Source organism: Sphingomonas faeni (assembly GCF_024273235.1).
GTDB lineage: Bacteria > Pseudomonadota > Alphaproteobacteria > Sphingomonadales > Sphingomonadaceae > Sphingomonas > Sphingomonas faeni_A.
The window spans coordinates 173,015-221,374 of the sequence record NZ_JANBVH010000002.1; the positions used below are offsets into that span (position 1 = coordinate 173,015).

39 protein-coding genes, 1 tRNA gene and 1 riboswitch (1 of these 41 running past the window's edge) are annotated in these 48,360 nt (G+C 67.3%); of the genes, 21 read left to right on the top strand and 19 right to left on the bottom strand.

Annotated elements, in window-relative coordinates; all coding sequences use genetic code 11:
- The 8 genes from NLI89_RS01700 to NLI89_RS01735 all read right to left on the bottom strand — a co-directional run.
- Positions 1–88, bottom strand: partial view of a hypothetical protein gene (locus NLI89_RS01700; RefSeq protein WP_254685416.1) — the beginning only. Its footprint begins 134 nt before the window's first position; the window shows 88 of its 222 coding nt (coding positions 1–88); the start codon lies at positions 86–88; the stop codon falls past the left edge of the window.
- Between the two features lie 85 nt (positions 89–173).
- The gene (locus NLI89_RS01705) at positions 174–1,547 is read right to left on the bottom strand and encodes an MATE family efflux transporter (protein WP_254685417.1); all 1,374 of its coding nucleotides are present in this window, start codon (positions 1,545–1,547) and stop codon (positions 174–176) included.
- A gap of 455 nt (positions 1,548–2,002) precedes the next feature.
- Complete coding sequence (locus NLI89_RS01710; protein ID WP_254685418.1) at positions 2,003–3,139, bottom strand: extracellular catalytic domain type 1 short-chain-length polyhydroxyalkanoate depolymerase; 1,137 nt, start codon at positions 3,137–3,139, stop codon at positions 2,003–2,005.
- Positions 3,140–3,237: 98 nt separating this feature from the next.
- A complete protein-coding gene (locus NLI89_RS01715; protein WP_254685419.1) occupies positions 3,238–4,491 on the bottom strand; it encodes an adenosylmethionine--8-amino-7-oxononanoate transaminase in 1,254 nt (417 codons plus the stop codon).
- Positions 4,488–5,105 (bottom strand): dethiobiotin synthase, encoded by a 618-nt coding sequence (gene bioD, locus NLI89_RS01720; protein WP_254685420.1) that lies wholly within the window; start codon positions 5,103–5,105, stop codon positions 4,488–4,490. Before bioD ends, NLI89_RS01715 begins: the two co-directional genes overlap by 4 nt.
- The gene (locus tag NLI89_RS01725) at positions 5,102–6,223 is read right to left on the bottom strand and encodes an 8-amino-7-oxononanoate synthase (RefSeq protein WP_254685421.1); all 1,122 of its coding nucleotides are present in this window, start codon (positions 6,221–6,223) and stop codon (positions 5,102–5,104) included. Before NLI89_RS01725 ends, bioD begins: the two co-directional genes overlap by 4 nt.
- Before the next feature lie 508 nt (positions 6,224–6,731).
- Positions 6,732–7,364, bottom strand: a complete 633-nt coding sequence (locus NLI89_RS01730) for a 2-dehydro-3-deoxy-6-phosphogalactonate aldolase (RefSeq protein ID WP_254685422.1) — start codon at positions 7,362–7,364, stop codon at positions 6,732–6,734.
- Positions 7,361–8,230 carry a 2-dehydro-3-deoxygalactonokinase gene (locus NLI89_RS01735; RefSeq protein ID WP_439144458.1) on the bottom strand — a complete coding sequence of 290 codons (870 nt, stop codon included), beginning with the start codon at positions 8,228–8,230 and terminating at the stop codon, positions 7,361–7,363. Before NLI89_RS01735 ends, NLI89_RS01730 begins: the two co-directional genes overlap by 4 nt.
- Positions 8,231–8,363: 133 nt before the next feature.
- On the opposite strand from NLI89_RS01735, the gene NLI89_RS01740 reads away from it, so the two are divergent.
- The 3 genes from NLI89_RS01740 to NLI89_RS01750 all read left to right on the top strand — a co-directional run bounded on the left by NLI89_RS01740 (position 8,364) and on the right by NLI89_RS01750 (position 13,404).
- Positions 8,364–9,077, top strand: a complete 714-nt coding sequence (locus NLI89_RS01740) for a FadR/GntR family transcriptional regulator (RefSeq protein WP_254685424.1) — start codon at positions 8,364–8,366, stop codon at positions 9,075–9,077.
- Positions 9,078–9,211: 134 nt separating this feature from the next.
- Entirely contained in the window at positions 9,212–10,153 is a 942-nt protein-coding gene (locus NLI89_RS01745) for a Gfo/Idh/MocA family protein (protein ID WP_254685425.1), read from the top strand.
- A gap of 86 nt (positions 10,154–10,239) precedes the next feature.
- A complete protein-coding gene (locus NLI89_RS01750) occupies positions 10,240–13,404 on the top strand; it encodes a TRCF domain-containing protein (protein ID WP_368077233.1) in 3,165 nt (1,054 codons plus the stop codon).
- Positions 13,405–13,407: 3 nt separating this feature from the next.
- Here NLI89_RS01750 and NLI89_RS01755 read toward each other — a convergent pair whose 3' ends face one another.
- Positions 13,408–14,253 carry an N-formylglutamate amidohydrolase gene (locus tag NLI89_RS01755; protein WP_254685426.1) on the bottom strand — a complete coding sequence of 282 codons (846 nt, stop codon included), beginning with the start codon at positions 14,251–14,253 and terminating at the stop codon, positions 13,408–13,410.
- Between the two features lie 181 nt (positions 14,254–14,434).
- Here NLI89_RS01755 and cpdR point away from each other — a divergent pair, with 181 nt between their 5' ends.
- On the top strand, positions 14,435–14,812 hold the full coding sequence (cpdR, locus tag NLI89_RS01760; protein ID WP_254685427.1) for a cell cycle two-component system response regulator CpdR: 378 nt from the start codon (positions 14,435–14,437) through the stop codon (positions 14,810–14,812).
- A gap of 44 nt (positions 14,813–14,856) precedes the next feature.
- A tRNA-Val gene (locus NLI89_RS01765) sits at positions 14,857–14,931 on the top strand.
- 315 nt (positions 14,932–15,246) lie between these two features.
- Here NLI89_RS01765 and msrB read toward each other — a convergent pair.
- Positions 15,247–15,696, bottom strand: a complete 450-nt coding sequence (gene msrB / locus NLI89_RS01770) for a peptide-methionine (R)-S-oxide reductase MsrB (protein ID WP_254685428.1) — start codon at positions 15,694–15,696, stop codon at positions 15,247–15,249.
- A 188-nt stretch (positions 15,697–15,884) separates the two neighbouring features.
- Between msrB and NLI89_RS01775 the strand changes: the two genes are divergently transcribed.
- The 6 genes from NLI89_RS01775 (at position 15,885) to alr (ending at position 24,344) form a co-directional block, all read left to right on the top strand.
- Positions 15,885–17,948 (top strand): TonB-dependent receptor, encoded by a 2,064-nt coding sequence (locus tag NLI89_RS01775; RefSeq protein WP_254685429.1) that lies wholly within the window; start codon positions 15,885–15,887, stop codon positions 17,946–17,948.
- A 325-nt stretch (positions 17,949–18,273) separates the two neighbouring features.
- Positions 18,274–18,490: riboswitch (cobalamin riboswitch) on the top strand.
- Positions 18,491–18,603: 113 nt separating this feature from the next.
- Entirely contained in the window at positions 18,604–20,502 is a 1,899-nt protein-coding gene (locus NLI89_RS01780) for a TonB-dependent receptor plug domain-containing protein (protein ID WP_254685430.1), read from the top strand.
- Complete coding sequence (locus NLI89_RS01785) at positions 20,499–21,299, top strand: ABC transporter substrate-binding protein (protein ID WP_368077234.1); 801 nt, start codon at positions 20,499–20,501, stop codon at positions 21,297–21,299. The genes NLI89_RS01780 and NLI89_RS01785 overlap by 4 nt, the downstream gene beginning before the upstream one ends.
- A 175-nt stretch (positions 21,300–21,474) precedes the next feature.
- Positions 21,475–22,443, top strand: a complete 969-nt coding sequence (locus tag NLI89_RS01790; RefSeq protein WP_254685432.1) for a FecCD family ABC transporter permease — start codon at positions 21,475–21,477, stop codon at positions 22,441–22,443.
- Positions 22,434–23,213 (top strand): ABC transporter ATP-binding protein, encoded by a 780-nt coding sequence (locus NLI89_RS01795; RefSeq protein ID WP_254685433.1) that lies wholly within the window; start codon positions 22,434–22,436, stop codon positions 23,211–23,213. Before NLI89_RS01790 ends, NLI89_RS01795 begins: the two co-directional genes overlap by 10 nt.
- A gap of 102 nt (positions 23,214–23,315) precedes the next feature.
- Entirely contained in the window at positions 23,316–24,344 is a 1,029-nt protein-coding gene (gene alr, locus NLI89_RS01800) for an alanine racemase (RefSeq protein WP_254685458.1), read from the top strand.
- On the opposite strand, the gene NLI89_RS01805 is transcribed toward alr, so the two are convergent.
- The 4 genes from NLI89_RS01805 to NLI89_RS01820 form a co-directional block, all read right to left on the bottom strand.
- Positions 24,337–25,308, bottom strand: a complete 972-nt coding sequence (locus NLI89_RS01805) for a 2OG-Fe(II) oxygenase (RefSeq protein ID WP_254685434.1) — start codon at positions 25,306–25,308, stop codon at positions 24,337–24,339. The two genes, alr and NLI89_RS01805, sit on opposite strands and share 8 nt — an antisense overlap.
- Positions 25,309–25,408: 100 nt before the next feature.
- Positions 25,409–28,681 carry a TonB-dependent receptor domain-containing protein gene (locus tag NLI89_RS01810; RefSeq protein ID WP_254685435.1) on the bottom strand — a complete coding sequence of 1,091 codons (3,273 nt, stop codon included), beginning with the start codon at positions 28,679–28,681 and terminating at the stop codon, positions 25,409–25,411.
- A 145-nt stretch (positions 28,682–28,826) separates the two neighbouring features.
- Complete coding sequence (locus NLI89_RS01815) at positions 28,827–30,014, bottom strand: acetyl-CoA C-acetyltransferase (RefSeq protein WP_254685436.1); 1,188 nt, start codon at positions 30,012–30,014, stop codon at positions 28,827–28,829.
- Between the two features lie 33 nt (positions 30,015–30,047).
- Positions 30,048–31,043 (bottom strand): alpha/beta fold hydrolase, encoded by a 996-nt coding sequence (locus NLI89_RS01820; protein ID WP_254685437.1) that lies wholly within the window; start codon positions 31,041–31,043, stop codon positions 30,048–30,050.
- 77 nt (positions 31,044–31,120) lie between these two features.
- On the opposite strand from NLI89_RS01820, the gene phaR reads away from it, so the two are divergent.
- Positions 31,121–31,657 (top strand): polyhydroxyalkanoate synthesis repressor PhaR, encoded by a 537-nt coding sequence (gene phaR, locus NLI89_RS01825; RefSeq protein ID WP_248523342.1) that lies wholly within the window; start codon positions 31,121–31,123, stop codon positions 31,655–31,657.
- A 16-nt stretch (positions 31,658–31,673) separates the two neighbouring features.
- Positions 31,674–31,859 (top strand): hypothetical protein, encoded by a 186-nt coding sequence (locus NLI89_RS01830; RefSeq protein WP_248523340.1) that lies wholly within the window; start codon positions 31,674–31,676, stop codon positions 31,857–31,859.
- Between the two features lie 13 nt (positions 31,860–31,872).
- Here NLI89_RS01830 and NLI89_RS01835 read toward each other — a convergent pair whose 3' ends face one another.
- From NLI89_RS01835 to NLI89_RS01845, 3 genes are all read right to left on the bottom strand, one after another.
- On the bottom strand, positions 31,873–33,315 hold the full coding sequence (locus NLI89_RS01835; RefSeq protein ID WP_254685438.1) for a hypothetical protein: 1,443 nt from the start codon (positions 33,313–33,315) through the stop codon (positions 31,873–31,875).
- An 8-nt stretch (positions 33,316–33,323) separates the two neighbouring features.
- Positions 33,324–34,580, bottom strand: coding sequence for a hypothetical protein (locus NLI89_RS01840; RefSeq protein ID WP_254685439.1), 1,257 nt, complete (start codon positions 34,578–34,580; stop codon positions 33,324–33,326).
- Between the two features lie 612 nt (positions 34,581–35,192).
- A complete protein-coding gene (locus NLI89_RS01845) occupies positions 35,193–36,743 on the bottom strand; it encodes a CpaF family protein (protein ID WP_254685440.1) in 1,551 nt (516 codons plus the stop codon).
- 135 nt (positions 36,744–36,878) lie between these two features.
- On the opposite strand from NLI89_RS01845, the gene NLI89_RS01850 reads away from it, so the two are divergent.
- On the top strand, positions 36,879–38,396 hold the full coding sequence (locus tag NLI89_RS01850) for a S1C family serine protease (RefSeq protein WP_254685441.1): 1,518 nt from the start codon (positions 36,879–36,881) through the stop codon (positions 38,394–38,396).
- A gap of 72 nt (positions 38,397–38,468) precedes the next feature.
- Positions 38,469–40,055, top strand: a complete 1,587-nt coding sequence (locus tag NLI89_RS01855) for a hypothetical protein (RefSeq protein WP_254685442.1) — start codon at positions 38,469–38,471, stop codon at positions 40,053–40,055.
- A 3-nt stretch (positions 40,056–40,058) separates the two neighbouring features.
- Here NLI89_RS01855 and NLI89_RS01860 read toward each other — a convergent pair whose 3' ends face one another.
- Positions 40,059–41,087, bottom strand: coding sequence for a bifunctional transcriptional activator/DNA repair enzyme AdaA (locus NLI89_RS01860; protein ID WP_254685443.1), 1,029 nt, complete (start codon positions 41,085–41,087; stop codon positions 40,059–40,061).
- Positions 41,088–41,201: 114 nt separating this feature from the next.
- Between NLI89_RS01860 and NLI89_RS01865 the strand changes: the two genes are divergently transcribed.
- Entirely contained in the window at positions 41,202–42,047 is an 846-nt protein-coding gene (locus NLI89_RS01865) for an oxidoreductase (RefSeq protein ID WP_254685444.1), read from the top strand.
- 172 nt (positions 42,048–42,219) lie between these two features.
- On the opposite strand, the gene NLI89_RS01870 is transcribed toward NLI89_RS01865, so the two are convergent.
- Positions 42,220–42,897 carry a dienelactone hydrolase family protein gene (locus tag NLI89_RS01870; RefSeq protein ID WP_254685445.1) on the bottom strand — a complete coding sequence of 226 codons (678 nt, stop codon included), beginning with the start codon at positions 42,895–42,897 and terminating at the stop codon, positions 42,220–42,222.
- A gap of 288 nt (positions 42,898–43,185) precedes the next feature.
- On the opposite strand from NLI89_RS01870, the gene NLI89_RS01875 reads away from it, so the two are divergent.
- From NLI89_RS01875 to atpD, 5 genes are all read left to right on the top strand, one after another.
- A complete protein-coding gene (locus NLI89_RS01875) occupies positions 43,186–43,740 on the top strand; it encodes a F0F1 ATP synthase subunit delta (RefSeq protein WP_254685446.1) in 555 nt (184 codons plus the stop codon).
- Positions 43,741–43,744: 4 nt separating this feature from the next.
- Positions 43,745–45,274 carry a F0F1 ATP synthase subunit alpha gene (gene atpA, locus NLI89_RS01880; RefSeq protein ID WP_055873607.1) on the top strand — a complete coding sequence of 510 codons (1,530 nt, stop codon included), beginning with the start codon at positions 43,745–43,747 and terminating at the stop codon, positions 45,272–45,274.
- Between the two features lie 72 nt (positions 45,275–45,346).
- The gene (locus NLI89_RS01885) at positions 45,347–46,240 is read left to right on the top strand and encodes a F0F1 ATP synthase subunit gamma (protein WP_254685447.1); all 894 of its coding nucleotides are present in this window, start codon (positions 45,347–45,349) and stop codon (positions 46,238–46,240) included.
- Positions 46,237–46,824, top strand: coding sequence for a hypothetical protein (locus NLI89_RS01890; protein ID WP_254685448.1), 588 nt, complete (start codon positions 46,237–46,239; stop codon positions 46,822–46,824). Before NLI89_RS01885 ends, NLI89_RS01890 begins: the two co-directional genes overlap by 4 nt.
- Positions 46,825–46,828: 4 nt before the next feature.
- Entirely contained in the window at positions 46,829–48,313 is a 1,485-nt protein-coding gene (atpD, locus tag NLI89_RS01895; RefSeq protein WP_055873598.1) for a F0F1 ATP synthase subunit beta, read from the top strand.
- Positions 48,314–48,360 lie beyond the last annotated feature (47 nt).

Sequence of the window (48,360 nt, forward strand, 5' to 3'; positions counted from 1 at the left end):
GATAGACGCGCGACAGATCGTGGCCGAGCGCGAAGACGTCGCGCTGCGTAAGGAGCCCGATCGCGACGATACGGTCTTGGTCGGACATGTTAGGCTCCCGTAGTATAATTTATGTTAACGCACCTTGAACGTTAACGGTACCGGCCGATCTGCAAAACAGGTCCAGTGGAGCCTCAACCGAGCCCAAGTCGCTCGCGCGCCTGCCAACGGGCGATCATCAGTACCGAAACCACCGCCAAGCCGGCTGCCAGCCCGGTCCAGATGCCGACTCCGCCCCAGCCGCGCCCGAAGGCGAGCCAGGCGCCGACGCCGATACCGATCCCCCAATAGCCGATCGCCGCGAATATCATCGGCACCTTGGTATCGCCCAGCCCGCGCAACATGCCCGCGCCGATCACCTGCGCGCCGTCGACCACCTGGAAGATCGCGGCCACCGCGAGCAGCGAGATCGCCAGTGCCACGACCGGCGCATTGGCCGGCGCATCGACGTCGAGGATGATGCCGATCAGCAACTGCGGGGCGAGCACGAGCAATGCGGCGGTCAAAACCATGAATCCTTCGCCGATCGCGAACGCGGCCCAGCCCGCGCGGCCGATCCCGGCGCGGTCGCCGCGTCCGGAGGCGAGCCCGACGCGGACGGTCGCGGCCTGGGCGATGCCGAGCGGGACCATGAAGGTGACGCTGGCGATCTGGATCGCGATCGCGTGCGCGGCCAGCGGCACGGTGCCGAGCAGCCCCATCAGGAACACTGCGGCGATGAACACGGTGGATTCGAACCCGAGCGTGATCGCGATCGGCAGTCCCAGCGTCCACACCGCGCGGTATCGCGGCCAGTCGGCGCGCCAGAACCGGCCGAGCAGGCGATAGCGGCGGAACGGCCTTGCGCAGACGATGACGGCGGCCATCGCGACGAAGCTGAGGCCGTTGGCGATGCTGCTCGCCATGCCCGAGCCGAGCAGGCCGAGCGCGGGCAGGCCGGCATGACCGAAGATCAGCAGCCAGTTGAGGCCGGCGTTGACGACCAAGAGTCCGACCATCACCACCAGCGACCAGCCCGGCCGTTCGAGCGCGGCGACGAACGCGCGCAGGACCAGGAACGCGAGGCTCGGCAGCATGCCCCACATCACCGCACGGACGAACCGCGCCGCGTCGTGCGCGAGCAGCGGGTCCTGGTCGAGCAGGTGGACGAGGATCGCCTCGGCATTCCACAGGATGATCCAGGACGGGAGGCAGAGCGTGGCGGCGACCCAGATCGTCTGGCGCACGGTCCGCCGGATATCGCGCACCGCATGCGGCCGCGCACCCCGCTCGCGCGCGATCATCGGCACGGCGGCGGTGGTGAGGCCCATGCCGAAGACGAGGAACACGAGGTAGAGGTTCAGCCCCAGCGTCGCCGCCGCCAGCGTGTCGGGCCCGAGCCGTCCCAGCATCGCCACGTCGGTCGCGCCAACCAGCGCCTGGGCGAGGTTGGTCGCGACGAGCGGCCAGGCGAGCTTCAGCGTGGCGGCGAATTCGGTGCGCCAGGGACTGGGCGGGGTGGACGTCATGCGCTGGCTTTAGCCGGGTTCGACGGCTTGTCGATCATCGCGAGGGGACGCTACGTAGCTGTCGGAGCAACCAATCCTCCCCCGCAAGGGGGAGGTGGCGCCGAAGGCGAAGGAGGGGGAGGACACGAAACAGAGGTCTCCCTTACCGCCCCCTCCGTCTGGCAAGCGCCAGCCACCTCCCCCTGGCGGGGGAGGATCGATGCGGAGCGACTTTGCTTGCTGAAGCGCGGACGGTTGGATTGACGAGCGACCGACCCATCGAAAGCCGCGCCGCTCCCAAACTCCGTCATCCCAGCGAAAGCTGGGACATTATTACGGGGCGTGGGTCATCTGCCTCGTGGGATACCCCAGCTTTCGCTGGGGCGACGGTTGTTTCGGTCAACTGCACAGACACGGCCGACAGCGCCGTTTCAAAGATGGCAGTGACTACCTCGGCATCGCAGCCACCCCCGCATCTACCGCATCAATCCGGCAGCGCGGAGGGCGTTCTCGATCGTCGCCTGAATACCAACGGGTGCCTTAGCGCGAGGCTTGGACGCAGGTTTCGGCGAAACCGGGATCGCGATCTTCGCGACCCGTTCGACCGGCGCCGGCTTGGCCACCGTTTCCGCCTTAGCCGCCGTCTCCGCCTTCGCCGCCGCGACCAGCCCCCAAGACCTTGCGATCACCGCCGTGCTCGAAATCCCGACATCGAGCATGAACGGCCCCGCGGCCCCCAGCCGGTCGCCGCGCAATGGGTCGATCGGCGTTCCGTGGCCCATGCCCGGCACGGTCCAGTCCTCGACGACGTCGCGTCCCTGCGCATCCGACCAGATCCGGTGGACCGAGGTTCCTAACCGCTCCGTGCGCACCGCGCTCGCGTCGACGCCGTGGATGCCGCGCCATTGCCGTGCGATCGTGTCCGCATTCGCCACGCTGACCGTCGCGTCCGCGCCGCCGTGCCAGATCGCCAGCGTCGGCCAGCGTCCGTCATGCCCGCGCGAGCCGCTGCGGACGGCGTCGACCAGTGCGGTGTCGCTGGTGTCGCCGTGCCCGCGCATCCGGTCGAGCGCCTGCGACACGCCGGTCGCGGTGCCGTAGGCGAGGCCGCCGATCACCGCGCCGCCCGCGAACAGGTCCGGTCGGGTCGCCAGCATCGCCATCGTCATTGCGCCGCCCGCCGACAGCCCGGTGACGTAAACGCGGCTGCGATCGAGATCGTGGCGGGCGATCATCGTCTCGGTCATCTGCGCGATCGATTCCGCCTCGCCGCCGGCTTGCGCGGTGTCCTCGGACGCGAACCAGTTGAAGCAGCGATTGGGATTGTTCGCGCGCGTCTGCTCGGGAAACAGCAGCGCGAAACCGGCACGATCCGCGAGCTTCGACCAGCCCGACCCGTTGTCGTAGCTCGCTGCGGTCTGCGTGCAGCCGTGCAGGACGACGACCAGAGCCGCGCCCGGTGACAAGTCCTTGGGCACGTAGCTGTAGCCGAGCAGAGCGCCCGGATTGGTCCCGAACTCGGTCAGCGACGCCAGGCGGCTCGGCGCGGTGTCGCGCGGCGTCGGGGCCCCGGCACGCGCCATGCGGGCGATGGTATCGGCGATGTTTCTCACGTGAATCGAGCCTTTCGTCGCAGGCGTACTCAGCCGCGATCTTATCTCAACGTCGCATGTACATCATTTGTTGCTGCAGTGCAGCAAAAACGTCAGCCTCAGTGTCGGATCGCGTCGCATGCTTCGGCTATCGCGGCATAGATCCGGTCGAGATCGGTGTCGTCGATGCAATAAGGCGGCATCACGTAGACGGTGTTGCCGAGCGGGCGGAGCAACAGGTCGCGCTCGCCGAAGAAGGCGAGCAGGCGTGGGCCGATCTGCGAGAGATAGCCGTCCTCGCCGCGCAGCTCGACCGCGGTGATGGTGCCGATCTGGCGCGCGTTGGCGATGCGGGGGTGCTCGGCAAGTGCCTCCAGTCGCGAGGTTTGGCGTGCGGCGAGATCGGCGATCCGATCGCGCACCGGTTCGTCGCGCCAGATGGCGAGGTTCGCATTGGCGGCGGCGCAGGCGATCGGGTTGGCGGTGTAGCTCGACGAGTGGAAGAACATCCGCGCGCGGTCGGTGCCGTAATGCGCCTGGTAGATCGCCTCGGTCGCCATCGTCACCGCAAGCGGGATCGCGCCGCCGGTCAGCCCCTTCGACAGGCACAATATGTCGGGCACCACGCCGGCCTGTTCGCAGGCGAGCAAGGTGCCGGTGCGGCCCCAGCCGGTCATCACCTCGTCGGCGATGAACAGCACCTCGTGGCGGGCGCAGATCCGCCGCATCTCGGCAAGGATGTGCGCCGGATAGATGTGCATCCCGCCTGCGCCGAGCAGAAGTGGCTCGACGATGAACGCGGCGGGGTGTGCGGCGCAGGCCTTCTCGAGTGCGTCGAGCGTGACCTGTTCTTGGCCGGCGGCGGGGAAGGGGATCGTGCCGACGTCGAACAGCAGCGGGGCGTAGGCGCGGTTGTAGACGCCGCGCGCGCCGACCGACATCGCGCCGATCGTGTCGCCGTGATAGCCGTGCTCCATTACGAGGATGCGGTGGCGGTCCTCGCCGCGATCGAGCCAGTATCCGAGCGCCATCTTCAGCGCGCACTCGACGCTGGTCGAGCCTGAGTCCGAGAAGAAGACCCGCGTAAGGTCCGGCGGCATGATCGCGGTCAGGCCCCGCGCGAGGTCTTCGGCGGGCTGATGCGTCCATCCGGCGAAGATGATCTGGTCGAGCTTGCCCGCCTGCTCCGCGATCGCCGCCATGATCCTGGGGTTGGCGTGGCCATGCGTGGTGACCCACCAGGACGAGATCGCATCGACGATCCGACGGCCGTCCGATGTGTAGAGTGCGGCGCCGTCGGCATGCGTGACGAGGGGAATCGGCTCGCGAAGGCCGTGCTGCGTGAAGGGATGCCAGACGGGGGAGTCGCTCACCGGAACGCCTCCAAATCGAAATTCGCGGCGAACGCTTGGGCCAGCGTAGAGGCGTTCAGCGGATCGAGACGGGGCAGGCGGCCGAGCCGCCGGACGTCGCCCAGCGACGCGATCGTCGCCTCGCTACCCTCGACCGCGTCGCCGACGAACGCGATGCCGAGGATCGGTACGTTCCGGCTGCGCAGTGCTTCGATCGAGAGCAGGCTGTGGTTGATCGTGCCGAGGCCCGTGCGCGCGACGAGCACGACTGGCTTGCCCCAGCGCGCGAACAGGTTGGCGAAGATCAGGTCGCGCGTCACCGGCACCATCACGCCGCCGGCGCCCTCGACCACCAGCGGGCCATCGACCTCGGGTAGTATGAGCCGATCGGGATCGATCGTCACACGGTCGATCTCGGCGGCGAGATGCGGCGAGCACGGCGTCGTCAGCCGGTATGCTTCGGGCACGACGCGGTCCGCGGGGACACCCAAGGTCACGACCGAAGCCGCATCGCTACCGTCCGCGAGCCCCGCCTGCACCGGCTTCCAGTAGCGCGCGCCGAGCGCGGCGGTCAGCCCGGCGGCGAACACCGTCTTGCCGATATCCGTGTCCGTTCCGGTGACGATAATCGTCATTGCAGCGCCTCCTTCATGACCTCGCCCAAAGCCTCGATATCCGCCGCGGTGGCGTTCAGCGTCAACGATATCCGCAACCGCGACGTCCCCTGGGGCACCGTCGGCGGCCGGATACCCCGCACGTCGAACCCCGCCGCCTGGATCGCGCCGGCGACGTGCATCGTCCGCGCCGCATCGCCGACTATCAGCGGCAGGATCTGCGACCCGGTCGCCGCGACGCCGTACGGCGCCAGCACCCGCTCCGCCGTCGCCACGAGGTCCCACAGCCGCGCCCGCCGCGCGGGTTCGTCCGCCATGATCCGCAACGCTTCGCCGACCGCCAGCGCCATCAGCGGCGACGGCGCGGTCGAGAAGATGAACCCGCGCCCACGATTGACGATGAACGCGCGCATCACCGCCGGGCCACAGAGCAGCGCGCCTTCGCAGCCGAGCGCCTTGCCGCAGGTCCGCAAGGTGATGACGTTGTCGCGTCCGTCGAGCCCTTCGGCGAGGCCATGGCCATCGGTGCCGAACACCCCGGTGGCGTGCGCCTCGTCGATGAGCAGGATCGCGTCGTGACGGTCGGCGATCCGCGCGAGATCTGCGAGCGGCGCACGGTCGCCGTCCATGCTGTAGAGGCTCTCGACCGCGATCCACACGCGGCCCTTGCCGCCAGTCTTCCGCCAGTTGGCGATCACGTCCTCGAATGCGCTCGCGTCATTGTGTTCAGCACTCACGCAGGTCGCCCGTGTCAGCCGCATCCCCTCATGCGCGCTCGCATGGATCAGGGCGTCGTGTACGATCAGGTCGCCGCGCTGCGGCAGCGTCGCGAACAGGATCGTGTTGGCGATGTACCCGCTGGCGAAGAACAACGCCGCCTCGGTCCTGAAGAACCGCGCGGCATCCGCCTCCAGGGTTTCATGCTCGGGCGCATTCCCCCGTAACAACCGCGAGCCCCCCGAGCCGACCGGCACGCCTCTCGACAAAGCCTCGATCATCGCGGCCCGCAGACGATCCGACCCGGCGAGCCCGAGATAGTCGTTCGAGGCGAAGTCGACGCCCGTACGCGGTCGGAGCGATCGGTACCGGTCGGCGGCGGCCAGCGTGGCGAGGTCTCGTTCCTGGTCGGCGAACATCATCGCGCCGCCCTAACCCCAACGCGGCGCGAAGACGATAGCGGGTCGAGGGGGCGTGGGACTTACCCTGCTAGTTTCGAACCCCACTTGTTTCGAACTCCGCTAGATTGGAACTCCGATGACGGCCGCACTCCGTCACCCCAGCGAAAGCTGGGGTATCCCGGTTGGCGGGCGGGCGACCCGAACAAGGAGACCCCAGCTTTCGCTGGGGTGACGGGCGGGGCTGGCGGGGTTGGCGGGGTTCCGGGGGGTGTGCGGTTGCGGTGAGCGCTACCGCTGTCGCTGTCGCCATTTCGACGCAGCAATTCTGCACCACCACCCTGGAACCCGAACTCCGCGACCTAGCCATCCTGCCCCGCGCCTCCTCGCCTCGCCTCGCCGCGCCTCCGCACCCCGTCACCCCGTCACCCCAGCGAAAGCTGGGGTATCCCGGTTGGCGAGCGGGCGACCCGAACGAGGAGACCCCAGCTTTCGCTGGGGTGACGGCCCGAGCCCGTTTTCATAAACGTGACTACGCCTGCAACGCTTCGATAAACCCCCGCGCCCTTGTGCCGACATCCGCCGCGGTCATCCCTGGCGCATACAGCGCGGAGCCGAGACCGAACCCGGCCGCACCCGCCTTGCGCCACTCGGCCATGATCTCCGGCACGACGCCGCCGACGGGGAGCACGCGCGTGTCCTTGGGGAGGACGGCGCGCATCGCCTTCAGTACCGCGGGGCTTGCGGCCTCGGCGGGGAACAGCTTCAGCGCCGCCGCGCCTGCCTCCAGTGCCGCGAACGCTTCGGTCGGCGTGGCAATGCCGGGGAGCGCGACATAGCCCTTCTCCGCCGCTGCCGCGATCACGCGTACGTTCGCGTTGGGGGCGATGATCAGCGTGCCACCCGCCGCGCCGACCGCCGCCACGTCCTCGACGCGTAGCACCGTGCCCGCACCGACGACCGCGCGGCCCTTCAGCGTGCGCGCCAGCCGGGCGATGCTGTCGAGCGGGTCGGGCGAGTTCATCGGCACTTCGAGGATCGTGAAGCCCGCCTCGACCAGTGCCTCGCCGATCGCCTCGACCTCATCGGGCTTCACGCCGCGCAGGATCGCGATCAGCGGGCATTTCGCGAAGGCGTCGTCAAAGGCTTGGCGGTGCGTGGTCATGCTGCAAGATCCTGGATGCGGGTGATGCCGGCCACGAATGCGGCCTGGCTGTCGATATGGTGCGGGGTGCCGCCCAGCGCATCGATCGCGCCGGCATAGAGTGCGCCGAGGGCTGGGTCGGCGAGGATGTGAACCGTGGCGCCCGGCTCGATCCGCGCGGCGGTATCCGCACCGATCAGCAGCCCGCTCGCGAACGAGGCTGCGTGTGCGTCGTCGGCCAGTCCAAGTACGCCACGCGCGCGGATCGCGAAAAGGCTGGCGGCGAGATCGCGCCGTGCCCCCTCGGCGACGCCTTCGAGAAACGCTGGCCCCAACTCGACGGGGTGGCCGAGCTGTCGCGAGAGCACGCCGTGCGCGCGGAGCAGCGCGAAGAGTTCGCCGGTCATCGCCGTCGTAAAGCGGGTGATCGCGCCGCCCTCGACGGTCGCCCATTTGCAATGCGTACCGGGCTGGCAGAGGATCGCGTCGGCCGGCACCAGCCCGGCGGCGACCGCGCCGAGCAACTGCACCTCCTCGCCGCGCATCACGTCGGCATGCAGCCCGTCGCGGTACGACAGCCCCGGCACGATCGCGGTGCGGTCGTCGATCCGGTCGAGCCCGGCGGCGATCTCGGCAAGACCCGCAGGTGCCGCGACATAGGGCACGCTGCGCCAGCCGATGTTCGATCCGACCATCCCGGCGAGCAGCATCGGCAGGTCGCCGAGCCGCGTGCGGATACCGGCGACCTCCGCCTCGTATTCGCCCGCAGCGACGTTAGCGGCGCCGCGATCGTCCCGCTCGGACGCGACGACGACGCCCTCCTCGATCCGGAACGCGCGGCGGTTGCTGGTGCCCCAGTCGACCGCGATAAAAGCATTCATCGTCATCACCTCGGCCCCATCGCACCGCGTGATTATACGACAAATCAGAGCAGCCGCCATGAAGGATTGCCAATACGGCCTTCAAGGCACGTGACAGCGTGGTTCCGTTGCGCCAGAACCTGCGGCGATGAATATCGACATGACAGATAATGACAGTCTTCCCGTCGTCGGTGTGACAGGACGTAACCTGACTCACGGCATGCTCGATACGCTGGGGCGCGCGATCGTCACCGGACGGTACGAGACGCGTCCATTCCCGACCGAGGCGGAGATCGCCAAGACCCACGGCGTCAGCCGCTCGGTGACGCGCGAGGCGGTCAAGATGCTCACCGCCAAGGGGCTGGTCAGCGCACGCCCGCGCCAGGGCACCGTGGTGCAGCCGGCAAGCTCGTGGAACCTGTTCGATACCGACGTCCTGCGCTGGACGCTGGAACGCAAGTTCTCGGTCGAACTGCTGCGCCATTTCAACCAGTTGCGTATCGCGATCGAACCCGAGGCCGCCGCGCTCGCCGCGCGGTTCGGCGATGCGGCGGACGACCTCGCGATCCGCAACGGCCTGGAGCAGATGGAGGCGGGCGAAGCCGGGCTGACCGACCCGCTCGAGGCGGATATCGCCTTCCACGTCGCGATCCTGCGCGCCTCGAAGAACCCGTTCTACGCGCAGTTCCAGTCGGTGGTGTCGACCGCGCTGCGGACCTCGATCCGCTTCACCAACCGTATCAAGGGGCGTTCGGCCAATATCGCCGACCATGCCGCGGTGGCGGACGCGATCATCGCGCGCAATCCGGAGGCCGCGCGGATCGCGATGTCGCGGATCATCGGCGACGTGCTGATCCTGATCGGCGAAGCCTGACCTGCGGAGTACGCGGGGGAAGTCGGGCTCGCGGCCCAGCGCAGGATCGATACGCGGGCGTGGGTCCGCTCGCACGTTGCCCGACAAGGCCGGGGACGGTACGGGCTTTGATACGATAATCGAGAGGATTTCGAATGGTGATTGAGGCGACATCCCAGCAGCCGATCCGGCTGGCGATCATCGGTGTCGGCAAGATCGCACGCGACCAGCATCTGCCCGCCATCGCAGCCGATCCCCGGTTCAACCTGGTCGCGGCCGTCAGCCGCAACGCGGTGGTCGATGGTGTCGCGAACTATCACGATATCGCCGCATTGCTGGCGGATCGAAACGACCTTGATGCGGTGTCGATCTGCACGCCGCCGGTCGGGCGGGCATCGATCGCGATGGCGGCGATCGACGCTGGGCTGGACGTGATGATGGAAAAGCCGCCTGCGGCGACGCTGTCCGAGGTGGCGCGGATCGAGGCGCATGCGGTCGTCGCCGGGCGGACGCTGTTCGCGACATGGCATTCGCGCGAGGCGGCGGGTGTCGCGGCGGCGCGGGCCTGGCTCGCGGATCGCAAGGTCGAGCGCGTGACGATCGAGTGGCGCGAGGACATCCGCCGTTGGCATCCGGGGCAGGACTGGATCCTGGAAGCGGGCGGGTTCGGCGTGTTCGATCCCGGCATCAACGCCCTGTCGATCGCGACCAAAATCCTGCCCGGGGCGTGGACCGTGGAGCGCGCGGTCCTTCGCGTGCCAGAGGGGCGGATGTCGCCGCTGTCTGCCGACCTGACGATGATGTGCGGCGATGTTCCCGCGACCGCCGCCTTCGACTTCCTCCAGGAAGGCCCCCAGCAATGGGATATCGTCGTCGAGACCGATGACGGACGGTTGACGCTGCGGATGGGCGGATCGATCCTGGATATCGACGGGACGGTCACGGAAGCGCCCGATGCGGAATATGCGGGGCTGTATGCCCGGTTCGAGGACCTCGTGCGGACGCGCCGAAGCGACGTCGACGTAACGCCGCTCAGGCTGGTCGCGGATGCGTTCCTGGTCGGCAGCCGCGAGACACTTCCGACATTCGCGTGGTGATCGAACGAACATCCTGATCCAGGATAGCATTGCCGGAACGCGTATCCGGGCGCTCACGTTGAGTGTCTAAAGAAGGATGCGTATCGGTGCTTCAGGTCAGTCAGCAGGTCGTCAACGAACGCGTCACCCCCTTTGCCGCGGGGCCGGTAGCGGTAGCGGTCGTCGAAGGGCTGGGGAAGGGCGACGTGGTCTGCGTCGCTGCCGACGATCAGCGCGCGACGGAGATTTCGGCGATCGCCGCGGCGTTCGCGCCCGATGCGCTGGTGGTGCACTTGCCATCCAGCGACGCGTTGCCGGGGGACGACGCGCCCGCGTCGCCGGCTAACGTCGGTCGCCGGGTTGCCGCCCTGCGCCAGCTGCGTGCTGCGACGGAAGGCAAGGTGCATCCCATCCTGCTCGTGACGACGGCGGAGGCGACTGCGGTTCGCTATCCGGCGCCCGCGATGTTCGATGCGGCTCCGCCTCGGCTGGCTGTCGGCGATGCGATCGACGTCGAGGCGTTTGCCGGGATTGCGGCGGAGATCGGCTATATCGTCGATGACCGCGTCGACGAACCCGGTGAGATCGCGTTGCGCGGGGGCGTGATCGACATCTTCCCGGCGGACCGCGAGCATCCCGTGCGGATCGAGTTTGCCGAGGGTGTCACCACGGGGCTTCGCAACTACGACCCGGTGTCGCAGCTTAGCGAGGGCGATATCGATCGCGTCGAAATCGGTCGAGCGACCGAGCCGACGGTGGAGGACGGCGTCTCCGTTCTGGCGCATCTGCCGGATGCCGCGATCGCGTTCGACGAAGGCGCGGACCGCCGCCGGACGCGGTTTCTCTTGATCGCCGCTGACGGCCTGCCGCGGCGCAAGGCTGTTGCCGATCTGGTGGACGACAAGGCGTGGCAGGCTGCAGTGGCCGAGCGTGACGCGGTAGCGATCGAAGGCAGCGATGCGCAACCGCCGCGGTTCGTGGAACGGCGTGACCCGGCGCGTGCGTTCGCCCGGTTCGCAAAGGATGGTCTGGCCGATGGGCGGCTGTTGATCGTCGGATCGCCGCGCGACCTGCGGTTCCTGCAACCCAGGCTCGAACGCGCGGCGAAGATCGCCTTCGTCCAGATCGAGCGTTGGTCGGAGGTGCACGCGGCAAAGCCCGGCAGCGCGATGATGCTGGCTGCGCCGATCGATCGTGGGTTCGTCGTTGACGGCATGACCGTGATCGCCGGCGCGGACCTGCTCGGTGGGCGTGCGCGCGCAGACGAGATTTCGGGCAGCGGGGCGGGAGCGATTGCCGCACTGGCGAGCGAACTGCGGTGCGGCGACGTGATCGTCCATGAAGAGTTCGGCATCGGCGTCGTCCGCGGCCTGGAGATGCTGCCGGGAACGGATGGCGACGCGATCGTCCTGGAATATGCCAAGGGTGGACGTCGTCTGGTGCCGGTCGCCGAGGCCGATCGGATCTGGCGCTACGGAGCCGAGGTGGACGCCGTGACGCTCGACGCGCTGGACGGATCGTCGTGGCAGAAGCGGCGTGGTGCGATCGATTCGGCGATTGCGGATAGCGCGCGCGATCTTGCCGCGATCGCCGCCGAGCGAGCGGCACGGACGACTGATCCGATCGTACCAGACCGGGCGGCCTATGAGAGGTTCGCTGCCGGGTTCGCCTTTACCGAGACGCCCGATCAGGCCCGGGCGATCACGACGACGCTTGCCGATCTGGCGAGCGGCAAGCCGATGGACCGGCTGGTGATCGGCGATGTTGGCTATGGCAAGACCGAGGTTGCGCTACGTGCCGCCGCCGCAGTGGCGCTGGCAGGACGCCAGGTCGCGATCGCCGCGCCGACTACCGTCCTCGTTCGCCAGCATATCGAGACGTTCGCGCGCCGGTTCGAGGGAAGCGGTATCGTCGTCGCGGGGCTGTCGCGTCTGTCGGGCCCGGCCGAGAAGGCGCGGGTCAAGGCTGGGCTTGCCGACGGATCGATCCAGGTCGTGGTCGGCACCGGGGCGATTGCCGGCAAGGGCGTCGCCTACAAGGATCTGGCGCTGGTGGTGATCGACGAGGAGCAGCGCTTCGGTGCGGCCGACAAGGCGAAGCTGCATGCGCTGGGCGCGGGTCACGTCCTGACGCTGAGCGCGACGCCGATCCCGCGGACGCTGCAATCGGCGATGATCGGGTTGCAGGGACTGTCGGTGATCGCGACGCCGCCTGCGCGCCGCCAGCCGATCCGGACCGCGGTGGCGCATTTCGACGACGCTACCGTCCGTGCCGCGCTGCGTCGCGAACGTGCGCGCGGTGGGCAGAGCTTCGTGGTCGTGCCGCGGATCGACGACATGGCGCCACTGGCCGCGCGGCTCGCCAAGCTCGTGCCCGAACTCGGCCTCGTCCAGGCGCATGGCAAGATGCCGGCGGCGGAGATCGACGAGGCGATGGTCTCGTTCGCGGCGGGCGATGGCGACATCCTGCTGGCGACCAACATCATCGAGGCGGGGCTCGACGTGCCGCGCGCGAACACGATGATCGTCCACCATGCCGACCGTTTCGGCCTGTCGCAGCTTCACCAGTTGCGCGGACGGGTGGGGCGTAGCGGGCGGCGCGGGCAGGTGATGCTGCTGACCGATGGCGACGCGACGATCGCCGAGGGCACGCTGAAGCGCCTGCGGACCTTGCAGGCGTTCGACCGGCTAGGCGCGGGCTTTGCGATCAGCGCGCGCGATCTCGATCTGCGCGGTGCGGGCGATCTGGTCGGCGAGGCGCAGGTCGGCCACATGAAGCTGATCGGCATCGACCTGTACCAGCATCTGTTCGGCCGGGCGTTGCGCAAGGCTCGGCTCGAACGGGACGGGGATACGCTGGTCGACGACTGGACCCCGGAGCTGCATCTGGAACTCGGCGGATGCCTGCCCGAGGACTGGATTCCGGAAACCGAAGTGCGATTGGCGCTGTACGCCCGGCTCGCGCGACTGGACGGTGTCGCCGCGCTCGATCAGTTCGAGGCTGAACTCGACGATCGTTTCGGTGCGATGCCCGATCAAGCCCGGCGTTTGTTGCAGGTCGCGCGGATCCGCACCTTGGCGCGGGCAGCCGATATCCGCCGGATCGACGCCGGGCCTGCCGCGATCGCGCTCACGCCCCATGACCGGCGGACCGCGAAACCCGAGGGCGATCTGGTCGAGAAGAACGGTCGCTGGATCGCCGGCGAGAGCATCGCGGATCCGATCGAACGGGCGAATCGGATCGAGGAGTTGCTCGACGGGATGGTCGCGTAGCGCCTATTCCGCGGCCTGTGCCAGCGGGGGAGACAGCGCCTCGTCGGCGAGCGCGGCCAGGATGGCGCGCAAAAGATCGACGACCCGGGCAAAGCCGGCGCCCGGTGCGTGGAGCTTGCGATCGAGATAGAGCGTGCGATCGAGTTCGAGCTGTACCGCGTGGATATTTGCGGCCGGACGGGCGTGGCGTTCGAGGATGTGCCCGCCGGCATAGGGGGCGTTGATCGCGGTCGAGAAGCCCCTCGCGGTGCATTCGGTCTCGACCCGCGTCACGAACCGCGCCGCTGCGGCGTGCCCGAAACGATCGCCCAGCACGATCCGCGTGCCGCCGGGGCCGAGCGGCGGCATCGAATGCAGGTCGAGCAATACCGCCACCCCGAACTGCGCCTTGGCGGCCTCTAGCGCACTGGAGATCGCTGCGTGATAGGGGCGATGATCCTGTGCGATGCGGGCGGTGACGTCGGCATCGGTGAAACGTCGCGCCCAGAGGTCGCCCGCACCCGACACGCGCCGTGGCACCAGCCCCAGCCCGCTGCGCAGCTTGGCGGACTGCTGCGCCGGCGCCACCGACGCCGCGCCCTCGTCGAGCAGGGGATCGCGTTCGTCTTCGCCGCGGTTGAGGTCGATCCACGCGCGCGCCCGGGTCTGGACGATCGTCGTCTGGTTCGTCCGTGCGGCGCGCGCGACCGCATCGACCAGGCGGTCCTCGAGCGGCAGCAATGCGGCGAGCGGCACGCGGAGCGCGGTCTTCAGCGCCAGGGGATACTCCCGACCGGCATGCGGCACCGACAGCACCACCGGGCTGGTCGGCGGCATCGCGCCGAGGCGTTCGAAGGGAGAGGGGTGCATCGCCCTACGCTAGGGCCGCAGAACCGCCGCGGCAATCGGTCTCGCCTGGGTACCGACCGGCCGTGGGTGGTAGGGGTGTGGCGCCTGATCCGTGCGAATCGCGGTAAACGATCTGGAAATCTTAACGGCTTTGCGCGTAGGGCGAGGTCGAATGTACGTGGAAAAACGGGGCTTTAGACCGATGTTGCGAATTCTGCTGGCCGAGGACGATCAGGTCATGCGCGAATATCTGACGCGCGCGCTCGAACGTTCCGGCTATGCGGTGACGGCGGTCGATCGCGGCACCGCGGCGATCCCGTTGCTCGAAACCGAAACGTTCGACCTGCTGCTGACCGATATCGTGATGCCCGAGATGGACGGCATCGAGCTGGCGCAGAAGGCCGGCGAGATGTGCGCGGACCTGCGGGTGATGTTCATCACGGGGTTTGCGGCGGTGACGCTGAAGGCGGGCCGGGCGATGCCGCACGCCCGCGTCTTGTCCAAGCCGTTCCACCTGCGCGACTTGGTCGCCGAGGTCGATCGCCTGTTCGAGATGGATAATATGACCGGCGTGCATTGAGCGCTTGCACGCCGCGATAACCGCGGCTAGTGGAGCCCTCCGGCGGGCGTGTAGCTCAGTGGTAGAGCACTGTGTTGACATCGCAGGGGTCGCAAGTTCAATCCTTGCCACGCCCACCATTGAAAACCCCGCTAGCCCCATGGCTAGCGGGGTTTTTAACGTTATTGGGTCGGTCCCGTCGTCCCGTTACCGCGCGGAGCAGCTACACGGTCGGGGTTTCAGTCCGGACGAACGGCGTCCGGCATGAGGTCCTGTGGGAACGAAGGCGCGGCGGGGCTCGGAGCCGGGCTTGATGTCGCGGTCGAAGCCCAGCGGTACCCCGATCATTCGACCGCTGCGGGCTTCGGCTTCCGCCGATGTCCCCGCGGTAGTGCGGGACGGCCCCGTCGATGCGTGCCGTTCCGTTTCATGCCCCAGTACCGTCAGCCGTACCGTCAGCCGGCCGCGTCGACCTGATCAAGATAGTCGGCATAGCCCTGCGCCTCCATCTCGTCGCGCGGCACGAACCGCAGCGACGCGGAGTTGATGCAGTAGCGCAGCCCGCCCTGATCCTGCGGGCCGTCCTCGAACACATGGCCGAGATGGCTGTCGGCGCCGGCCGAGCGGATTTCGGTGCGGACCATGCCGTGGCTGCGATCGTGCAGTTCGGTCACATGGATGGGCGAGATCGGCCGGGTGAAGCTGGGCCAGCCGCAGTGGGAATCGAACTTGTCGGCGGACGCGAACAGCGGCTCGCCGGAGACGATGTCGACGTACAGGCCGGGTTCGCGGGTGTTCAGATATTCGCCCGTTCCCGGCCGCTCCGTGCCGCTCTGCTGCGTCACGTGGAACTGCTCGGGGGTGAGCTTGGCGATCGCCTCGTCGGTCTTCTTATACTCGGTCATGGTCATGTCCCATCAGCGTGAACGCGTGGCTCCACCGATAGCGAACGCTCGCATCGATGGGGTTTCCGACAATATAGGGCGTCTTGGCGCTGGCCCAATGCGCGCGGTCGCAGGCCCCTCGGCGATATTCTCCCGGGCACCCCCCGTCCGGCTTTTCAGGCGAGGGCAAAAGCTGTCATGCGCGGCGGATGATTCGCACCCCGCTGTCCGCGCTCGCCTGCATCCTGTTCTCGTCGGGAAGCGCCCTTGCCCAATCGACCGCGGAACCGAGCGAGGCGGCGCCCGACATCGTCGTCACCGGGCGCGGGTTGGCGGATGCGCCCGGCGATCGCGCCTATTCGATCGTCACGATCGAGCGCGACCGGATCCAGGCGAATGCGAGCAATCGGCTGGAGAGCGTGCTCGCCGACGTCGCCGGGTTGCAGCAGTTCCGCCGGTCGGACTCGCGGAGCGCCAATCCGACCAGCCAGGGGGTTTCGCTGCGCGGGATCGGCGGCAATGCCTCCAGTCGCGCGCTGCTGATCTTCGACGGGGTGCCGCAGGCGGATCCGTTCGGCGGCTGGGTCGCGTTTCCGGCCTATGCGAGGGGGCGGCTCGGCCGCATCCGCGTGACGCGCGGTGGCGGCAGCGGATATCAGGGGCCGGGTGCGCTGGCAGGGACGGTCGAGCTGGAGAGCGCGACGCCCGATCAACTGATGCCGTTTCAGGGCAGCGTCGCCTATGGCAGCCGCGACTCGGTCGATGCACAGGGGTCGGCGGCGCTGGTGCGCGGATCGGGGTTCGCGACCTTATCGGGAGCTTACGCGCGCGGGGATGGCTTCACGCCGACCGTCGAGGAAAGTCGCGGGATCGTCGATCGGGCCGCCCCGTACGAGCAGGCTTCGGGAGCGCTGCGGACCGTCGTCGGGATTGACGCGAAGACCGAATTGCAGATGAATGCGAGCGCGTTCACCGACACGCGCGACCGCGGCAGCGACTTCACCGCCAATAAAAGCGAGGGGGCCGATGCGAGCATCCGGCTGATCGGGCGGGGCGCGTGGGGCTATTCGGCGCTGGCGTATCTCCAGACGCGCGCGTTCGCGAGCAGCTTCAACAGCATCAATGCCGCGCGGACGGCCGCGATCCAGTCGCTGAACCAGTATAATACCCCGGCGACCGGGCTCGGCGGGCGGATCGAGATCGCGCCGCCGCTGGGCGAGAGCATCACGCTCAGGCTGGGCGCGGATATCCGTGACGTAAGCGGCAAGACGCAGGAACTCTATACGTTCGTCAACGCGGCGCCGACGCGACGGCGCGAGGCTGGCGGGAGCACGACGACGACCGGCGTGTTCGCCGATGGAAGCCTCGTCGCGGGCGACGTCACGTTCAGTCTTGGCGGGCGGGTCGACTGGTGGTCGATCGATGGCGGCTATCTGACGGAACGGCCGCTGGCGACCGGCGCGGCGCTGACCGACCTGCGCTATGCGGACCGCGACGGCAGCGAGACGACCGGGCGTGCAGGCGTGGCGTACCAGCCGATCGAGGCGCTCACGCTGCGCGCCGCCGGGTATCGCGGGTGGCGCCTGCCGACGCTCAACGAACTGTACCGCCCGTTCCGTGTCGGCAACGACGCGACCGCGGCGAATGCGTTGCTGTCGCCGGAGCGGCTGACCGGGGTCGAGGGTGGCGTCACGCTGACGCCGGCACCGGGGGTGAGCATCGCCGCGACCTATTTCTACAACCGGCTGAAGAACGCGATCGCCAACGTCACGACGACCAACCCGCCGCAGATATTGCCGGGGGTCGTCACCTACCGCGTCCGCCAGAATCTTGACGCGATCCGCGCGCATGGGTTCGAACTGGATGCGTCGTATCGACCTGGTTTATTTGGCGTCCAGGCATCGTGGTCGCACACGAACTCGAAGGTCGAGGGCTCGGGGATCACTGCCGCATTGGATGGCTTGCGGCCGGCACAGACCCCGCGCGACCAGGTGTCGGGAACGGTCGACTGGCGACACGACGCGGCGGCGCTGTCGCTGACCGTGCGGCATATCGGCCGGCAGTTCGACGACGACCAGAATACGCGGGTGCTTGGGGCCGCGACGACGCTGGATGCGTATGCGGCGCTGCCGATCATGCGCTCGCTGGTCGCGGAGGTGCGCGGGGAGAACCTGTTCGACGAGCGCGTCGAGGCAGGGATCAGCGGCGCGAACATCGTCGAACGCGCGACCCCGCGGACGATCTGGGTGGGCTTACGCTACGGGGGGCGGTGATATCTGATCGTCCGCCGCGGAAACGAAGATAGTGTGTTTCCCCGCGAAGGCGGGGACCCAGTCTGGGCTCCCGCCTTCGCGGGAGAACAAGGAGGGGAAAGCGACGTCCTGACCAACACTCCACCATCCCGGCGGAGGCCGGGGCCCAGTTGGCAAGGTCGCATTAACAAAGGGCCGCGCTCGGTTAGCGACGTTCTCCAACTGGGCCCCGGCCTCCGCCGGGGAGGTGCGATGGATGGTGAGCGAGCTTACCCCAGCGCCGCCTCCCTTGGCGGGGAACAACTGTAGAGTGTTCGCCGCGTTGACCCGTGCAGGACGCGCGACTAATGCCACCATTGTGAAGGGTTCCCGGCGACGGGATCAAAAGGGAAGTCGGTGCGCGGGCCGGGTCGTCACGATCCACATCCGCAAGACCGACGCTGTACCCGCAACTGTGACCGGATAGCGGCCACCCCGATTATGCCACTGGGTTCCGACCTGGGAAGGCGGGGTGGAGGCGATGACCCGGAAGCCAGGAGACCTGCCTCTCACGGTCGATCCACTGCGCGGGCGGGTGTCCGGCGCGGACGAGTGCTCCGGTGCATCCGGGTTTCCTCGAGCGAGAGACGTCTGCCGCTCCCGAATGGTCGTGGGCGGTTCTGCCAGGACGTGCCCCATGACGAAATTCTTCCTTCTCCTGAGCGCCGCAGCGATCGTATCGCCGGCCTATGCCCAGGACATCCCCGATACCGACGCCCCCGAACTCGTCGTCACCGCGAGCCGCGTCGCCCAGCCTGCCAGCGAGATCGGGCAGGCGGTGACCGTGATCGACCGCGCCGAGATCGAGCGCCGCCAGACCGTCGTGGTGTCCGATCTGCTCGCGACAACGCCCGGCGTCACCGTCACGCGCAACGGCACGCTCGGTGCGCTGACCGGCGTGCGGATCCGTGGTGCCGAGTCCGACCAGACCCTGGTCGTGATCGACGGGGTGCGCGTCAACGATCCGGCCTCGACCGGCGGCGGCTTCGATTTCGGCAATCTGCTGGCGAGTTCGGTCGAGCGGATCGAGATATTGCGCGGGCCGAACTCGGTGCCATGGGGCAGCCAGGCGATCGGCGGCGTCGTCAACATCATCACCGCAGCGCCGACCGAAGGCGTCCAGGCGCGCGCCAACGCCGAATATGGCTATGCCGACAGCCTGTTCGCGAGCGCGGGCGTGTCGGGCAAGTCGGGTCCGGTGTCCGGATCGCTGACCGGCGGCTATCTGAAGACCGACGGCATCTCGTCGGCGGCCAGCGGCACCGAGCGCGACGGCTATCGCCAATATGGCGCGACGGGGCGGGTGGGCGTCGAGTTCGCGCCGGGGATCGGCCTCGATCTGCGCGGCTATTTCGCGGACAGCAAGGTCGAGATCGACGATGGTTTCGATCCGGAAACCTTCGTGGTCGCGGACAGCCTTGCCTATGGGACCACGCAGGAACTCTACGGCTATGCCGGCCTGCACGCGAACTTCGCCGACGGCCGGTTCAACAACCGCGTCGCGTTCACGATCGCCGACATCAACCGCGACAATTTCTCGCAGCCCGGCGGTGACATGTCGTTCATCGGCCGCGGTCGCAGCGAGCGCTATGAATATCAGGGCGACTTCCGTCCGCTCGACGAGGTCCGCGTGGTCGCGGGCGTCGAGCGCGAGAACAGCCGCTTCAACGACGGCTTCACCTTCGCGGATACCGGGATCACCAGCGTCTACGGCCAGTTGATCGTCAAGCCGCTCGACATCCTCACGATTACCGGCGGCGTCCGCAACGACGATCACGACGATTTCGGCAGCCGCACGACGTTCGGCGCCAACGCGGCGCTGGCATTGCGGACCGGCACGACGCTCCGCGCGAGTTACGGCGAAGGCTTCAAGGCCCCGACCCTGTACCAGCTCTTCTCCGCCTACGGGAACCGCGACCTCGACCCCGAGACCGCACGGAATTTCGACGTTGGTGTCGAACAGGCGTTTCTCGGCGACCGGGTCCGCGCGGGCGTGACGTATTTCAACCGCCGCACGCGCAACCAGATCGACTTCCGCAATTGCAGCCCGGCGGAGCAGGCGACGGCCGGTTCGATCTGCGTCGATCGCCCGTTCGGCGTGTACGACAATGTCGCGCGGGCCGAAGCGGACGGCGTCGAGTTTACGCTCGCGCTGCGTCCGGTCGACGCGCTGACGCTGACCGCCAACTACAGCTATATCCACACCGAGAACCGCGCGATCGGCGCCAATTTCGGCAACGATCTCGCGCGTCGCCCGAAGCAGACCGCGAGCGTCAACGCCGATTACCTGTTCGCGTTCGGGCTGTCGGTCGGCGGCACCGTGTCGCTGGTCGACGACAGCTTCGACGACGCCGCCAACACCACGCGGCTCGACGGCTATGCGCTGGCGGGCATCCGCGCGGAAATGCCGATCGACGATCGGATCGCGCTGTACGGTCGCGTCGATAACCTCACCGACGCGCGGTACGAGACGGTCGCGGGCTACGGCAATTACGGTCGCGCGGCGTATGGCGGCGTGCGGTTGCGCCTGAAGTGAGGTGCGGGGCGATCCTCCTCGCGCTCCTGCTCGGGGGCTGCGCGCAACCCCCCGGAGCGGGCGGTGGCGGGGGGATCGTCTCGACCAATCCGTGCGTGGATTCGGTGCTGGTCCGGATCCTGCCGCCCGCGCGGATCGCCGGGATCAGCCATTATTCGCAAGATCCGTCCGCGACCTCGATCCCGCTCGCCGTTGCGCGGCGGTTTCGCGGCATCGCCGGGACCGCCGAGGAGGTGATCGCGCTGCACCCCGATCTCGTCATCGCCAGCACCTACACCCCGCCCGCGACCCAGGCGGCCTACGCCCGCGCCGGCCTGAAGACGTTGCTGCTCGGCATTCCGGACTCGATCGCCGAGAGCAAGGCGCAGGTCACGCAGATCGCCGATGCCGTCGGCGCGCCCGCGGGTGGCGCGCGGATCAATGCCGATATCGACCGCGCCGTGGCACGCTGGAGCCGGAAAGACGAACCCTCGCCAAGCGCGTTGCTCTATATCAGCGGCGATCTCGCGACCGGAGGGAGCACGTTGCTGAACGAGATGATGACCCACGTCGGCTTCCGCAACGCCGCCGCGACCTATGGCCTGACGCATACCGGCACGCTGTCCGCCGAGACGATCGTGACGCAGCCGCCCGCCATCGTGATAGCCCCCGAACGCGCCAGCCGCGGCACTGCGCTGCGCCGCCGCCTGCTGCCGACCACGCCGCAAGCCGTCTTCCCACGCGTCCTGATCAACTGCGGCGGCCCGACCATCCCGCCCGCGCTCGAACGCCTCGCCGCGATAAGGGCGGGGCTGTGATGCGAGGTTCGAGTATCGGGAAACCTATCCCTGACCACCTCCCCGGCAAAGGCCGGGGCCCAGTTGGCAAGGCTGGAGTAATGCAGCGCTGCCTGCGGTCACGATCGTTCCCCAACTGGGCCCCGGCCTTCGCCGGGGTGGTGGCGGTGGTCGGTATGGGCGAGGGGGCGTTCCGATGACCCGCACGCCCAAACTCATCGCGCTCGGCCTGCTGGTAATTCTCCTGTTCGGCCTCTCGCTCGGCTGCGGGAAAGTCTGGGTGCCGCTTGACGCCTGGTTCTCGAGCGACCCGCGCTGGTGGATCATCCTCGAACTCCGCCTGCCTCGCGCGGTGCTCGGGCTCGCCCTCGGCGCGACGCTCGGGCTGTCGGGTGCGGTCCTGCAAGGCTATCTCCGCAACCCGCTCGCGGACCCGGCGGTCGTCGGCGTGTCGTCGGTCGCGGCACTCGGCGCGGTCGCGGCGATCCTCTTCGGCGCCGGTTCGGGCCTCGCGATCTTCGCCGCGGCGATGCTCGGAGCCGGCGGCGCGGTCGCGTTGCTCGCCGCGCTGACGTGGCGGTCGCCAAGCGCGATCACCTTCATCCTCGCCGGCACCGTGCTCGCCAGCCTCGCCGGTGCGCTGACCGCGTTCCTGATCTCGATCGCGCCGAACCCCTATGCGGTCGCCGAGGTGATCGACTGGATCATGGGCGCGCTCACCGACCGCGGCTGGGACGATATAAAGCGCGCGCTGCCGCCGATGCTGCTCGGTACGGTCCTGCTGCTGCTCACCGGCCGCTCGCTCGACGCGCTGTCGCTGGGCGAGGCAGCGGCGCGGTCGCTCGGCATAAGGATGGGCCGCGTCCGCTGGCTGGTCGTGCTCGGCACCGGCCTCGTGGTCGGCGCGGGCGTCGCGGTGACCGGCGTGATCGGCTTCGTCGGCCTCGTCGTGCCGCATCTGCTCCGCCCGGTCTTCGGCCACCGCCCCAGCGCCCTGCTGCTGCCCTCGGCACTCGGCGGCGCGGCGCTCGTGCTCGCCGCCGACAGCCTCGTCCGCGTCGCCCCCGGCGCAGGCGAAGTCCGGCTGGGCGTCGCGATGGCGCTGATCGGCGCGCCGTTCTTCCTCGGATTGCTGGTCAAGGAACGGGGCCGCGCATGGATCTGATCGTCGACGCGCTGTGCGTGAAACTCGGCAAGCGCACCGTCCTCCACAACGTGTCCGCACACCTGCGCCCCGGCCGCGTCACCGCGATCCTCGGCCCCAACGGCGCCGGCAAGAGCACGCTGGTGAAGGCCGCCGCGGCGCTCGTCGATCGTAGCGGCGGCAGCGTCCGGCTCGACACGCAGGACGTCGCGACGATGGACCCGCGCGCCCGCGCCCGCGCGATCGGCTACCTCCCGCAGGAAGCGACGGTTCACTGGAACATCGTCGCCCGCGACGTCGTCGCGCTCGGCCGCCTGCCGCACCTCGGCGCGCATGCCGCGCCATCGCCCGAAGACCGCGCCGCCGTCGACCGCGCCATGCACGACACCGAGACCACGCACCTCGCCGAACGCCCGGTCGGCGAACTCTCCGGCGGCGAGCGCGCCCGCGTCCTGCTCGCGCGCGTGTTCGCAGGCGAACCCCGCTGGCTGCTCGCCGACGAACCGCTTGCCAGCCTCGACCCCTCGCACCAGATCGACCTGCTCGCCCGCCTGCGCGCCTACGCGGCCGGCGGGGCAGGGGTGGCGATCGTCCTCCACGACCTCGTTCAGGCGCAACGCGCGGCCGACGATGCGCTGGTGATCGCAGACGGTCGCATCATTGCGTTCGGTCCGGTCGCCGAGGTGATGACCGCGGACACACTCGCCCGCGTGTTCGGCGTCCGCGTCGCGCCGCTCGACGACGGAGGCCGCCGCCTGCTAGTCCCAGTCGGGCGTGTCGAGGTAGGCTAGCCAAGCTACACGCTCGGTGGATCGGGGCTAAGCCGGGGCCCGCCGGGTGAAAGATCATCGACGCGCCGCGCCCGCGGCACTATCCCGCGCCGGGTGATCGACATTCCCGCTCCCCTTCGCCTGCGCCTAGACGGCGACGCCCTCGTCCAGAACTGGCGCACGCTCGACCGCATGAGCGGCACCGCGGCATGCGGCGCGGCGGTCAAGGCGAACGGCTACGGCCTCGGCGCGATCGAGGTCGCCCGCCGCCTCGCCGCCGCAGGGTGCCGCGATTTCTTCGTCTCGAACTGGCAGGAAGCCGCCGAGCTCGCGCCACTGGGGCTGACCGTGTCCGTTCTCCACGGCGTCCGCGAGGAAGACATGCCCGCCGTCACCGCCGGCTTCGCCCGCCCGGTCCTCAACACGCCCATTCAGGTCGCGCGCTGGAAAGCCGCAGGCGGCGGCCCCTGCGACGTGATGGTCGACACCGGCATGAACCGCCTCGGAGTCTCCGCGGACGACATCGCCGGCGGCCTGCTCGACGGCCTCGCGATCGAAACGCTGATGAGCCATCTGGCGTGCGCCGACGAGGATGTGCCGATGAACGCGGTCCAGCGCGACCGCTTCGCCGCCCTGGCAGGCACGACATCCGCACGACGCCTGAGCCTCGCCAACTCCGCCGGCATCGCGCTCAAGGGCTATGCGTTCGACCTGACCCGTCCCGGCCTCGCGCTCTACGGCGGCGTTCCCCGGAACGAACTGAGCGCGATCCGGCAGGTCGTTGGCCCCGAAGCACAGATCCTGCAACGCCGTCGCGTCCATGCGAGCGACAGCGTCGGCTACAACGCACTCTGGACGGCAAAGGACGAAACCGAGGTCGCGATCGTCAATCTCGGCTACGCGGACGGCTACCGACGGCATTTCACCAATATCGGCGCGGCGTTGGCATCAGGTCGGGTGCTGCCGGTTCTCGGCAGGGTCTCGATGGATCTGGTCGCGATCGGCGTCGACGCAGCCAAGGATCTGGCCGAGGGCGACTGGGTCGCGCTGGACTATGCCCTGCCGACCAGCGCGGCCGCATCGGGGCTCTCGCAATATGAACTGCTCACCGGCCTCGGCGCGCGGTTCGAGCGTGTATGGACGACTAGCTGATCGTCCACGGATCGATCGGTTCTGCCCGGATCCAGCGTGTCGCCAGCCATTTGGCGCCCTGCATCACAGGCAAGCCGGCATGCCGGCTGGATTGGTCGATCGCGCCGTCCCGGGTCAGCGTCCGGAAGACGATCGCATCGCCGCCGCGCGGCGTGATCTTCAGGTTGCTGGCGGGAAAATGCGTTTCGCCGCCGCCATAGCCCTCGTTCAGATAGATCAGAACGGTCGCGACGCGCTGGTTGGCGGCATCCTGGATCGTGTCCAGGTGAAGCCGATATTGCTGTCCCGGTCGATACCGCAATATCGTAAGCGGCTCGCCTTGAGCAATCTCCGTGCCGCTGGCGGCGGCAATCCGCCGGTTTAGCGCACGAACCACCAAATCTTCCCGTGCCGGCCCGATCGCGGTCCCGTCCGACGTCCGGATCGGATGCGCGATCCAGCGACCGGTGCGGGGATCGATCACGCGTGCGGGCTCCAGCATCGCTGCCGCAACGCCCGCAAGATGAGCACACTCCGCGGGGGAGAACAATTTCGGAAAGCGGACCACATTAGGCGCAACGCTCAGTATCTCGTGTACCGGCAGCGTAATCGGTGCGCCCTCAGCGTCGATGTCCATCGCCTTGACCAGCGCCAACTGTTCCCTCGCGACGGGATCGTTTCCTGCCGCGGTTCGCAACAATGCCAAAGCCGCGGGCCAGTCGGCCTTGCCACCGCTGCCATTGGCCGTGAGTGCGATCTCCATCAGCGCGGCATCGACATGACCGATCGAAACGGCCCGGGCCAACAGCGCCCGCGCATGGGCCAAGTCGCGTGAAACAACGTCGCCGGCGAGATACCAAACCGCCAATTGCATCAGCGCGTCGACGTCGCCGCGATCGGCGGCGGAGTTTATAACGGCCAGCGCCTCAGATGCCTGGCCGATCGAAACCAGATGCAGGGCCGTCGCGGCAGGGCTTTGTGTCATGCAGGTTTCATAGCAGAGCGCGTCCGCAAACCGCTAATCCACCAGACAAAAAAAGGGCCGAGTTTCCTCGACCCTTTTTCAGATTTGCCGTTCCGATCGTTCAGAACTTGGCGGTAACTCCGACATAACCGAACCGACCGCGGTTGTCATAGATCGCGCTGCCTGCGCCGATACCCGTGACACCATAGGGCGGCAGCCTGTTGCTGACGTTGTTCACGCCAAAATAGGCATTGAAGCGCTCGTTCACGTCAACACCGGCACGGATGTCATGATAGGTCACGGCGGGGTACTGCTCGATCGTGGCATAATCCGCGTTCTGCGGCGGCTGACCGTTGAGCGCGTTGTAATCCTCGAACGTGTTCAAGTACATTTTATCGATCCAGCGCACCGAGTAGCCGAACGAGACTTTGCCGATCTTGACGTCGGCGCTGATGTTGAACTGATCCGACGGATCACCTAATTCACCATTGATCGTGTTCTTGAAGCTTGGATCAGCCGGGTTGGTGTAGTTGTCGCGCTGGACCACGTGAGTCCAGATGCCCTTGGTGGACACTTCACCCCAGCTGAACCGGTGGTTGTACGCGATGTTGGTATCGAACCCGGTCGCCTTCAACTTCGCGAAGTTGGCCGTCGTCTGCAACAGCGAGCCCTCGAGAACCCGGAACGGGATTTCACCGCGTGGACCGCCACCGGCGCCTGCGCGCTGGAACAGGCCACAGAACGGATTGTTCAGCGTCGGCGAGTCGTAGCAGAGGTTCAGGATGTTCTGCGCGGTCACCGCGGAGATCACCTTGTCGACCGTGATGTTGTAGTAGTCGGTCGAGATCGACAGGCCGGGCAGGAACCGGGGCGTGAAGACACCACCCAACGTATAAGACTTGGACGTCTCGGCCTCGAGCTGCGGGTTGCCGCCGCTGATGATCTCCAGCGACGAGCTGTAAACATAGTCGTAGCCAGCCGGTGCGCCTGCCGCGGAGCAGTTCGCCGCGCGGGTCGCAGAACCCGTGGCGAGGTTGCGGGCCGAGCAGGGATCGTTCGGCGCAGGCGTGAAGTTCTGACTCTGTGCCGAATACAGGTCGCCGAGATACGGCGAGCGTACCGACTTCGAATAGGAACCACGGACCATCAGATCACGGATCGGACGCCAGTTAACGCCACCGCCATACGCGTAGACGGTGCCGACCGAACCCTTGTAGTCCGCGACGCGACCCGAGCCGTTGATCGTCAGTTCCTGCAGAAGCGGAACGTCCTTGACCAGCGGGATCGAGATTTCGCCGAACGCTTCCTTCACCTCGAACGCGGGCGAGCGGAAGGAGGGGATCGCGTTATAGAACGCGTACCCGGCCTGCGTCACCGGATCGAGATCATAGGACAGCGTCTCGCGACGATATTCGCCGCCCACCGAAAACGCGATCGGGCCGCCTGGCAGCTCGAACAACTGGCTCAGGTCGCCGGAAATGTAGCCCAAACCCTGGAACTGGGTGGCCTTGCCGGTGGCTTCGGTCGAGACGGTCAGATAGTTGCGGACCGCTTGGCTGACCGAACCGTCGCCGAACGGATTGAGCGGAACGCATGCTGCGACGTCCGCTGCGAGAACCGCGGGGTTGCCCGCCCGATCGCTGCCCGCATAGGCTGAGTCGACCTGCGACCGGCAGACGATCTGCCCGGATGCATTGCGCACCGTATCGTTGGCGAGCAGGAAACGCTGACGGTTGATGTTGCCCTGAATGACGTTGCGCTCACGGTGTTCGCCGTAGTTGGCGGCCAATTCGTAATGCCAGTCGGTGTTGAAATCGCCACGGATGCCGCCGACGATACGGTAGGTCTCGCGCCGGATATTTTCGTCACGGATGCCGAGATCGACATAATTGCGGCGTGACGAGAAGCGGTACGTTCCGGCCGCGATCTGCGCCAGAGTGGCGTTGCGGAGGGCAACGCCGGTCGCGCTGGTGCCGAACGCGGCGCCGGTGTTCGGATTGACGCCGGAATTGACCGCTGCGGTCAGCTGGGCGGCGATCGTCGCACGAGCACCCGCATCGAGATAGGGGTTGTCGAGACGAATGCCCTCACGGTTGACCGGTCCGTTGCCGGTCGGGTTCGTAAGGACGTAGGATCGATCATTGAAGCCGGCGATGGGCGTGGAGTCGGCGAGTGTCTGCCCCTGCGAGAAGAATGGGCCGCTCTGCGAGCCGCGCGCTTCCGATCGGACATATTTGGCTTCGACGAACGGCACGAGCGCCGGGCTGATCTCGAAATGGCCGATCAGGTTGGCGGCGTACCGGTTGAGTTCCGGCGACAGGACGAGCAACTGGCCTTCGCGGCCGGTATAGCCATTGCCCCCGACATAGCTGCCATTTGGCCCGAGGCCGATGCGCGTACCCGTCTGTGGGACAAGCGAGCCGTTCGGCTGGAACAGATAGGCGCAGGTGAACGAGCTACCTGCCGAGTCCACACCGCATGGTGCATTCGCGGTATTGGCATAGCGGATGCCGACCTGACCGCCGGTCGAAATCGTCGTAGAGCGGATGTCGCGGACGAAGATGCGATCGGGAATGCTGTCCGATCCGTTTACTGCGCCTGCCGGATCCGTATCGACGATAACGAAACCGTCGTTCTGGCGAAGATTCGGTCGACCCGACGCGTAGTAGTCCTGCTGATGGGCATATTCCAGGTTGACGGCAATGTTGCCGCGACCGTCGGCAAAGTTCTTGCCGGCGACTGCCGACAGATACTGGTTGCCCGCATCGCCATATTTGCTGATGCCGGTCTGACCATGCAGATCGAGGCCGTCGTAATTTTCCTTGAGAACGAAGTTGACGACCCCGGCGATGGCATCCGAGCCGTATACGGCCGAGTTGCCACCAGACACGATGTCGATCTTCTCGATCAGATCGGTCGGGAACGTGTTGATGTCTGGGCTGTTGCCGTTGTTGATGATCTCCGACGAGACATGGCGTCGGCCGTTTACCAGGACGAGAGTCCGCGACGTGCCAAGACCGCGAAGATCGAGCAGGTTAAGGCCGCGAACGCCGAGGCCGCTCGTCGAGTTCTGCGAACTCACCGTGCTGCGCAACTGCGGCAGATCGTTGAGAACGTCGCCGACGGAAACACGGCCCGCCGAAAAAATGTCCGCAGCGGTGACGGTCGTGATCGGGTTCGGCGACTCATCATTCGCACGACGAATACGCGATCCGGTAATCAGGATCTCTTCTACCTCGGTGCCTTCCCCCTGCGCTGCCTGGGTTGGCATGGTGCCATCCGCGTTCACCGGCGCCGAATTCGCGTCGGGTACGGCCTGCGCAACGGCGAGGCCTGGCAAAAGCGACAGAGCGCCGACCAATGCGGTCGCGCCCAAAAGCCGTGATAAGTTCATGAAAATCCCCCGTTTCGGCATTTGTGCCGTGATGGCCAAACGTGACGCGGGGCGCGCGGTCGCGCAACGGTTATTACACGATCATGAACGGAGCGTGATTATTGAATGTCTCGTGTTACACAGATGCAACAATCGGTCATAAGTCCTACCGTTCGATACACATAGCGATGCCCATGCCGCCGCCGATGCACAGCGTCGCCAATCCGCGCTTCGCATCGCGCTTCTGCATTTCGTAGATGAGCGTCGTCAGGACGCGCGCGCCGCTCGCGCCGATCGGGTGGCCGATGGCGATCGCGCCGCCGTTGACGTTGACCTTCGATGCGTCCCAGCCGAGTTCCTTGCCGACCGACAGCGCCTGCGCGGCGAAGGCTTCGTTGGCTTCGATCAGGTCGAGGTCGGCGAGCGTCCAGCCGGCCTTTTCGAGCGCGCGCTTGGTCGCGGGGACAGGGCCGATTCCCATGATCGACGGGTCGACGCCCGCCGAGGCCCAGCTCTTGATCGTCGCGAGGATGGTCGAGCCGCGGCGTTCGGCTTCGTCGCGGCGCATCATGACAAGGGCTGCGGCACCGTCGTTGAGGCCGCTGGCGTTGGCGGCGGTGACGGTGCCGTCCTTCTTGAAAGCGGGCTTCACGCCCGAGACGCTCTCGATCGTCGCGCCGGCGCGGATGTATTCGTCGTCGGCGACGATGGTATCGCCCTTGCGGCCCTTGATCGTGACGGGTGCGATCTCGTCCTTGAAGCGCCCTGAGCCGCGCGCGGCCTCGGCCTTGTTTTGCGAGGCGACCGAGAAGGCATCCTGTTCGCCGCGCGTGACCTGGTATTGCTCGGCGAGATTTTCGGCGGTGATGCCCATGTGATAGCCGTTGAAGACGTCGGTCAGACCGTCGCTGACCATCGTGTCGACGAGGCTGAGATTGCCCATCTTCTGGCTGCCGCGGATCGACTGCGCGTGTGCGGAGAGCGACATCGATTCCTGGCCGCCCGCGACGACGATGGTCGCGTCGCCGGTCTGGATCGCCTGGGCCGCGAGTGCGACCGCCCGAAGTCCCGAGCCGCAGACCTGGTTGACGCCCCAGGCCGGGATTTCCTTCGGCACGCCCGCCGCCATCGATGCCTGGCGCGCGGGGTTCTGGCCTTGGGCTGCGGTGAGGACCTGCCCCAGGATCACTTCGGAGACGTCCTCGCCAGCGACGCCCGCCTGTTCGAGCGCGGCTTCGATCGCGATGCGGCCGAGCTCGTGCGCGGGCGTCGTGGCGAACGCGCCGAGGAAGCTGCCGACGGGAGTGCGCTTGGCAGCGGTGATGACGACGTCGTTCGGGTTCTGGTCGGTCATGTCGGGATCCTCTATGTTTGGACCCCCTGTACGTCACCCGAGCGCGGCGATCCAGTTGGCGAGCGGTTCCCAGAGCCGCGCGCGCGCAGAACGGCCGACGATCATGCCGACATGGCCGGCACCCAGATCGCGGCGGTCGGCGAGCCCGATCGCGGTCGCGGCGGGGACTATTCGGTCGGTCAGCGAGACGAATTCGACGGTCGGGCAGGCGAAGGCGAGCGGGTCGACCACGGTACCGGCGATGGCCCAGCGGCCTTTGCCGGGCAGGTCGTTGGCGATGCAGTCCTCGAACAGCGAGGCCGCGGCGGCATAGGGCAGCGGCGCGCCGGCGTTCGCCCAATCCTCGAGTCGGACGAACGCGCGCGCCGCGTCGCTGTCGGGGGCGAGGTCGGCGAAGACCTCGTATTTGGCGATCGTGCGCGCGGGATCGAGTTGCCAGAATCCGGCTTGCAGGACTTCCATCGGCAGCACGCCGAGCATCGCTGCGGCGGGCTGGACTGCTGCCCAGGTGGCGGCAAGCGCGGGACGCCCTTCGCCATAGCCCGCGAAGTGCCACGGTGCGGCGATCGTCGCGACTCCCGCAACGGGGGTGATCGCCGCAGCCCCCAGTGCCAGAGTGCCGCCGAGGCAATAGCCGACCAGCACCGGCGGTTCGTCCAGCGCCCGCAGCAACGGCACCAGCAGCCGCTCGACATGCGCCGCCAGATCGAGGTCGCGGTCGTCGCTGCCGGGCGATCCCCAGTCGACCAGCCAGGTATGGAATCCCTGCGCCGCGATCCACCGCAACAGCGAAGACTCGGGCGAATGATCGAGGATATCGGGCGGATTTATCAACGATGGGACGAACACCACGGGTCGTCCACCACCGCCATAGTCGCGCAACGACACCCGCCCCGCACGGTGGACCGCCGGCATCGGATCCGCCCGCTGCTCTCGTGGCGCACCCTGATACGCACGCAATCCGGCTAGCGCGCGCGCCATCCGTTCGGGCGATGCCGCGGTCTCGCTGCGCAGCACGCTGAGGAACAAGGGTAAGGGCCTCGGACCTTGTTGCGGTGCGTCATCAAAGACTGTAGCCTCCGTTTCAAACATAAGACGGGGGATCCATGAAGAAGCAACCGGCTGCCGACGGAATCGTCATCATCAAGAAATACGCCAATCGACGGCTCTATAACACCGAGACGTCATCCTACATCACGCTCGATCATCTGGCGACGATGACCCGCGAGGGCCGCGACTTCAAGGTGGTCGACGCGAAGACCGATGAGGACATCACGCACAACGTCCTAACCCAGATCATCATGGAGGAGGAGAGTCGCGGCGAGACGATGATGCCGGTGAACTTCCTGCGCCAGCTGATCTCGATGTACGGCGACTCGATGCAGACTATGGTGCCGGGGTATCTGGAGGCGTCGATGGACAGCTTCCGTCGCAACCACGATCAGTTCAAGTCTGCGGTCGAGGGCGCGTTCGCCAACTCGCCGTTCGCCGATCTCGCTAAGCGCAATCTCGCGATGTTCGACGTCGCCGCGCAGGCGATGAACCCTGCCACGCCCGCACCCGCCGCGAGCAAGGACGACGAGATCGCGGCCCTGCGCACCGAACTCGCCAAATTGCAGGAAAAGGTCGAGAAGCTCGGCTGACGGATCGGGCTGAACGATGGGGCCGGTGTTGTGGAGTGCGAGCGGCGGCCTAGCCGCGTTGGCGGTCGTCGCCGGGCTCGGCGAGCGACGCCGCCGACGGCGGCGCGATCCGGATTCGGTCGGCTGGGTCGACTGGCCGACCGTCCAGATGCTCGCGCTGATCGCATTGGCCGTCACGGTCGGGCTGGCGTTCAAGACCTGAGCTTCCAGCGCGGTCAGCGGCGAGCGTCCGTCCGCAGGCGATAGACGCTCTGCGGCAACTTGCCGATCTTCACCGAGCCCACCAGCCGATAGCGCGCGGCGATCGCGCGAACGACCAGCGCCTGGGTCGCCAGGTTCGTGCTTGGTTTGGGCGCGCGCACGACGATTACGCCCGGACGGGCCGCGAGCAGCCGCGTGACTTCGGCGACCGGATCGACCCCAGTACCATGCGTCTCGGTCGTCTGGCCCAGATGGCTGCGGAAGATATAGGGCGTCGGCAGGCAGGATCGGGTGAGGAAGTAGAGGATCGGTTCGCTGCCATAGGCGAACATGCAGCCGCGCGGTTGCTGGCCGATCAGCTGGACGAGTTGCGCGATCTGCTGTGCATTGCCGCGCCGTCCGACGCGGACGCTCGTCAGGATGGTCGCGGCCAGCGCGCCGAACGCGAGTATGGCGGCAAGGCGAAATATGGTCGTGCGGACGGTCGGCCCGGCAAGTCCCGTGCCGGCGGCGACCGACAGCGGCAGCGCGAGTGGCAGCATGTAGAGCAGCTCGAACGTGTGCATGATCAGGATCGCGATCACCGCGGCGGCGACCCATCCGAGCGCGAAGCCGCCGGCGAGTCGGCCGCGCCACGCCAGCCAGCCGAGCGGCAAGCTGAGGCCGATGCCGCCAAGCAGCTTCAGGAGATTGGAGCGGAGCGTATCGTCGTCCTGCTGCCCGAAGATTGAGAGGAAATTGGCGAAGACGAAGGCATCGCCGTGGCCGGCCGCGGCATAGACGGCCCAGGCGAGCGCGGTCGGCAGCAGCGCCGCGCCGATCCACAGGCCGGCGTCGGCGGCTAGCCGGCCGATCGGTCGGCCATCGCGATGCGCGGTCCACAGCAGCGTCAGGCCGAAGAAGATTCCCTCGAACATGGCGGTGTATTTGACCTGCATCGCGATGCCGATCAGCAGCATCGCCCCGGCGCCGCGTAGGCTGATATGCCGTCGATCGCGCGCCGTATCGAGCACCAGCAGCGCGGCCGCCGCCATCAGGGCGTTGCCCCATACCGCCGACTGTCCGCCCGCACCGTCGAACACGATGATCCAGACGAGATAGATCAGCCCTGCGCCCAGACTTGCCAACGGGCTCGCGCCTTCGGGGCAGAGGCGATCGACGATCCGAACGACAAACCATGCGGTACCAGCGGCAACGAGCGTCGCGGCGATTTGGTACATCACGATGCCGTCGCCGCCGACGCTGCGGATAGCGGCGAAGATCAGGAACAGCCCGACCGGCTTGCGATCGAAGATGTCGACGAACGGCCATGCGCCCTGCAGCAGGCGATCGCCGACCAGCAGGTAGAATTGCTCGTCGCTATGGATCACCGGGTTGCCGAAGAACGGACTGCGGAGGGCAAGGGCAACGAGGAGCAGGACGATGGCCTGCCCCGATCGGTGACGCAGACTAAACATGGATCGTCCTAATAAAAATGCGTCAGTTCAAGCTTGCGTGTCGTGCCGTCGCACAGGCCGAGCGTCACGACCCGGCCAGGCCGGTCGGCAGTCCAGGCGGCGATCGGACTGGTCGGATAGTCTGCGGGGATCGGCGTGCCGTCGATCGTGCAGATCAGGTCGCCGTCCTTCCAGCCGGTTGCGGCCGCCGGGCCGCCGCGCATGACGTGCAGGACTTTCAGCCGGTCCTTCTCGATGCCGATGAGTAGCCCGCTGGTCGAACGCGGCGGCGGCAGGTCGGCCCTGGGTCCCCGGCTCAATATCATCCGACGGGCGCCGGGATCGAGCAGCACGCGGTAATTCTGGAGGAGGCCCGATCCGATCCGACCGGCGGTGCCGATCGCCTGCGAGAATCCGTCTGTGGGCTCGATCCGAACTTCAGCGTTGCGCGCGACCATCTCGCCGACGCGGAGTTCGGGAACGATCGCGAGACCGCTCACAGCCGCGCCGGCCAGCCCGAACGAGATCGCGCTGGTGGTCCGCAGCGCCGTGAGGTTCGCCGCCTGCCATCCCGGCGTCGTGACGGTGATCGACGATCCGTCGCCGGTATCGACCACGATCGGCGCGAGCCGCCGGCCGCCCAGCGTGATCGCGCTTTCGTAGACGCTGCGTTCGGTGGAGACGCGCAAGGGTGCGGTCTCGCCCTTGAACGGCAGCCGGCCCGAGCGGATCAGGCGGAAGCGCTTGGCGGCATAGTCGATGTCGAGCGCATGGCCGGCGAGCATGTCGGCGCCGACCAGCAGGTCGACCGCGGACGCGCTGCCGGTGGCGATTGCGGGCAGGTCGGCGACCGTCACGCCGCCGCCGGTCCGCGCGAGACCGCCAAGCGCGACGCTGCGGGTCGGCATCCAGCCCAAGGCAACTGATCCGCCGATCGCGGTCGCGCTGCCGCCGGCGACCAGCTTGGCGGTGTCGACCGCGGGGGAGGCCTTGGCGAGCAACGTATAGCTGACGCCGGTATCGAGGATCGCGGTGACGTCGCGCCCGTCGATCTGCATCGTGAAGCGGATCTGGTTGCCGGGCGTCAGGTCGAACGGGATCCAGCGCGCTTCGGCGTCGGTCGCGAGATGGTAGACGCCGCGGTCGCGCGCGGCAGGAGAGACGCCCTTGGAATCGGCGGTAGAATTGGCGGCGGAGTCGGCTGGCGCCGGTGCAGGCGCAGGCTCGCGCGCGGAAACGAACAGGACCGCGATCAGCGGGACGAGGACGAAAAGGGCACGGCGCATGTGCGGTGGTCCCTAGCGGGTCGCGGGGGCGGTACAAGCCGGCGCATCGCCGAACCGGGCCCGAGACCCGACGAAGATCGCCCACGATCTTGCCCGAGACGGGAGCTGGAGGCGGAAAGGGGGCCAGCAAACAAGGGTCGCCGCTCACAGCCCCCCGGCTAGCGAACGGGATTGCCCCCTCCGGTGGGCAAGCGCGAGCGCCCCCCGCCCAGGAGGAATAGCACGATCCGATGCCCCCGATCCGATGCCCGTCGTGTCGATCCCCAGGGACCCGCACCCATGCCGTTCTCCCGCGAACGCGGGAGTCCAGGGTCGCGGGGGGTAGCGGTCGTGGCTCCTGGACCCTCGCTTCCGCGAGGGAACGGTAGGTGGGCGAGCTGGCTGAAACCCAGCGCTAGCCCGTCGACCACCTACTCACTCTGCCGCTGTCCAGCTTCCTGCAACGACGGCAACGCCCACAAAATGCTCCACCCCGGCGAAGGCCGGGGCCCAGTTGGGGTACGGCGATAACCGCGGACGGCGCTTCGTTATTGCCACCTTTCCAACTGGGCCCCGGCCTCCGCCGGGATGGTGGCGTTATACATGCTGCCAATCGTTGCGAGCGAGGGCCCGTTACAGGCACGCCTCGAGATACGCCTGATCGAACCCGAACTGCTTGGCCTTCTCCAGCGTATACGGCCTGAGCCCCATCGACCGGTATTCCCCCAGGATCTTCCCGTCCGCCGACTCGTCCATATACTCGAACTTGAACAGCTCCTGCGTGACGATCACCGGGCCTTCCATGCCGATCACCTCGGTGATGTTGGTCACCCGGCGCGAGCCGTCGCGCAGGCGCTTCACCTGGATGATCAGCTCGACCGAGTCCGCGATCTGTCGCGAGATCGCTTCCTTCGGCACCTTGATATCGGACATCATCACCATGTTCTCCATGCGGGCCAGCGCCTCGCGCGGGGAGTTGGCGTGGAGCGTGCACATCGATCCGTCGTGACCCGTGTTCATCGCCGCGAGCATGTCGAAACACTCGGAGCCACGAATTTCGCCCAGGATGATCCGGTCCGGCCGCATACGCAGCGCGTTCTTGACGAGATCGCGGATCGAGATCTCGCCCTGGCCCTCCAGATTGGCCGGGCGCGTTTCGAGCGGAAGCCAGTGCGGCTGTTGCAGGCGAAGCTCGGCGGCGTCCTCGATCGTCAGCACGCGTTCGCCGGGGTCGATCATCTTCGACAGCGCGTTTAGCATCGTCGTCTTGCCCGAGCCGGTACCGCCGGAAATGACCACGTTGAACCGCGATGCCCCCGCGATCTTCAGCGCGGTTGCCATCTTGGGTGACATCGAGCCGAACCCCGCCATCATGTCGAGCGTGATCGGTTTGGCGGAGAATTTACGGATCGAGATCGCGGTGCCGCGCAGCGATAGCGGCGGCACGATCACGTTGACGCGGCTGCCGTCCTTGAGGCGCGCATCGGCGAGCGGCGAGGTCTGGTCGACGCGACGGCCAACCGAATTGACGATGCGCTGCGCAATCTGGAACAGATGCTCCTCGTCGCGGAACTGGATCGGCGCGAGCTCGAGCTTGCCCTTGCGCTCGACATAGGTCTGGTCGGGGCCGTTCACCATGATGTCGGTGATGTTCGGATCCGCCAGCAGTTCCTCCAAGGGCCCGAGCCCGAGCAGCTCGTCGACCAGCACCTTCTCCAGCGCGAACTGTTCGCGGCGGTTGAGCGTCAGCTTCAGTTCGGCGAGCACTTCACCGATGATCGGGCGGAATTCCTCGGCGAGTTCGTCCTTGCCGAGCGTCGCCGCCGCCTCCGGATCGACGCGTTCGAGCAGGCGCGGGAGGACCTGTTCCTTGATCTTGTGGATCGACTGTTCGAAGCCCTCGACGCGGCTGTTGCCGGCCTCGCCGCTGGCATTCTGGCGGTCCGACAGGCGCTGCATCGCGTCCATCTGCGTGCCGGGCATCGTGCCGGGGCCGAAGCCGTCGGTCTCGCCCGGCATCGGCAACGAGTCGATCGGGGGAAACTGCGATCCGCCCTCGGGTTCGGGACGCGGCACCGCGCTGCCCCCTTGCATGGGGCCGCCTTGCATAGGCCGTGCGACGCCGAATGCGGGCCGGGCCGCTTGCCCCCCGCTGATGCCATTACGACGCCCGAATGCGCTCATGCCCAAATCCCTGGATGATTGCCCAATGGGTTAGGCACCAAGACTTGATAATTCGCTAACCAAACCGGATTGGCAGGGGTCTTCCGATAAGAGCCGAGGGTTGATCGCCGCCGCGAACTCCCCGAAGGCTGGTGCATGATCCGCCTGCTGCTCCTCCTCGCGCTGACTTTCGGGTTGGCCAGCTCCGCGTCGGCCGACGACATCGCCGCCGCCGGGCGCGGCGTGGTGCGCGTCGTGACGATCGCGGTGGTCGACGATCAGGTGGTCGGGTTCGGCCACGGCAGCGGCTTTGCGATCGCGCCCAACCGGATCGTCACCAACGCGCACGTCGTCGATCTCGCCGAGCGCTATCCCGACAACGTGGTCGTCGGGATCGTGCCCACCGAGGGCGACAAATCCTATCAGGGCAAGGTGATCGCCTACGATTCGCAGCGCGATCTGGCATTGATCGAGTTCACCGGCGCGCGCCTGCCGCCGAGCCCGCTCTATACCGGCCCGATGAGCGAAGGCGATGCGGTGGTGTCGCTCGGCTTCCCGGGCAATGTCGACCTCGCGACGGCGCGGTCGGCGGCGGACTATATCCGGCCGATGACGCCGGTCCGGTCGGAGGGCGTGCTCTCGGGCCGCCGCGCGCTGAGCAACGTCGAGGTGTTGTTGCATACGGCGAGTATTGCGCGTGGTAATTCTGGTGGTCCTCTGCTCGATCGCTGCGGGCGGGTGATCGGGGTGAATTCGGCGATCACGCGCGGGGAAGAGGGCGATTCGACGTTCGGGTTCGCGATCGCGGATACCGAGCTTGCCGGCTTCCTGCACGACGCGAAACAGCCCTATGCGTCGATCGGGACGGGATGTACCTCGATCGAGGATCGCTTGCGGCAGGATGCCGACGCGGATGCGCGGGCGACCGCCGATGCGGCGTCGGCCAGGCGCGATGCCGCCACGCAGGATGCGATGACCCGCGAGGTCGCGCTGGAGAAGGCGCGGACCGAGGCCGGGCGGGCTCGCGAGAACGTCATGGCGATCGCCGGGCTGCTGCTGGTGGCGGGCGCGCTCGTGATCGGCAGCGCGGGTCTGCTCGAATCGCGCGGCCAGCGGCGCCAGGCGATCTGGGCGGTGTCGGTCGGCGGCGTCGGCGTGCTGATCGCGATCATCGTGTTCGTGCTGCGACCCTCGGGCGAGGTCGACGTGCCGGCGTCGGCGCTCCCGAAGACCCGAATCTCGACGCCCGATGCCGCGCTTGGGAAGATGGTCTGCACGCTGATCCCCGAACGCAGCCGGATCACGATCTCGTCCAGCGAGGACGTGCCGATCGACTGGGGTGCGAAGGGCTGCATGAACGGCAAGACGCAATATGTCGCCGCGCAAAACGGCAATGGGGGCGGCCGCTTCGACCGCGTGCTGGTGCCCGACGACGAGCAGACCGTCTCCATCCTGTCGTTCGATCCGGCCACGCGCGTCTATTCCAACACGCGCTATCTGCTGTCGGCGGCGGGGATGACCGCTGCGCGGACCGCGCGGGGTGTCGTGCCGAACGTCTGCAACATGGACGACGCCGCGCTGGGTCGGCTCGCGGGTCAGCAGGCGGCGATCCGCGCGGTGTTGCCACCGCTGCCGAACGAAAAGCTCGTCTATTCCTGCAAATCGGCAAAATGATCGGCATCGGACGGAACGGATAGCTTACCGCCCCGGAATCTGCTCGGTTGCGCCAAAGAACGAAGCGCCGGCATGACGATCGGCAAAAGGGGCGTGATGATGCGTGTTTCGGGATGGGTTCGCCGTATCGCGGTGCTCGCAGCGGCGAGTGCGGCCTGCGTCTCAGCCGCGTCGGAGGCCAAGTGGTTGCGGGCCACCTCCGACCATTTCGTCGTCTATTCGAGCGTCGGCGAGGCGGCATTGCGCAAGACCGCGACGCAACTCGAACAGTTCGATGGCGTGATGCGTATCCTGCACCGGGCCAACACCCCGCCCGCCGAGCCAGGCACGAACCGGGTGACCGTCTATGTCGTCGACACGGCGAGCGATGTCCGCAAATTGATGGGCAAGGGTAGCGGCAACGTCGCCGGATTCTATTTGCCGCGCGTGAACGGATCGATCGCCTTCACGCCCCGGTCCAGCGGCGGGGATGGCGATTTGCAGCCGCAGATCGTGCTGTTCCACGAATACGCGCATCATTTCCTGCTCGGCACGTTCGCCGCCGCCTATCCCGCCTGGTTTTCCGAAGGCTATGCCGAGTTCGTCTCGACCGCGCGGTTCGAGAAGGACGGCGTCATGGTCGGCGTCGCGGCGCAGCACCGGGCGTATAGTCTGTTGAGGACGCGCGGACTGTCGGCGGAACGCCTGTTCGATACCGGATCGCGCCGGTTGTCGGACGAGGAACGCGGCTCGCTGTATGCGCGCGGCTGGTTGCTGACGCATTATATCATGTTCGATCCAGCGCGTGGCGCGACGTTCGGGCGCTATCTCGATGCGTTGAACAAGGGCGTTCCCAGCGTCACGGCGGCACGGGCCGCATTCGGCGATCTGCGCGCGCTCGATCGGGCGCTCGATGCCTATCTCGCGCAATCGAGGATCCCCGGCATCAAGATCGCCTATTCGCGGCTCCCCGATCCGAAGATCACCGTCGAACCCGTGAGTGCGGGCGCCGAAGCGTTGATGGGCCTTCGCATGGAGTCCGAACGCGGCGTGAACCGCAAGACGGCGCAACCGATCTACACGCGGGCCAAGGCAATCGCCGCGACCTATCCGACCGATCCCGTGGCGCAGGGCTGGTTCGCCGAGATGGCCTATGATGCGGTTCAGGACGACGATGCCGAAGCGGCCGTGGACCGCGCCCTCGCCGCCGACCCCAGGATGGCGCAGGCGTTGCTCTACAAGGCCAGGATCCACCTTCGCCGGGCAAGTGCCGCGTCCACCAAGGATGCCGACGCGTGGAAGGAAGCGCGCAGCTGGGTCGTCAAGGCCAACCGTCTTGCCCCCGACGATGCCGAGGCGTTGTCGCTATATTATGACTGCTTCGACGCAGAGCATACGCCGCCGACCAAGATGGCGATCACCGGCGTAAAGCGCGCGCTCGAACTCGTGCCGCAGGATCCCGAGTTGCGGTTCAAGGTCGCCGCGCAGGAGATACGCGACGGCGATGCCGAAGACGCCAAGCGAACCTTGCGCCCGCTCGCCTTCGACCCGCATCTGCCGGCGGACAATCCCGCCGCGCGGCTGATCACGATCCTGGAATCCGGCAAGATCGGGCCCGAGGCGTTGCGGTTGCTCGGGCAGGGACAGGACGGGGTTGCCGAGACGCCCCCGGCCGGGTGACGCCTAACCCCTTTCGCGCTCGATCAACGCGCGTTTGCGGTCCAGCCCATAGGCATAGCCGCCGAGCGCGCCGCCGATGCGTTGCGCACGGTGGCAGGGGATGACGATCGAGACGGGGTTTTGCCCGCACGCGGTGCCGGCGGCGCGCACTGCGGCGGGGCGGCCGGCGAGCGCGGCGAGTTCGCTGTAGGTGCGGGTTTCGCCGATCGGAATGGTGCGCAGGGCTTGCCAAATCGCTTCCTGGAAGGCGGTGCCGCGGACGTCCAGCGGGAGGTCCTGGTCGCGGTCGGGGGATTCGACGGCAGCGACGACTAGCGCGGCTAGATCGCCGAGCGCTGCGTTGCCCGGTTCGATCGTGGCGTTGGGGAAGCGACGGCGGAGGTCTTCGGCATCCTCGTCGAACGACACGCGGCACAGGCCCTTGTCGGTGGCGGCTACGAACAGGGCGCCGAGGCTCGTGTCCGCGGTCGTCCAGCGGATCGTGGCGCCTTCGCCGCCGCGCGCCCAGGCGCTGGGGGCCATGCCGAGTCGCTTCGCATCGGCCTCGTAGAAGCGGCTCGGGGCGGAATAGCCGGCGTCGTAGATCGCTTCGGTCACGGTTGAATCCTCCGATAAGGCGTTTGCCGCACGGCCGGTGCGCAGGGCGCGGGCATAGGCGGCGGGGGTGACGCCGGTGGCGCGCTTGAACAGGCGGTGGAAATGATGCGGCGCGTAGCCGACTTTCGCGGCGACCTCTTCGAGCGAGAGGCGGTCCTCGGTGGCTTCGAGCAGCGCGACCGCGGCGGCGACGGCGATCCGGTCGCGGCCGACCTCGTCGGGCGTGCAGCGCAGGCACGCGCGGAAGCCGGCGGCGCGGGCGCTGGCCGGGTCGGGGTGGAAGGTGACGTTTTCGCGCTTGGGGTGCCGCGCGGGGCAGCTTGGCTTGCAGTAGATGCCGGTTGTCTTCACGCCGACGACGAACCGGCCGTCCCATGCGCGGTCACGGGCTTCGAACGCGGTCCAGGCGGTGTCGTCGTCAGGGGCGGTGATCATTGGATCGGTATAGCCGGTCGCGACGCGCGCGCATCCCGCGGCTTGCGATCAAAGCGGACCCGAATGGGCGGCCCGGCCGTTCTCTTGGAGCTACCCCATAACGAAAGAAGTCTCATGGCCTCCGACACGCCCGTCTGGTTCATTTCCGGCTGTTCGACCGGGTTCGGTCGCGAACTTGCCAAGCTCGTGCTCGCGCGCGGTTGGCGTGCGGTGGTTACCGCGCGGGATGCGGATCGGGTGGCCGACCTTGCGGAGGGTGCCGAGGATCATGCGTTCGCGGTGTCGCTCGACGTGACCGATCAGGCGCAGATCGACGATGCGGTCGCGCAGGCGCAGGCCAAGTTCGGGCGGATCGACGTGCTCGTGAACAATGCGGGCTATGGGTATCAGGCGTCGATCGAGGAGGGCGAGGACTCCGAAATCCGCGCGCAGTTCGATGCGAACGTGTTCGGGTTGTTTGCGCTGACGCGCGCGGTGTTGCCGATCATGCGCGGGCAGACGAGCGGGCATGTGATCAACATCACGTCGGTTGCCGGGTTGGTCGGGTTTCCGGGGTCGGGTTATTATGCCGCGTCGAAGCATGCGGTGGAGGGGTGGTCGGACTCGCTGCTCGCCGAGGTGAAGCCGCTTGGGATCGCCGTGACCTGCGTCGAGCCGGGGCCGTTCCGGACGGATTGGGCGGGGCGGTCGCTGAAGCAGACGCCGGTGAAGATCGCGGACTATGCGGAGACGGCGGGCAAGCGGCTCGACAGCACGCGCGATATCAGCGGGACCCAGGCCGGCGATCCGGTGCGCGCCGGCGAGGCGATGATCGCGCTGACCGAGGGGGCGAACCCGCCGCGGCATCTGGTGTTGGGTCGCTGGGGGTATGATGCGGTCGTCGAGAAGATGGCCGGGCGGTTGAAGGAGATCGAGGCGCATAAGGCGACGAGTTTGGGGGCGGATTTCCCTGAAGGGTAAGCGGCGATTTACTGCTCTCGCTGGAAGGGAGGGGTTAGCGATACTTGCTCCCCTCCCTGGAAGGGAGGGGCTGGGGGTGGGTTGGCCGGCTTTGGCCGCAACCGCTCGGCAATGCGGAAACCGACCCACCCCCAACCCCTCCCTTTCAGGGAGGGGGGCAGAAGTAAGAGGGTCAGCCCCCATTCGCGCGAAACAGCTCCAGCGTCCGCTGCTTCGCCAGATCCGCACTCGGCTCGTGATAATCCTTCCGCCGGTCCGAATTGAACCCGTGACCCGCCTCGTAGACATACACCGTCGCGTTCGGCCAATCCTTGGCGATGACCTGCTCGACGCCCTCCATCGGAATCCCGTGGTCGTGGCGACCGAAGTGGAGGATCACCGGCACCTTCGGCTCCTCGTCCGCCGCCGCCGGGATCATGCTGCCGTAATAGCCGCTCGCCGCCGCGACGCCGGTGAGCTTGGTCGACGCGAACCACGCGACCGAACCGCCATAGCAATAGCCCACCACGAACACCGGTCCAGCGGCGGCGAGCGTGTCGATGCAGGTCTGGACGTCCTTCAGCGACAGCTCGAACGGGTGGAGTTGCCGCGCCAGTTCGACACCGCGGGCAAGGCCGTCGCCTGAATAATCCGCCTCGAAACCAGGATGCTCGCGGTCGAACAGCGCGGGGGCCAGCACTTCATACCCGTCGGCCGCGTATTCGTCGCACAGATCGCGGATGTGGTCGGTCACGCCGAAGATTTCCTGGACCAGCACGAGCCCACCGCGGCGCGCGCCGGCCGGCTGCGCGTGATAGACCGCGACGGTCGCGCCGTCGGACATCGTCATCGTTTCCATCGTGCCGGTCATTCTGGTTCCCTATCCGTCATGCCGGACTGGTTCCGGCATCCACCGTGCCGCGCGGGCAACAGGCGTTCGGTTTAGCGGAACGGTGGACCCCGGAACAGGTCCGGGGTGACGGGGTCTCGGCGGGAACGAATGACAAAACAGTCACAAACCCGTTCCCCCGACCCTCCGGCCGGGTTGCCAATCCGGGAACCCGATGCTACCCGCGCCGCGTCCCATGAGAGGTGCTTTCGCGCCCTCTTCCCCCGTGGGGCGGCACTATTTCGGTTTCATGCGAGGATTGACAGGTCCGTGGAGACATCCGGCGGTATTCAAGCGAGCTTAGGCGGGCGTTACGCGCTGGCCCTGTTCGAACTCGCGCGTGACGCGAAGACGATCGATGCGGTCGAGTCGAGCCTGGCGAACGTGCGCGACGCGCTCGGCGCTTCGGAGGATTTCCGCAATCTGACGACCAGCCCGATGGTGTCGCGTGGCGCCGCCGTGAAGGCGGTCTCGGCGGTCGCCGACGAACTCGGCGTCGATGCGACCACCAAGAGCTTCCTCGGCGTGCTTGCCGAGAACCACCGGCTGGGCGCGCTGCCGAAGATCATCAAGGCATTCCGGGCACTTGCCGCGCAGCATCGCGGTGAAGTCGCGGCCGAAGTCGTCTCCGCGCATCCGCTGACCGACGAGCAAGTGATCGAGCTGAAGCATCAGCTCCGCCAGCGCGTCGGCCGTGAAGTTTCCGTCGACCTCAGCGTCGACCCATCGTTGCTGGGTGGACTCGTCGTCCGCGTCGGCAGCCAGATGATCGATTCGTCGATCAAGACGCGTCTCAACACTCTCGCGCACGCGATGAAGGGCTAAGCTAATGGATATCCGCGCCGCAGAAATCTCGAAGATCATCAAGGATCAGATCGCCAATTTCGGCACCGAGGCCCAGGTCAGCGAGACCGGGCAGGTGCTGAGCGTCGGCGACGGCATCGCGCGCATCTTCGGCCTCGACAACGTCCAGGCCGGCGAGATGGTCGAATTCTCGAACGGCGTGCAGGGGATGGCGCTCAACCTCGAGGCCGATAACGTCGGCGTCGTGATCTTCGGGAGCGATTCCGAGATCAAGGAAGGCGACATCGTCAAGCGCACCGGCACGATCGTCGACGTGCCGATCGGCAAGGAGCTGCTCGGCCGCGTGGTCGATGGCCTCGGCAACCCGATCGACGGCAAGGGCCCGATCCACACCACCGAGCGCAGCCGCGTCGAAGTGAAGGCACCGGGCATCATCCCGCGCCAGTCGGTCAGCGAGCCGGTCCAGACCGGTCTGAAGGCAATCGACGCGCTCGTCCCCGTCGGCCGCGGCCAGCGCGAGCTGATCATCGGCGATCGCCAGACCGGCAAGTCTGCCGTCGCGATCGACGCGTTCATCAACCAGAAGATCGCCAACGCCGGCGACGACGAGTCGAAGAAGCTGTATTGCGTCTATGTCGCGATCGGCCAGAAGCGCTCGACCGTCGCACAGCTCGTCAAGACGCTCGAAGAGAATGGCGCGATGGAATACACCATCGTGATCGCCGCGACCGCGTCGGACCCCGCACCGCTCCAGTATCTCGCACCGTACACCGGCGTCGCGATGGGCGAGTATTTCCGCGACCGCGGCATGCACGCGCTGATCTGCTACGACGATCTGTCGAAGCAGGCGGTCGCCTATCGCCAGATGTCGCTGCTGCTGCGTCGTCCTCCGGGCCGTGAAGCCTATCCGGGCGACGTGTTCTATCTGCACAGCCGCCTGCTCGAGCGTGCGGCGAAGATGTCGGACGCGAACGGCGGCGGCTCGCTGACCGCGCTGCCGATCATCGAGACGCAGGCGGGCGACGTTTCGGCGTACATTCCGACCAACGTGATCTCGATCACCGACGGCCAGATCTTCCTCGAGACCGACCTGTTCTTCTCGGGCGTGCGTCCGGCGATCAACGTCGGTCTCTCGGTCAGCCGCGTCGGCTCGGCCGCACAGACCAAGGCGATGAAGAAGGTTTCGGGCTCGATCAAGCTCGAGCTGGCGCAGTACCGCGAGATGGCGGCATTCGCGCAGTTCGGGTCGGATCTCGATGCGTCGACGCAGAAGCTGCTGAACCGCGGCGCGCGCCTGACCGAGCTGTTGAAGCAGGCGCAGTTCTCGCCGCTGCCGTTCGAGGAGCAGACCGTGTCGATCTTCGCCGGCACCAGCGGCTATCTCGACAAGGTGCCGGTCGCCGACGTGACCCGCTACGAGCAGGCACTGCTGGCCGACATGCGCGCGAACCACGCCGACGTGCTGAAGCTGATCCGCGATACCCGCGACCTGGGTAACGAGGCGAAGGACAAGCTGAAGGCAGCGCTCGAAGCGTTCGCGAAGACTTTCGCTTAAGTAGATTGTGCCCCCGCGAAGGCGGGGGCTCAGACTGGGCCTCCGCCTTCGCGGAGGAACAAAGGGACGTAGATGGCGAGCCTCAAGGCACTCAAGATCCGCATCGGCTCGGTGAAGTCGACGCAGAAGATCACCAAGGCGATGAAGATGGTCGCCGCTGCGAAACTGCGCCGGGCGCAGGACGCGGCGGTCGCCGGGCGGCCATATGCCGAGCGCTTGGAAGCGGTGATGGCGAGCCTCGCGGGGCGCGTCGGCATCGCGCCGGGCGCGTCGCCGTTGCTGGCCGGCACCGGCAAGGACCAGGTCCACCTGATCGTCATCGCGACGTCGGAGCGTGGCCTTGCGGGTGCGTTCAACACCAACATCGTCCGTGCGGCACGTCGCAAGGCCGAGGAGCTGGTCGCCGCGGGCAAGACCGTGAAGTTCTACGTCGCCGGCAAGAAGGGGCGCGTGATCAAGCGCTTCTTCCCGAACGACATCCTCGCCGATCACGAGATGGGCGGAATCAAGAAGCTCGCGTTCAGCGATGCGCAGGAGATCTCCGAGGACCTCATCAAGCGCTTCGGCGAAGGCCAGTTCGACGTCGCACATCTGTTCTACGCGAAGTTCGTGTCGGCGCTGGTGCAGCTTCCGACCGGCATCCAGATCATCCCGATTCCGTTGTCGTCGATCCCCGGTGCTGAGGCCAAGCCCGGTGCGCCCGCCGAAGCCGTGGTCGAGTATGAGCCCGACGAGGAAGCGATCCTCGCCGACCTCCTGCCGCGCAACGTCGCGATCCAGATTTTCCGCGCGCTGCTCGAAAACGCGGCCTCGGAGCAGGGCTCGCGCATGAACGCGATGGACAACGCCACGCGCAATGCGGGCGACATGATCACGCGCCTCTCGATCCAGTATAACCGCACGCGTCAGGCCGCGATCACGACCGAGCTGGTCGAGATCATCTCGGGTGCCGAAGCGCTGAAATGAGGTTCGCGGTCGCCCTGACCCTGATGGCCTCGATGGCGCTGGCTGGCTGTGGCAAGCCGGCACCGTCGGTGCGCGAGCAGGAGGCGGCGCAGACCGCCTCCGTCGCGACGCTGTCGGGCTGGGACCGGCTGTTCGGCGCCCCGCAGGAGACGATCGGCGCGATCAACCAGGCGGGCTTCGCGCTCGGGGCCTATGCGGCGAAGGACGGTGGCTTCACCGCAACCGGCCAGCCGCGGATGTTCTCCAACTCCAACGCGGCCAAGCCCAACACGACGTCCGTCGCGGTTACGGGCAAGACCGCCGCGGCGATCGACACCGTGACTTACGCGCTCGCGCTGACCGACCCGGTCGACGCGACCACCGCACGGATGCGGCTCGCGCAGACCGTCGGCGAGTTTCTCGGGCGCTTCAAGATCAAGGCGTCGCCCGACCTCTTGCGCGCGATCCGCCTCGGCCAGCCGCTCGATGCGGCCCCGATCACGGTGGCGCTCTTCCCTTCTACCAACGGTGCGCCTCAGCGCATCGACGTGACTTTTACCCGTTCACCGGCTACCAACCCGGCCAACAACAAGACCCAAGGATAGTGTGATGGCAACCGCCGCTGAAGACATCCGCCCGACCGAGGGCAGCTCGAAGGCCACGAACAACACCGGCCGCATTTCGCAGGTGATCGGTGCCGTCGTCGACGTGCATTTCCCCGACAATTTGCCCGCCATTCTGTCGGCGCTTGAAACCGACAATAACGGCAACCGGCTCGTCCTCGAAGTCGCGCAGCATCTCGGCGAGAACACCGTTCGCACGATCGCGATGGACGCCACCGAGGGTCTGACCCGCGGCCAGACCGTCACCGATACCGGCTCGCAGATCCGCGTGCCGGTCGGCCCGAAGACGCTCGGCCGCATCCTCAACGTCATCGGCGAGCCGATCGACGAGCGCGGCCCGGTTGGCGCAGAGACGACCGCCCCGATCCACGCCTCGGCGCCGCTGTTCGTCGACCAGTCGACCGAGAGCGCGATCCTGGTCACCGGCATCAAGGTCATCGACCTGCTCGCACCCTATGCGAAGGGCGGCAAGATCGGCCTGTTCGGCGGCGCCGGCGTCGGCAAGACCGTGCTGATCCAGGAACTGATCAACAACATCGCCAAGGGGCATGGCGGCACCTCGGTGTTCGCGGGCGTCGGCGAGCGTACCCGCGAGGGTAACGATCTGTACCACGAGTTCCTCGACGCGGGCGTCATCGCCAAGGATGCCGATGGCAATCCGCAGTCGGAGGGCTCGAAGGTCGCGCTCGTATTTGGCCAGATGAACGAGCCGCCAGGCGCACGTGCCCGCGTCGCGCTGTCGGGCCTGACGATCGCCGAGTATTTCCGCGACGTCGAAGGCCAGGACGTGCTGTTCTTCGTCGACAACATCTTCCGCTTCACGCAGGCGGGCGCAGAGGTTTCGGCACTGCTCGGCCGTATCCCGTCGGCAGTGGGCTATCAGCCGACGCTGTCGACCGACATGGGCGCGCTGCAGGAGCGCATCACGTCCACGAACAAGGGCTCGATCACCTCGGTTCAGGCCGTGTACGTGCCGGCCGACGATCTTACCGATCCGGCGCCTGCGACGTCGTTCGCGCATCTCGATGCGACGACCAACCTCAACCGTGCGATCTCGGAGCTGGGCATCTACCCGGCCGTCGATCCGCTCGATTCGACCTCGCGTCTGCTTGAGCCCCGCGTCGTCGGCCAGGAGCATTACGACACCGCGCGTGCCGTCCAGTCGACCTTGCAGAAGTACAAGTCGCTGCAGGACATCATCGCGATTCTCGGCATGGACGAGCTGTCCGAAGAGGATAAGCTCACCGTGCAGCGTGCGCGGAAGATCCAGAAGTTCCTGAGCCAGCCGTTCCACGTCGCCGAGGTCTTCACCGGCATCAGCGGCAAGTTCGTCCAGCTCGAGGACACGGTCCGCTCGTTCAAGGCGGTGGTCGAGGGCGAGTATGATCACTTGCCAGAGGCGGCGTTCTACATGGTCGGCGGCATCGACGAAGCCGTCGCCAAGGCCGAGAAGATGGCCGCGGAAGCGTAAGCCTTTCTAGCTCCCTCTCCCCTCCGGGGAGAGGGTTGGGGTGAGGG

What these genes read in the sequence shown, in the direction of transcription:
- NLI89_RS01705 (WP_254685417.1), bottom strand. Translation starts at nt 1,547, where the DNA reads ATGACGTCCACCCCGCCCAGTCCCTGGCGCACCGAATTCGCCGCCACG.
- bioD (WP_254685420.1), bottom strand. Translation starts at nt 5,105, where the DNA reads ATGACGATTATCGTCACCGGAACGGACACGGATATCGGCAAGACGGTG.
- NLI89_RS01725 (WP_254685421.1), bottom strand. Translation starts at nt 6,223, where the DNA reads ATGATGTTCGCCGACCAGGAACGAGACCTCGCCACGCTGGCCGCCGCC.
- NLI89_RS01730 (WP_254685422.1), bottom strand. Translation starts at nt 7,364, where the DNA reads ATGACCACGCACCGCCAAGCCTTTGACGACGCCTTCGCGAAATGCCCG.
- NLI89_RS01735 (WP_439144458.1), bottom strand. Translation starts at nt 8,230, where the DNA reads ATGACGATGAATGCTTTTATCGCGGTCGACTGGGGCACCAGCAACCGC.
- NLI89_RS01740 (WP_254685424.1), top strand. Translation starts at nt 8,364, where the DNA reads ATGACAGATAATGACAGTCTTCCCGTCGTCGGTGTGACAGGACGTAAC.
- NLI89_RS01745 (WP_254685425.1), top strand. Translation starts at nt 9,212, where the DNA reads ATGGTGATTGAGGCGACATCCCAGCAGCCGATCCGGCTGGCGATCATC.
- NLI89_RS01755 (WP_254685426.1), bottom strand. Translation starts at nt 14,253, where the DNA reads ATGCACCCCTCTCCCTTCGAACGCCTCGGCGCGATGCCGCCGACCAGC.
- cpdR (WP_254685427.1), top strand. Translation starts at nt 14,435, where the DNA reads ATGTTGCGAATTCTGCTGGCCGAGGACGATCAGGTCATGCGCGAATAT.
- msrB (WP_254685428.1), bottom strand. Translation starts at nt 15,696, where the DNA reads ATGACCGAGTATAAGAAGACCGACGAGGCGATCGCCAAGCTCACCCCC.
- NLI89_RS01775 (WP_254685429.1), top strand. Translation starts at nt 15,885, where the DNA reads ATGATTCGCACCCCGCTGTCCGCGCTCGCCTGCATCCTGTTCTCGTCG.
- NLI89_RS01780 (WP_254685430.1), top strand. Translation starts at nt 18,604, where the DNA reads ATGACGAAATTCTTCCTTCTCCTGAGCGCCGCAGCGATCGTATCGCCG.
- NLI89_RS01790 (WP_254685432.1), top strand. Translation starts at nt 21,475, where the DNA reads ATGACCCGCACGCCCAAACTCATCGCGCTCGGCCTGCTGGTAATTCTC.
- NLI89_RS01795 (WP_254685433.1), top strand. Translation starts at nt 22,434, where the DNA reads ATGGATCTGATCGTCGACGCGCTGTGCGTGAAACTCGGCAAGCGCACC.
- NLI89_RS01805 (WP_254685434.1), bottom strand. Translation starts at nt 25,308, where the DNA reads ATGACACAAAGCCCTGCCGCGACGGCCCTGCATCTGGTTTCGATCGGC.
- NLI89_RS01810 (WP_254685435.1), bottom strand. Translation starts at nt 28,681, where the DNA reads ATGAACTTATCACGGCTTTTGGGCGCGACCGCATTGGTCGGCGCTCTG.
- NLI89_RS01815 (WP_254685436.1), bottom strand. Translation starts at nt 30,014, where the DNA reads ATGACCGACCAGAACCCGAACGACGTCGTCATCACCGCTGCCAAGCGC.
- phaR (WP_248523342.1), top strand. Translation starts at nt 31,121, where the DNA reads ATGAAGAAGCAACCGGCTGCCGACGGAATCGTCATCATCAAGAAATAC.
- NLI89_RS01830 (WP_248523340.1), top strand. Translation starts at nt 31,674, where the DNA reads ATGGGGCCGGTGTTGTGGAGTGCGAGCGGCGGCCTAGCCGCGTTGGCG.
- NLI89_RS01835 (WP_254685438.1), bottom strand. Translation starts at nt 33,315, where the DNA reads ATGTTTAGTCTGCGTCACCGATCGGGGCAGGCCATCGTCCTGCTCCTC.
- NLI89_RS01840 (WP_254685439.1), bottom strand. Translation starts at nt 34,580, where the DNA reads ATGCGCCGTGCCCTTTTCGTCCTCGTCCCGCTGATCGCGGTCCTGTTC.
- NLI89_RS01845 (WP_254685440.1), bottom strand. Translation starts at nt 36,743, where the DNA reads ATGAGCGCATTCGGGCGTCGTAATGGCATCAGCGGGGGGCAAGCGGCC.
- NLI89_RS01850 (WP_254685441.1), top strand. Translation starts at nt 36,879, where the DNA reads ATGATCCGCCTGCTGCTCCTCCTCGCGCTGACTTTCGGGTTGGCCAGC.
- NLI89_RS01855 (WP_254685442.1), top strand. Translation starts at nt 38,469, where the DNA reads ATGACGATCGGCAAAAGGGGCGTGATGATGCGTGTTTCGGGATGGGTT.
- NLI89_RS01860 (WP_254685443.1), bottom strand. Translation starts at nt 41,087, where the DNA reads ATGATCACCGCCCCTGACGACGACACCGCCTGGACCGCGTTCGAAGCC.
- NLI89_RS01865 (WP_254685444.1), top strand. Translation starts at nt 41,202, where the DNA reads ATGGCCTCCGACACGCCCGTCTGGTTCATTTCCGGCTGTTCGACCGGG.
- NLI89_RS01870 (WP_254685445.1), bottom strand. Translation starts at nt 42,897, where the DNA reads ATGACCGGCACGATGGAAACGATGACGATGTCCGACGGCGCGACCGTC.
- atpA (WP_055873607.1), top strand. Translation starts at nt 43,745, where the DNA reads ATGGATATCCGCGCCGCAGAAATCTCGAAGATCATCAAGGATCAGATC.
- NLI89_RS01885 (WP_254685447.1), top strand. Translation starts at nt 45,347, where the DNA reads ATGGCGAGCCTCAAGGCACTCAAGATCCGCATCGGCTCGGTGAAGTCG.
- NLI89_RS01890 (WP_254685448.1), top strand. Translation starts at nt 46,237, where the DNA reads ATGAGGTTCGCGGTCGCCCTGACCCTGATGGCCTCGATGGCGCTGGCT.
- atpD (WP_055873598.1), top strand. Translation starts at nt 46,829, where the DNA reads ATGGCAACCGCCGCTGAAGACATCCGCCCGACCGAGGGCAGCTCGAAG.